The sequence below is a fragment of the Actinomadura sp. CNU-125 genome, assembly GCF_001942465.1.
In the GTDB taxonomy this organism is placed as follows: domain Bacteria; phylum Actinomycetota; class Actinomycetes; order Streptosporangiales; family Streptosporangiaceae; genus Spirillospora.
Genome location: NZ_MKJY01000088.1, coordinates 1 through 57,003 on the forward strand (window position 1 = coordinate 1; position 57,003 = coordinate 57,003).

Below are 57,003 nucleotides of genomic sequence, written 5' to 3' on the forward strand. Positions count from 1 at the left end.
GCCGCCGCGGCGGGCGGTGCGGCGGACTTCGCGGCGCGGCGGCGGGGCGGCGGGTCGGCGACGAGCGGGCGCTGCTTGCCGTGCTTGGGGCCGAGCCAGCCGCGCCGGCTGGGCAGGGTGAAACCGCCGATGAGGCCGCCGACCAGCACCAGCGCGGCGCCGAGGATCAGCCCGGACGACGTGCCCTCGCGGAACACCTCCAGTTCGGCGGCGCTCGCGCCCTCGTCGGGGACGTTGTGGATGAGCAGCCCGACGATCGCGATGCCGAACGCGCCGGACGCCTCCCGGATGACGTTGATGACGCCGCTGGCGACGCCCGCCTGCTGCTCGGGGACGGCCTTCAGCACGTACATCACCAGCGGCATGCCGAGGGCGGCGCCGACGCCGACGAGCATGACGCCGGGCATGAGGTCGGCGTAGCCGTCGCCGCGCTGGATCGTCGAGAACAGGAACATGCCGAGCGCCATCAGCGCCATCCCGCCGCCGATCGCGGGGCGCGGGCCGAGTTTGGTGGCGAGCAGGAACGCGACGGGCGTCAGCAGCATGATCGTGATGGCGGGGGGCAGCATGACCAGCCCGGCCTGGGGCGGCGAGAAGTCCAGGAAGCGCTGCAGGAACGTCGCGGAGTAGAACATCATGCCGTTGAAGCCGATGCCGTAGAGCATCTGCGACAGCAGCCCGCCGGTGAAGACGCGGTTGCGGAAGAACCGCATGTCGATCATCGGGTCGGGGGCCCAGCTCTCGACCATGATGAAGCAGACGAGCGCGATCAGGCCGAGCGCGAAGACGCTGAGCACGGACGGGTCGGTCCAGCCGTGCTTGTTGCCGGATTCCAGCCCGTAGGTGAACGCGAACAGCATCGTCGCGGAGATGAGCACGCCGGGCAGGTCGACGCGGGCGTCCTTGTTGTCGCCGTGCCCGGTGAGGACGAACATGCCGAGCAGGATCACCAGGATCCCGGGCACGATGTTGATCAGGAAGATCCAGCCCCAGTCCCAGTGCTGGACGATGATGCCGCCGATCGTCGGGCCGAGGGCGGTGGCGCTGGACGCAGCGCCGATCCAGACGATGTTGCCGATCGAGCGCTGCTTGTCGTTGCGGCCGACGGTGACCATGACCTGCGTGGCGGGCAGCGCGAGCGCGGCCCCGGCGCCCTGCACGATGCGGGCCAGGATCAGGACGTCGGTCGACTGCGCGAATCCGCAGACGGCGGACGCCGCGGTGAACACGATCATCCCGGACGTGAACGTGAGGCGCGGCCCGTAGACGTCGGTGAGCCGACCGCCCGCGATCATGAGGCACGAGAACATCAGGATGTACCCGGTGGCGACCCAGTCCTTGGCCGAATCCGACATGTCGAGATCGGCCATGATCGTGGGCAGCGCGTTGAAGACCACCGTGTTGTCCATGGTGATCATGAATGCGCTGACGGCGACGACCGCCAGCGCCCATCGGTATCGGCCCCGGGTCAACGGTGCACGCGGCGTGATCTCCCCCGCGCGCGGGAAATCCGCCGCTACCCCCTAAAATGTCTCGTCGAACTATTGTTACTTTTGGTTCATTACCGGTTACCCATCACAACTGTGGGATGGCTGTCTCAACTATCCCATCAGGCCACATTGGTTACTACCGAGTCTTGTCATCACCGTGACAAGTGACTTCGGAGAAAAGTGGTCTGGATGCGCATCCCGTGCCGGTCATCGTGGGACAAAGTGGGTCCCTGCTTCGATGAACGATCCCGTCATGGGGGGAACCCACCGCATGCAGAGCAACGATCGTTCCGGAGCCGCGCGGGACATCCCGCAGGATCGGGCTCGGATCAGCGAGGATTCGATTCGCCGGCACCTGATCGAGCAGATCGCGCGTCGCTCCCGGACCACCGCAGACCAGATCGATTCCGACCGTCCGCTCGAAGAGTTCGGGCTCGCCTCCCGCGACGCCGTCGCGATCGCGGGCGAGCTGGAGCAGATGCTCGGCCGGTCGCTCCCCGCCACTCTCGTCTGGGAGCACCCGACGATCGACAAGCTCTCGGTCGCCCTCGCCTCCGGCGCCGACCTCGCACCCGCCGCGAGCGCCGCACCGGCGGCGCCGTCCGTCCCGTCCGCCGCCCCGTCCGCCGACGAGCCGATCGCGGTCGTCGGGATCGGCTGCCGCTTCCCCGGCGGCGACCGCGACCTGACCGGGCCCGCCGACTACTGGCGGTTCCTCACCGGCCGCGGCGACGCGATCCGGGAGGTTCCGGACGGACGCTGGGACCCGTTCGACGACGGTTCCCCCGAGGTCGGCGACCTGCTCGCCAAGACCACCCGCCTCGGCGGCTTCCTGGACGACGTCGCCGAGTTCGACGCCCAGTTCTTCGGCATCACCCCCCGCGAAGCAGCGGTCATGGACCCGCAGCAGCGGCTCGTGCTGGAGGTCGCCTGGGAGGCGTTCGAGCACGCCGGGATCGGCCCGGCGTCGCTGCGCGGCAGCCGCACCGGCGTGTTCGTCGGCGTGTCCGCCCCCGAGTACGGCGCGTTCACCGCGTCCGACCCGGCCGCCCTGGAGCCGTTCACCGCCACCGGCGCCGCGCTCAGCATCATCGCGAACCGGCTGTCGTACCTGCTGGACCTGCGCGGCCCCAGCATGATCGTCGACACGGCCTGCAGTTCGTCCCTCGTCTCGACGCACCTCGCGGTGCAGGCGCTGCGGCGCGCGAGGCCGACGTGGCGCTCGCGGGCGGCGTGAACCTGCTGCTGTCCCCGACGGTCACCATGACGTTCGACCTCGCCGGGGGCACCGCCGCCGACGGGCACTGCAAGGCGTTCGACGCGTCCGCCGACGGCATGGTCCGCGCGGAGGGCTGCGGCGCGGTCGTCCTGAAGCGCCTCTCGGACGCGCGGCGCGACGGCGACCGGATCCTCGCGGTCGTCCGGGGCAGCGGCGTCAACTCCGACGGCCGCTCCAACGGGCTCGTCGCCCCGAACTCCGACGCGCAGCGGGCGCTGCTCCGCGACGTGTACGCGTCCGCCGGGATCGACACCCGCGAGGTCGACTACCTGGAGGCGCACGGCACCGGCACGTTCCTCGGCGACCCGATCGAGGCGAAGGCCGTCGGCGAGGTCCTCGGCGCGGGCCGCGCCCCGGACGAGCCGCTCCTGCTCGGTTCGGCGAAGTCGAACCTCGGGCACATGGAATCGGCCGCGGGCGTCGCGGGCCTGATCAAGGCCGTCCTCGCGCTGCACCACCGCGTCATCCCGCCGAGCGCGCACTACCGCGAGCCGAACCCGCACATCCCGTTCGACGACCTGCGGCTGTCGGTCGTCGCCGCGGAGACGCCGTGGCCCGAACGCGGGCATCCGGCCCGCGCGGGCGTGTCCGGTTTCGGCTTCGGCGGGACGAACGCGCACGTGATCCTCGAAGCCGCACCGGCGCCCGAACCGCGCGTCCAGCCCGCGGTCGTCCGGACGTTCCCCCTCTCCGACACCGCCGACGACCGGATCCGCGACCACGCGTCCGTCCTCGCCGCCTGGCTGCGGGACGCCGACGCGACCTGCCCGACCTGCCCGACCTGCCCGACCTGCCCGATCTCGCCCGCACCCTGCACGGGCGCGCCGGGCGCGGCCGGGCCCGCGCCGCCGTCGCCGCCCGCGACCGCGCCGGGCTGGTCGACGGGCTCACCGCCCTCGCCGAGGGACGCCCCCACCCGGGCGCGTCACCGGCTCGGCGATCGGCACGCCCGGCCGTCCCGTCTGGGTGTTCTCCGGGTACGGGGCGCAGCGCGCGGGCATGGCGCAGCGGCTCCTCGAAGAGGAGCCCGCGTTCGCCGAGGCCATCGACGACCTCGACGGGCTGTTCGCCGAGGAGGGCGGCCCCGCCCTGTGGGACCTCCTCGAATCCGGGGCGAAACCGGACGGACCGGCCGAAACGATGCCCGTCCTGTTCGCGATCCAGCTCGGCCTCGCCCGCATGTGGAAGGCGTACGGCGTCACGCCCGGCGCGGTGGTCGGCCACTCGATGGGCGAGGTCGCCGCCGCCGTCGTCGCCGGGGCCCTCACCCCGCAGGACGGCGTCCGCGTCATCTGCCGCCGCTCCCGGCTGCTCACCCGCCTCGTCGCGGCGGCGCGATGGCCGTGCTCGGCGCGTCCGCCGCCGAAGTCGAGGACCTGGCGCACGACCTGCCGGAGCTGTACGCGGCCGTCCACTCCTCGCCGAAGCAGACGGTCGTCACCGGCGACGCGGACCAGGTCGCCGAGGTCGTCCGGCGCGCCGAGGCCGAAGGCCGGCTCGCCCGCATGGTCCAGGCCGAGGGCGCCGGCCACTCCCCGCAGGTCGACCCGCTCCTCCCCGAACTGCGGGAGCGGCTCGCGGGCGTCGGAGCCGAACCGGGCACGCCGCTCGCGGACGGGATCGTCCTCTACACCACGGCCCTGGACGACCCGCGCGCCTTCGCCGCCGGGACGGCGGCGACCCTCGACGCCGAATACTGGGCGTCGAACCTGCGCAACCCCGTCCGGCTCACCGACGCGATCGCCGCCGCGTCCGAGGACGGCCACCGCACGTTCGTCGAGGTCAACGCGCACCCGATCCTCGCGCACGCCGTCGGCGAGACCCTCGACGGCTCGGGCGCGCTCGTCACGCACACGCTGAAGCGCGCGCGGAAGGGCGAGGAGACCGACGACACCCTCACCTTCCACGCGCAGCTCGCCCGCCTCGCCGCGCACGGCCTCGCGGTCGCCGCGCCCGCGGGCGGCGCGATCGTCGACGTCCCGTTCTCCCCGTGGCGGCACGAACGCCACTGGGTCGACCTCTCCGCGCGCGCCGACCGCGGCCGCGACGAGCACCCGCTGCTCGGCGCGCACGTCGAACTGCCCGGCGAGCAACGGCACGCGTGGCGCGCCGACGTGGGCCTCGCCGCCCGCCCGTGGCTCGCCGACCTCGCCGTCCACGGCCTGCCCGTCCTGCCGGTCGCCGCGTACGCCGAGATGGCCCTCGCCGCCGGGGCGAGCGTCCTCGGCACCGCCGACGTCCGCGTCAACAGCCTGTGGATGGAGCGGCCGCTCGCGCTCGCCGACCACACGACCGTCACCACGACCTGCACCGAGGACGAGCAGCGCGTCGAGATCCACGGCCGCACCCCCGCGGGCACCTGGACCCGGCTCACGCGGACGTCGGCGAGGACGGCCGCGCCCCCGCCACCGGCCCCGCCGAGGGCCTGGACGGCCTCGCCGAGATCGCCCCCGCCGAGCGCGGCAGCCGCCACTACCGCCTGCACCCCGAGGTCCTCGACCGCTGCCTCGCCGTCCTGTCCGCCGAGGCCGCCGCGGTCGCCGGGGACGACCACGTCTGGCTCGCCGAGACCATCGGCGGCCTGCGCGTCCACGGCCCGACCCACCGCGGCGGCCGCGCCCGCGCGACCGTCCTGCAGGGCGCGGGCGCCATGACCGGCACGGTCGTCCTGCTGGACGCCGACGGCCGAGTCCTCCTCGAAGCCACCGGCATCACGCTCCGCCGCACCGACCGCCCCGACGTCCCTGTCCCACTGCACGACAAGCTCGTCGAACTCGTCTGGGACGAGTCCCCGCTCGCCGGAGACACCGCCCCCGAATCCACCCCGAGCAGCGGGGACGCCTCGGACGGCTCGTCCGGCGGTGCGTGGCTCGTGTTGGCGGAGGCGGACGACGTGCTGGCCGGGGCGGTCGCCGACGGTCTCGCCGAGCGCGGGCGTCCGGTGATCCGGCACCTGCTCACCGCGACGCCGCCCGACGACCATCCGATGGACGGCGGGGCGGTCGCGGGCGTCGTGCTCGTGCCGTCCGCCGGGCTCGTCGACGAGGAACTCGTGCTCACGGTCGCGCGGGTCAGCCGGACGCTGCCCGACGGGCCCCGGCTGTACGTCGCGACCCGCACCGCCGTGCCCGTCCTGGACGGGGAGGCGGGGGAGCCCGCGCACGGGTTCGTCAGCGCGCTCACCCGGGTCCTGGCGTTCGAGCGGACGGTCCAGCGCGCGACGCACGCGGACGTCGACCGGCCCGCGGACCTCGTCGCCGAACTGCTGGCCGGCGCGGACGCGCGGGAGGTCGCGTGGCGCGGCGGCGTCCGGTACACGGCGCGGCTCGCGCCCGGTGCGGCGCTCGCGCCGCCCGCGAAGCCGGCGCGGCTCGTGCGGCGCGGCGGCGCGTACGTGGTCACCGGCGGGTACGGCGGGATCGGCCTGGTCACCGCGCGGCTGCTCGCCGAACGGGGCGCGGCGCGGATCGTGCTGTCGGGCCGCCGGGGTCCGGACGCGGCGGCCGAGAAGGTCATCGCGCGGCTGCGGGAGAGCGGCGTCGACGTGGGGATCGTCCTCGGCGACATCGCGGCGCCCGGCACCGCCGAGCGGCTGGTGCGGGTCGCGCAGGAGGGCGGCGTGAAGCTGCGGGGCGTCGTGCACGGCGCGGGCGCCATCGACGACCGGCTGATCGCCGACCTCGGCGCGGAGGATCTCCACAGGGTGTGGACGGCGAAGGTCGAGGGTGCGCGGCGGCTCAGCGAAGCCACGTGGGACCTCGACCTCGACTGGCTCGTCATGCACTCGTCGGCGGCGGCCCTGCTCGGCTCGCCGGGGCAAGGCGCGTACGCCGCGGCGAGCGCCGCGATCGACGCGCTGATGGCGTACCGGCGGGCGCACGGCCGTCCGGGCACGACCGTCAACTGGGGCACCTGGTCGCGGGTCGGCGGCGCGCCGCGACCTCGCGGTCGCGGTGATCGAGCCGATCAGCCCGGAAGAAGGCGCCGAAGCCCTCGAAGCGCTGCTGGTGCACGGGCGTCCCGCGACGGGCGTCCTGCGGTTCGACCCGGCGACCGCGGTCGGGCTGTTCCCCGAGATCCGCGACATGCCGTACTTCGCGGCGCTCACCGAGGCGGCCGGGGCCGACCGGGGCGAGGCCGCCGACTGGCCCGGCGTCGACGCGGTCAGGGAGCTGCCGGCCGCGGAGGCGCGCAAGGCGATCGCCGCGCAGGTCAGGTACCGGATCGCGTCCGTCCTCGGGTTCGAGCCGCAGCGCCTCGACCCGGCGGTGCCGCTGACCGACCTCGGCCTCGACTCGCTCGTCGCCGTCCGGATCAAGAGCGGCGTCGAGCACGACCTCGGGCTGACCGTGCCCGCGTCGGTGCTGCTGCAGGGCGCGAGCGTGAACGTGTTCGAGGAGTGGGCGGCCGGTGAGCTGGGCCTCGCCGACGCGCCCGCCCCCGCGCAGGCCGCGTCGAACGCCGAGGCCGGGTACGTGATGCCGCGCGACGCCGCCGAACGCCTCGCCGTCCGGATCTTCGAGGACGTCCTGGAGATCGACCGCGTCGGCGCCACCGCGGACTTCTTCGCCGACCTCGGCGGGACGGACGCGCAGGCCGACCGGCTCGTCGCGACGCTCGTCAACGAACTCGGCACCGAAGCCACGCGGGGCGAACTGCTCGCGACGCCGACGGCCGAGCACGTCGCGGAGTTCATCCGCGCGGCCGACGAGGAGGCGGCGCGGCAGACCGTCCGTCCGCTGAAGGCCACCGGGACGCGCCGCCCGATCTTCATCGCGCACCCGGCGGGCGGCACGACCGCCTGCTACCGGCAGCTCGTCGAGCTGCTCGGCGACGATCAGCCGGTGTACGGCCTCGAACGGTTCGAGGACGCGCCGCCGGTCGAGGAACGCGCCGCCCGGTACGTCCGGCATCTGCTGGAGGCGCAGCCCGAGGGCGCGTTCCGGCTCGGCGGCTGGTCGTTCGGCGGCGTCCTCGCCTACGAGACGGCCCGGCAGTTGCGGGCGGCCGGACGCGAGGTCGAGTTCGTCGCGCTGTTCGACGCGGGCCTTCCGCTCGCCGTGGACGACGAGTCCGACACGCTCGCGCGCCGGTTCTCCGCGTTCGCCGACTACATCAACGAAACGTACGGCCTGGACGTCGCGCTCACCTACGAGGAGCTGTCCGGGCTGACCGAGGAGGCGCAGTTCGCGCTGGTCATGGAGCGGGCGGCCCCGCTGGTGGACCACATTCCGCCGGCGGCGCTGACCCACCAGCTCACGTCCCACCAGGACACCCGATCCCTGGAGGCGTACCGGCCCGAGCCGTACGACGGCCGCGTCATCCTCTACTACGCGCCCGAGGAGACGCCTTGGGCGGTCCGGGACGCACGTTACGTGCTCGACGGGACCAACGGTTTCGGCGGTCTCTGCTCCGACCTGGAGAAGGTGACGATCCCGGACGTGCACCACCTCAATCTGCTCGACCCGCCCGGCGTGCGGACGCTCGCCGCGCACCTGGAAGACCGGCTCGCCGGACGCGCGCCCGCGCCCGGCACGGCCGCAGGCAGTGCACCGCCGGAGGCCGCGGGCGCGGCCGCGCGCGTCCGGCCGACCCCGGCCCGCTGAGGGCTCGCCCCACCCCGTCGTTCCACGGAGGACACCCATGGCTCAGCCCGGCTCGTCCCACCCGCTTCTCGACGCCGTCCGCAACGGCGCGAGCGGTCCCGAGCTGCAGGAGATCGACCTCCCGACCCGGTTCCGCGCCGCCTTCACGCGTAAGGACGAGGTCGGGATCTTCGAGGGGCAGACCGACAAGGACGTGCGCCGCTCGCTGCACGTGGACGAGGTCGACATGCCCGAGCTCGCCCCCGACGAGTGCGTGGTCGCGGTGATGTCCGCGGCGATCAACTTCAACACCGTCTGGTCGGCGATCTTCGAGCCGGTCCCGACGTTCGCGTTCCTGGAGAAGTTCGGTCGGCAGGGCTGGTACGGCGCCCGGCACGACCTGCCGTACCACATCCTCGGGTCGGACGGTTCGGGCGTGGTCGTCCGCACCGGCGAGGGCGTGCGGAACTGGAAGGCCGGCGACAAGGTCGTCCTGTCCCCGTTCTTCGTGGACGAGGAGGACCACGGCTCCTACGACGACGGCATGATGAGCGAGAGCCAGCTCGCGTGGGGCTTCGAGACGAACTTCGGGTCGCTCGGCGAGTACTGCATCGTCAAGGCGAACCAGCTCATCCGCAAGCCGAAGCACCTGTCGTGGGAGGAGGCGGGCTCGAACACGCTGTGCGCGGCGACCGCGTACCGGATGCTCGTCGGCCCGCACGGGGCCCGGATGAAGCAGGGCGACGTCGTCCTGATCTGGGGCGCGACGGGCGGGCTCGGCTCGTACGCGACGCAGCTCGTCCGCAACGGCGGCGGCATCCCGGTCGCGGTCGTGTCGTCGCCGGAGAAGGCGGAGATCGTCCGCTCGCAGGGCTGCGACAACATCATCAACCGCAGCGAGCTGAACCTCGGTGAGCAGGGCCTGCGCAACCCGAAGGCCGGACGGGTGCTGGGCGAGGCCATCCGCGGCCTCGTCGGCGAGGACCCGGGGATCGTGTTCGAGTACCTCGGCCGCGAGACGTTCGGCGCGTCGGTGTACGTCGCCCGCCGCGGCGGCAAGGTCGTCACGTGCGGTTCGTCGACCGGCTACAAGCACGAGTACGACAACCGCTTCCTGTGGATGCGGCTGAAGAGCATCATCGGTTCGCACGGCTTCAACTACCACGAGGCCGTCGAGGTCAACCGGCTGATCTCCCTCGGCATGATCCACCCGACCCTGTCGCGCGTCTACGACCTGGACGACGCGGGCGAGGCGACCCGCGCCGTCCAGACGAACCAGCACACGGGCAAGGTCGCGGTCCTGTGCGGCGCGACCGGCGAGGGCCAGGGCATCGACGACCCGGCGATGCGCGAGCGCATCGGCGAGGAGAACCTGAACCGCTTCCGCAACTGAACGATCCCCCCGCAAGGTCCGGGCGGCGCCGCCTCCACCCACCCCCAGGCGCCGCCCGGACCTTCACCTGCGTGATCACCGTGTGGAGGGGTGGGTGGGTGGGGCGGCCGGTTCTGGTCTGTTACCGACCTAGACTTTCGCCCTGGACGGTCAACGGGTCATGATTTGCCTCACATGGGTCTCATAAGTAGTTAATTACCCCCGGTGTGCGGCGCGGAACGCAGGGGAACCGAGCGGCGGGGAGGGTATACGTGTCGGACGACGGTTCGAGCGCCACCGGGCGGCCCTGGGCGGATCTGCCCACGGAGCTGGCCGATCACATGAGGCCGCACCTCGACGAGGTGGCGGACGACATGATGCAGGAGATCCAGACGAGGGTCCGCGAGTACGACCGTCCGGGCGACGGGGCCTACTCCGGGACCCTGCGGCAGGCCGTCGAGCGCGTGCTGCACTACTTCGTGGACCGGGTGGCCGATCCGGAGCACGAGCCCGCGAACGTCACCGATTTCTTCCGCGCCATCGGACGGGGCGAGGCCGGGGAGGGCCGCAGCCTCGACGCGATGCAGACCGCGATGCGGGTCGGCGGGATGATCGCGTGGCGGCGGATCACCGAGGGCGCCGACGCGCTGGCCGTCCCGTCCCGCACGCTGGGCGCGGTCGGCGAGGCGCTGATGCTGTTCCAGGACGAGCTGGCGCACGCGGCGGCGGAGGGCTTCTCCCAGGCCAAGGCCGAGGTGGCCGGGGAGATGCAGCGGCGCCGCAAGCGGCTGCTGGACCTGCTGTTCGCCGACCCGCCCGCCGGGGCGGAGGCCGTCGCGGACCTCGCGGCGGCGGCGCACTGGCCGCTGCCCCGGACGGTCGCGGCGGTCGCGCTCGGCCGCCAGGTCCGCGACGACCGCGGGACGGCGTTCCCGCCGGACGTGCTGGCCGACCTCACCCGCCGCACCCCGAGCCTGATCATCCCCGACCCGGACGGTCCGGGCCGTGCGAAGCTCGTGGACCGGGCGCTCGCCGGGACCCCGGCCGTCGTCGGCCCGACCGTCCCGGTGATGGAGGCGGGCCGCTCGTTCCAGTGGGCGCGCAAGACGCTGTGCCTGGTGCAGCGCGGCGTCATCGAGGCGGACGGCGTGGTGCGCAGCGTGGAGCACATGTCCACGCTGATCCTGTTCCAGGACGAGGGGCTCACGACGGCGCTCGCGGACCTGCGGCTCGCGCCGCTGTCGCACCTGCGGCCGTCCCAGCAGGACCGGCTCGCCGAGACGCTGCTGGCGTGGCTGCAGTCGGGCCGCAACGCCAACGAGGTCGCGATGCGGTTGCACGTGCACCCGCAGACCGTCCGGTACCGGCTGCGGCAGCTGGAGGAGCTGTTCGGCGACCAGCTGCTGGACCCGGACCTGCGGTTCGACCTGGAGATCGTGCTGCGGGCGCGGGCGCTGCTGGCGGCCGGGCCGGGCGAGCACCTGATCCCGCCCGCGCGGCCCGCCGCCGGGGAGAGCGGCGAGGTGGTCAGTTTCCGGCGCTCCTGAAGCGGAGCCGCTCGGCGGTGGCGACCCGCTCCGCCAGCCGGGTCTGCGCGTCGCACAGCAGCCACAGCTCGCCCTCGTCGAGCGCGACGATCTCTTCGAGGCAGCCGTTGAGCAGCTGGTAGTCCGACAACGGCGTCACCCGGGTGGCGCGCAGGCCACCGTCCGAGCGCTCGCTGTGCCAGCCGGGCATGCACATGGACACAGACATCACCGCGGACTCCTTGGTCGGCCTATGGTAGGCCCACCGTAAGGCGCCGGGCGTGGTGTCACAACGTGTTCGGCAGAACACGGACGGAGATTGTCGCGGTGCCCAACGTGGCGCCGGGGCAAGGTGGGCCTGACGGTACTCGCCACCTGTCCGGACGCGGTGTGAGATCGTGAGATCGACGCACCGCAGTTCGGAGCAGGATCTGGTATGCCGCGACCCCCCACGAAGGCGCAAGCGATCACCAGTGCGCTGGCCGCCCGGATCGTCGAGGGCGAGCTCGACCCGGGCGCGTGGCTGCCGTCCGAGCGGGACCTCGCCCGCGAGTTCGGCGCCGACCGCTCCACCGTCCGGCGCGCCCTGCGGATGCTCGCCGCGCAGGACCTCGTCCACGTCGAGCACGGCTCCGGGGTGCGGGTCCACGCCGCCGGACGGATCCGCCGTGCGGCGTCCGACGTCACCCGGCAGGTCGGCGGCTGGCGCGGGTTCCACGTGTCGGCGCAGCGGTCCGGCCGCACCCCGTTCACCCGGACGGCCGTCGCCGAGGTCGTCGCGGACGAGCGGCTCGCGCGGCGCCTCGCCGTGCCCGCCGGGACGCGGTTGCTGCGGCGCGCGCGCGTCCAGGGCGTCGAGGGCGACCCGCCCGTGCAGACCGCGACGACCTGGGTGCTGCTCGACGTCGTCGAGCGGGTCCCGGTCCTGCGGGAGGTCGACACCGGGCCCGGCGGGATCTACTCGCGGCTGGAGGAGGCGGGGCTCGCGATCGTGTTCGAGGAGACGGTGACCTGCCGGCTGCCGCGGGCGGAGGAGCAGGAGGTGCTGGAGATCGGCCCGGAGCAGCCGGTGCTGACGCTGTGGCGCCGCGCGTACGACCAGGACGACCGGGTCGTCGAGGTGACCCACCGGGTGGTGGCGGGGCACCGGCACGAACTCATCTACCGATACGGGGTGGGAGCCTGACATGTCCGACCTGGATAGGGACGCGGGCGAGCGGCCCGCCGTCCGGCGGATCGCGTCGCGCGTCGTCTACGAGAACCCGTGGATGGTGGTCCGCGAGGACGAGGTCGAGCGGCTCGACGGCTCGCGCGGCATCTACGGCGTCATCGACAAGCCCGACTTCGTGCTCGTGATCCCCGAGGAGGACGGCGGCTTCCACATGGTGGAGGAGTTCCGCTACCCGATCGGCCGCCGCACGTGGAACTTCCCGCAGGGCGCCGCGCCCGGCCGCGCGGTGGTGGAGCCGACGGAGCTGGCCCGCCGCGAGCTGGCCGAGGAGACCGGGTTCACCGCCGGACGCTGCGCCGCATCGGCTACCTGAACTGCTCGCACGGGACGAGCGGCCAGGGCTTCACGATCTTCCACGCGACGGCGCTGACGCCCGGCGAGCCCGACCGGGAGGCCGAGGAGCAGGACATGCGGCAGCGGTGGGTGTCGCGGGCCGAGTTCCGCGAGCTGGTCGCGAAGGGCCTGATCACCGACGACTCCACCCTCGCCGCGTTCGCCCTCCTCGCGATGGACGGCCTCCCGGCGGACTAGAGCCGGGCGGGCTAGTACCGGGTGGAACCGCCCGTGCCGTAGACCAGGGCGCTGCAGGTCTCGTAGCCGGAGCCCTGCGCGGGCGGGGCGTCGGCCAGCAGGTCCCGGGCACGGGCGCGGCCGAGGTTGGCGGACATGGCCGGTTCGTCCTCGGTCAGCTTCCGGTCGATCAACCAGAGCGCGCACGACCGCTGCGGCTCCGGCAGCCGGTCCAGCACCGGGACGGCGTCGGCGGACAGGTCCTGCAGATACAGCAGGTCGATCTTGCCGGTGGCCTCGAACCGGTCGACGTTGCGTTCGGCGATGAAGGCGTCCGGGTTGATCGCGGCGAGCGCGAGCAGCGCGGCCGCGCCGCTACCGGCGATCGCGCGCGGCAGCAGGTCGCGGCGGAACCCGAACACCGCGCCGACCGCGCCGAGCACCACGACGAGCCCGAGCCACATCTCGAACGCGTGCACCCACAGCCGCAGCCGCGTCCAGCCGAACGCCTCCTCGTACAGGAACAGGCGCCGCAGCGCGACCGCGACGACCACCAGCGTCAGCGCGCACAGCAGCCCGAGCAGCGCCCGGACGGTCGCGCGGTCGCGCGCGTGGCGGAGGCGCCCACGTCTTCGCCAGCGCGATGACGGCGATCACCAGCAGCGTCACCACCACGAGCTGGAAGAAGCCCTGCCGCGCGTACTCGGCGTAGGTGAGGCCGGTCTCGGCGAGCAGCGCGTCCCGGTCGGCGGCGAGGAACACCCGGGCCTGGACGGCGCAGAACGCGAGGAACAGCAGGTCGAGTGCGGCGATCGGGACGATCCACGACCAGCGTCCGGCCGGTGCGGGGCGCGGCCGGGCGAGCAGGTGCAGCGGCGGCGGCGCCTGCGCGAGATTGACGCCGGCGAGCGCGGCGAGCATCGTCGCGACGAACGCGAACCCGTACACGAAGACGTTGCCGCCCGAGACGTCCGGGATGAGTCCCGCGGCCAGGTCGCCGAACGCCGCGTCCGCCCCCGCGAAGAGCGCGCCGAACACCAGCAGCAACCCGGCCGCGATGAGCGCGGTGCGGATGACGGGCCAGGTCACGCCGCGTCCCGAGGACGCCGCGCCGCCCACGCCGCGCGCCGCCCACGGCAGCATCCGCAGGCCGTTCAGCGGGTAGGCGAGCCCGCCGCCGATCAGCTCGACCCACGACCGTCCGCCCGCGGCCGCGTACGAGGCGATCGGCATGGCGAGCAGGAACGCGAGCGCGACGACCCAGTCGGCGTCGCGCACCGCGACCGTCCCCACCAGGGCCAGCGCGAGCAGCGTGAACGCGACGGCGGTCAGGTTGACACGGCGGACGCCCCGGCGCCTGCGCGTCGGGGGCGCCACCACCCGTCCGGCCCGCTGCCCGGCGCGCCCGCGACGGCCCGACGGCGGCCGCGACGATCGGCAGGCCGATACCGAAGGAGCCCTCCCGCAGCATCGGGCCGAGGGCGATCGCGCCGACGAGCCCGGCGCCCGCCGTGGCGGCCACGAACGCGGGCCGGAGCGGCTCCGGGTGCGGCCACCGCCGGTACATCCGGTTCAGCTTGGACGGCTTGATGAAGTAGGGCGGCGGCATGGGCCCGTACACGAGCGGCCGCCCGCCCGGGGCGGGCGGCGCCGGGGCGTTTCCGGGCGGTTTCTTCTGCGACGACACCGGCGTATCGGTCAAGGTGAACCTCCGGGGTTCGGGGGGATGACGACGCGGATGCGGCAGCCGGCGGGGACGTCGAGGACGGTGATCTCGCCGCCGTGCAGGTCGGTCGCCCAGCGGGCGATGGCGAGACCCAGCCCGGTGCCGCCACCGGGCGTGCCGGCGCGCGGGCCGGACGCGGCGCCGCGCGAGAAGCGTTCGAACACCCGCACCCGTTCTTCGGGCGGGATGCCGGGCCCCTGGTCGGCGACCTCCACGACGAGGCCGCCGGACGGGCCCGCGGGCCGTGCGGCCAGCGTGACGGGCGTCCCCGCCGGGCCGTGCCGGACGGCGTTGTCCAGCAGGTTCGCGACGATCTGGTGCAGCCGGTCGCGGTCGGCGACGGCCTGCAGCCCGGACGGGACGTCGGTGTCGAACAGCGCGTCCGGGTGCCCCGCGGCGGACTCGGCGACGACGTCGTCGACGAACGCGGCGACGTCCATCCGCGCGGGGTCGAGAGGCGTCGCGCCCGCCTCCATCCGGGACAGTTCCAGTAACTGCGTGACGAGCCGGCCGAGGCGTTCGGTCTGGTCGAGCGCCGACTCCAGCACGTCCGCCGACGCCGGGGTGACGCCGTCGGCGACGTTCTCCAGGACGGCCCGCAGCGCGCTGATCGGGGTGCGCAGCTCGTGCGAGACGTTCGCGACGAACTCGCGGCGCTGCCGCTCCACCTCGGCGAGGTCGGCGGCCATCCGGTTGAACGCCTCCGCCAGCTCCCCGACCTCGTCGCGGGACGTGGTGCGGACCCGCCGGCTGTAGTCGCCGCGCGCCATCGCGGTGGCCGCCGCCGTCATGGCGCGCAGCGGCGCGGTCATGCCGTGCGCGATCAGCTGGATGACGCCGAGGGAGATCAGCACGGTGACCGGCAGCGTCTCCCGCGCCCGGAAACCCAACCGGTATCCCCACAGAACGGTCAGTACCGCCACGCTCGTGGTGACGACGACCACGACGCCGAACTTGACCCGGATGGAGCGCAGCGGGTCCAGCGGCCGCGGCAGCAGCGCCCACAGCCTGCCCACCGTCCTCACGTCTCGTCCTCCAGGCTGTAGCCGACGCCGTGGACGGTTCGGATGAGGCCCTGCCCGAGCTTGCGGCGCAGCGCTTTGACGTGGCTGTCGACGACCCTGGTTCCGGACGCGTCCGTCCAGTCCCACACCTGCTCCAGCAGGACGGCGCGGGTCAGGACGGTGCCGCGGTTGCGCAGCAGGCACGCGAGCAGGTCGAACTCGATCGGCGTGAGGTGCACCTCGCGCCCGTCCCGGCGGACCCGCCGCGCCTCCGGATCGACCTCCAGGTCCCCGGCGCGCAGCGGCTCGGGGCGCGGCTCCCGTGCCTCCGCCCGCGCGTCCGCCCGCGGTTCCGGCGCCGGACGCCCGACGCGGCGCAGCACCGCGCGGATGCGGGCGACCAGCTCGCGCATGCTGAACGGCTTGGTCACGTAGTCGTCGGCGCCGACGCCGAGCCCCACCAGCAGGTCGGTCTCGTCGTCGCGGGCCGTCAGCATCAGCACCGGGACGGGACGTTCGGCCTGCACGCGGCGGCACACCTCGATGCCGTCGAAGCCGGGCAGCATCACGTCGAGGACGATCAGGTCCGGTTCCCACGCGCGGGCGCGTTCGACCGCGGCGGGGCCGTCGGCGGCGATCTCCGCCGCGAACCCCTCCGCCGCGAGCCGGTCGGCGACCGCGCGGGCGATCGTCGGCTCGTCCTCGACGACGAGGACGCGCTGCGCCGGCACGTTCGTGCCGGGGATGCCGTGTTCGTTGACCGTCACGGCACCCGACTCTAGAAGCCCGCTATGGAGCCCCTGGGGGTGAAATGTGCGGATCTTGTGAAGAAGACCGGTTCACACTCCGATCGGCCACGTGTGGACCGGCTCGTTGCCCCGCATGTGCGCCGCGTACGCGCGCGTCATCATCCGCAGCGCGTCGTGCCGGGACGCCCCGGACCGTTCGAGCTCCGCGACCGTCTCGATCTGCCACGCGGCGCCCGTCCGCCCGGTCACGCAGCGGCGCTCGATGATGCCGAGCAGCCGGTCGCGGCGGGCCGGGTCGACGCCCCACCGGTCGAGCCCCTCGTACGCCAGCGGCAGCAGCTTGCGCAGCACCAGTTCCGCCGCCGGGACGTTCCCCATGCCAGGCCAGTACATCGTCGCGTCGATCCCGTCGCGGGCCGCGCGGTGCAGGTTCTCCTCGGCGGTGTTGAACGACATCCGCGTCCAGACCGGCCGGTCCTCCTCCGCCAGCGCGCGCACCACGCCGTAGTAGAACGCGCCGTTCGCGACCACGTCCGCCGCCGACGGCCCCGCGGGCAGCACCCGGTTCTCCACCCGCAGGTGCGGGCGGCCCTTGAACACCGCGTAGATCGGACGGTTCCAGCGGTAGACGGTCCCGTTGTGCAAGGTCAGCTCGCCGAGCTGCGGCACGCCGCCCGCGTCCAGGACCTCCCGCGGATCCTCCTCGTCGCACAGCGGCAGCAGCGCCGGGAAATACCGGGTGTTCTCCTCGAACAGGTCGAACACCGACGTGATCCAGCGTTCCCCGAACCACACCCGCGGCCGGACGCCCTGCGCCTTCAGCTCGTCCGGACGGGTGTCGGTCGACTGCTCGAACAACCGGATCCGCGACTCCTGCCACAACCGGTGCCCGAACAGGAACGGCGAGTTCGCCGCCGTCGCCACCTGCGGGCCCGCCACCGCCTGCGCCGCGTTCCAGTACGCGCCGAACTGGTCCGGGCTCACCTGCAGATGGAACTGGACGCTCGTGCAGGCCGCCTCCGGGGTGATGTTGTCGGCGTGCATCCGCAGCGGCTCCGCGCCGTCGATCGAGATGTGGAACTCCTCGCCGCGCGCCGCGAAGATCTGGTCGTTCAGCATCTTGTACCGCGCGTTCGCCGACAGCGTCTCCTCCCCGATGTCGCCGCGCCGCAGCGTCGGCAGGATCCCGATCATCACCAGCCGTCCGCCGACCTCCTGCGCGCGCCCGTCCGCGTGCAGCAGGTGATCGCGGACCTCCGACTCCAACTCCCCGGCGCCCTCCCCGCCCAGCTCGCGCGGCGGGATGTTGATCTCCAGGTTGAACTGCCCCAGCTCGGTCGCCCACGCGGGGTCGGCGATCGCCTTCAGCACGTCCGCGTTGCGCATCAGCGGGTCGCCGACCGCGTCGATCAGGTTCAGCTCGATCTCCAGGCCGATGTGCGGGCGCCGGAAGTCGAACTGGGATTCGCCGAGCATGCGCGCCAGGACGTCCAGGCACCTGCGCACTTTCTCCCTGTACCGCCGCCGATCCTCGCCGCTGATGTTGGCCGAGGCCACGTCCCTGCCCATGTGTCCGTCCCTGGTGCTCTGGGGGGAACCGTCATAAAACGGGATGTCCCGCTGAGCAGGGCTGAAAACCCGGCGCCTGGTTTCGGGCCGCCGATTTGTGACCGATCGGTAGCATGCGGGTCAAGCCCCGGTCACGTGACACTCTGTGATGGACCCAACGGGAGGGCCCATGCGGATCCGCCCCCGGTCGATCAGGACCCGGGACACGCTCGTCGCCGCCGTCATCGCCGCCCTCGTCTTCGGTGCGACCGCCACCGGCGCGGACGTCGCGGTGCGCGCCACGGTCGAAGCCGACATGCTCCGGCAGGCCCAGGCGGACGCCCGGCGCGTCAGCGGCGGTGTCCGCGACGGCACCCTCCGCACCCCCATCCCGGACACTCGGGGCGACATAACCCTCCAAGTGGTCGAACCGGGCGGCCGTGTCCTAAACGCCAACCTTCCGGCTACGGACGGTCTCCCGGTGAGCACACTCTGGCCCTCCAGCCACATGCGCGTCCGCGACTACACCGAATGCCGCGGCACCTGGCCGGGCCGCCACTGCTCCGTCGTCGAAGCCATCCGGGTCAGCACCGCCCCCGACTCGCCCGTCGTCTACGCCGCCAAACCACTGCCCCCGTACCTCACCACCGGCCTCCTCGAAGGCATCCTCCTCCTGTGCGTCCTCGCCTTCGCCGCCCTCGCCGCGTGGGTGACCTGGCGCGTCGTCGGCCGCACCCTCGGCCCCGTCGAGGCCATCCGCGCCCAGCTCGCCGAGATCACCGCCACCGACCTGGCCCGCCGCGTCCCCCAGCCGCCCGGCGACGACGAGATCGCCCAGCTCGCCCGCACCGCCAACGCCACCCTCGACCGCCTCGAGAAGTCCGTCGCCCGCCAGCGCCAGTTCGCCTCCGACGCCTCCCACGAACTGCGCACCCCCATCACCGGGCTGCGCGCCAACCTCGAAGACGCCGCCATGCACCCCGACGACAACGACCTCCCCGCCGTCGTCGCCTCCGCCCTCCGCGACACCGACCGCCTCGAATCGATCGTCACCGATCTCCTGCTCCTGGCCCGCATCGGCACCGGCGGGACCGTCGCACACGAACCGGTCGACCTGTCCGCTCTCGCGGCGGCCGAACTCCGCCGCCGAACCTCCGCGCACGAACTCGTCACCGAACTCGAACCGGACGTCACGGTGTGGGCCGTCCGGATGCAGCTCGTCCGGTTGCTGGGCAACCTCCTCGACAACGCCGAACGGTACGCGGAGTCGACCGTCCGCATCGAGGTCGCCCGCGCGGGCTCGTGGGCCTGCCTCACGGTCGCCGACGACGGCCCCGGGATCCCCCCGTCCGACCGCGAACGCGTCTTCGAACGCTTCACCCGCCTCGACACCGCCCGCAGCCGCGCGCCGGGGGCACCGGGCTCGGCCTCGCCATCGCCCGCGAGATCGCCCACGCCCACCGCGGCACCCTCACGATCGCCGCCACCGGCACCGGCGCCCACCTCACCCTCCGCCTCCCCCTGTGCACCTGACGACCGCGGCCGCCGTCGCGTCCCCGTCGGCGGCGTCGGTCGCCCACGCGACGTGCCCGTCCGGACGGACCAGGACGGCCCGCGCGTCCGCCCATCTCCCGCGCGGTGCGGCGAGCGGACCTCGGTGATACGTCACGCCGTCCACCGGTGGCCCCGCGTCGCCCGCCAGATCCAGCAGGACGTGCCGTCCGGCGTGCAGGAGCGTGAACAGGGTCGTGTCGGCGAAGGCCAGGTCGGGCGCGCGGCGTCCGACCAGCGGATGCGCTCCGGGCCCGGCGGGATAGGCCACGCCCAGACCCGTCAGCCGGTGCGCCAGCTCCGCCGACAGGTCCGGCACGGTGGCGATGAGACGGCCGAACAGGGTGCGCAGCGCCTGCCCGTCGGAGCCGAACGCGGTCATGAGCGCGGTCTGCGCGCGGGTGGCGAGGAGCAGGTCGGCGCCGACGGGGTGCCGTTCGCCGTGGTAGCCGTCCAGCAGCCGCGCGTCGGCGCCCCGGACGGTCGCGGCGAGCCGCCAGCCGAGGTTCGCGGCGTCCTGCAGGCCGACGTTCAGGCCGACGCCGCCCGCCGGGAAGTGCATGTGCGCGGCGTCGCCCGCGAGCAGCACGCGGCCCGCGCGGTACCGCTCGGCCTGCCGCGCCGCGTTGCCGAAGCGCGAGAGCCAGCGCGGATCGCGCATGCCGAAGTCGCTCCCGGCGATCCGCCGGACGGTCGCGCGCAGTTCGTCCAGCGTGAGCTCGCCCGGCCGGTCCGTCCGGACGTTGCCCGGGTCCGTACCGACGAGCCGGTGCGGCCCGTCCGGCAGCGGAACCACCATCAGGCCGCCCGCCGGGCCGGAGACGCTCAGCGCCCCGCCCGGCGGCGGATCGTCCAGGACCACATCGGCGAGCCAGCCCCACACCGTGTCGTCGGTGCCGGGGAAGCCGATGCCCGCCGCCTCCCGCACCGTGCTGCGCGTCCCGTCGCAGCCGACGACGTACGCGGCCCGACGCACGTACGGCCCGTCCGGTCCCTCGACCTCGACGCGCACCCCTTCGCCGTCCTGGCGGAGGCCGACCGCCCGGTGGCGTCGCAGTACCCGCGCGCCCATCGCCACGGCGTGCTCTTCGAGCAGCTCTTCCGTGCGGGCCTGCGGGAGGGCCAGCGTGAACGGGAACGGCGTGTCCAGGCCGCCGAAGTCGAGCCGCTCGTCCAGGGAGCCGAAATGGCCGCTCGGGATGCGGCGCCCGTCCGCCAGGAACCGGTCTACGACGCCCCGGCAGGCCAGGATCTCCAGTGTTCGCGGGTGGACGGTCAGCGCCTTGGACCGCGCGTCGCGTTCGGCCCGCGCCTCCAGCACCGTGACCCGCGCTCCCCCGAGCCGCGCTTCGGCGGCCAGCCACAGCCCGACCGGCCCGCCCCCGACGACCACGACCTCTTCCACGACACCCTCCTTGGTCGGTGACCAACAACGCTCGCCAGTACACTAGGTCAGTGACCAATAAGCAAGGGCTCGACCCCGCGGAAGTGGTCCGCGCCGCGCTGCGGCTGCTGGACGACAAGGGGGCCGCCGCCGTGTCCGTCCGCGGCGTCGCCGAACTCCTCGGCGTCCGGATGAACACCGTCCTCTGGCACGTCCGGAACAAGGCCCGCCTGCTGGAGTTGATGGCGGACGCGATCACCGCCGGAGCGTCCCTCGACGACCTGCCCGCCCGCCCGGACGAACGCGCCCGGGACCTCGCGTACCGCTACCGCCGCGCGCTGCTCGCCCACCGGGACGGCGCGGTCATCGTCGCCGGAACCTACGCCGCCGAACCCGCCACGCTCCGCTTCGCGGACGCCCTGATCGCCGCCCTCCTCGACACCGGCCTACCGGAACGGGACGCGGCCTGGACGGCTTGGAGCGTCATCTACTTCACCCTGGGCCTGACCCAAGAGGAACAAGCCGCCCCGGACGCCGTGTCCGCCCGCCTCACCGAACGCCTCGACCCGTCCCGCCACCCCGCTCTGGCCCGGGTGGCGACCCACTTCGTCTCGGGCACCTTCGACGACCGCTTCGAGCACGGCCTCTCCCTCCTCCTCCGCAACCATGTCCCACCCCCGTGAGACGCTGCGGCTCTCTCCCCGAAGGAGGACGAAGTTCCGTGAGCGAGATCTCCTGCGTGTCGTTCTTCCGCGGCCTCACACCAGCGGACGTCCTTTACCGCTTCTTCCCGCATAAGGGCCCGGCAGAGCAGATGTCCATCGGAGAACTCTGGGTCGAAGCCGAAGAGTTCGCCCACGAGACCGGTGGCGCGGACGGTGGCGGATACGTTGGCGCGGTACAGGCGGACGGCTGGACCGTGGCCCTCGAACCGCTGGGCTGGTGCGCGGTACTGGAGGAGTACTACACCGTCTTCTCGCGAGGCTGCGAGATGGTCGCCATCTCTCGCCACGACTACGCGGAGGACAGATTCGTGTACGCCGCCGAGGGGGAAGCGATCACCGTGTTCGACCCGTTCTGGCCGCCCCGCAGATGGGGGAGCGATCCGGACCGCCTGTGCCGGGCCATGCGCGGTGTCGGCCTGCCCACCGAACCCACGGACGAACGGGTGTCCGCCCGCAGCCGCGTAGACCCGGACCGGCTCACGTCCTCGTTCGCGCTCGCGGCCGAGATCACCGGTGTCCCCTTTACTCGCGACCTCTGGAACTCCCCGCTCCATGTCGCCCCCGTCGCCGAGCGCCCTTAGAGGCGGGGGCGTCACTTCGCGGGGACGATGACGACCTTGCCGGCCACAGTGCGGGACTCGGCGAGCTTCAGCGCCGCGACGGCGTCGGTCAGGGGGAAGCGCGCGGCGACCTGCGGGACGAGGGCGCCGTCGGCGACCAGCCGCAGGACCTGGGCGAGGTCCTCGCTCATCCGCCGCTGCCAGGACGCGCGGCACCGGCGCTTGCCGCCCCAGAGGTTGTAGAAGTGGGCGCTCTTGCCGTTGGGCAGCGTGTTCCACGCGGCGAGCTGCCCGAACAGCTTCAGCACGGGCGCCTGCGAGTTGCCCTCGTCGTCCTTCGTCGCGGCGGTGCCGTACGAGACGAGGGTGCCGCCTCGGCGCAGCAGCCGCCACGACTGCTCCAGTCCCGCGCCGCCGACGTGGTCGAAGACCGCGTCGACGCCGTCCGGGGCGAGTTCGCGGATCCGGGCGTACATGTCCGGGTCGCGGTATTCGACCGGCTGCACGCCCATTTCCCGCAGGGCCGCGTGGTGGCGTTCCGATGCCGTCCCGATCACCGTGATGCCCGCGTGCCGGGCGAGCCGGGCGAGCGTGGAGCCGACGCCGCCGTTCGCGCCCAGCACCACGATCGTGCCGCCCGCGCGGACCTTCGCGGTCCGGTGCAGCATCTGCCAGGCGGTGATCCCGTTGACGACCACGGCCTCCGCGGCGGCCGCGTCCACGTCGTCCGGGACGGGCATCAGGCCGTCGGCGTCGAGCACCAGGTGGCTGGCCCACGCGCCGACCTTGGTGACCGCGGCGAACCGGCGGCCGGCCAGGTCGGGGTCCACGCCGGGGCCGGTGGCGACGACGGTGCCCACCACGTCGTAGCCGGGGACGAAGGGGAAGGGCGGCTGGTCGAAGTACTTGCCGCGGCGCATCTGCTGTTCCGCGAACGAGACGCCCGTCGCCTCCATCCGCAGGACGACCTGGCCCTTCGCCGGGTCCGGCAGGTCGCGGGCCCGCAGTTCGAGACCGTCCGGCTCGACCTTCCCGGGGAGGACGATCTCGGTGGCGGTGATGGTCGCGGTGCTGATCATGGCGTGTCTCCCGGCTCCTCGCTCTTTTGCTTACCTCCGTAACGTTACAACCGTAAGTACAAGTCGGCAAGGGCTACACCCATAAACTTCGCGGTGTAAGTTAACGGCCGCTTCGCGATCTCGTTCTGCGGTGGGCGGAACGCCTACTCCACACGGGGACGGCCGACTTACGATGTGCGCATGGCCGAGACCGATCGCCCGCTCAAGCCCGCCGACGAGCCGACCGCGCCGCGCCCGCCGGCGGAACCGCTGTGGCGCGACGCGCTCGGCGACTGCCTGCGGCGGCTGCGCCTGGAGCGCGGCGAGATCCTGGTGGAGACCGCCCGGCGCGCCGGGGTGTCGCCGCAGTACCTCTCCGAGATGGAACGCGGGGTGAAGGAGCCGTCGAGCGAGATGATCGCCGCGGTCGCCGGCGCCCTGGACGTGACGCTCGGCGACCTGACCCTCGCGGTCGCGACGACCCTGCTGGCCGTGCCGGCCCGGCCCGCCCCGGCGAGCCCGACCTGCAGCGTCGCCTACGCGCTGGCCGCCTAGGCGGTCAACGCGGAGAGCGGCACCCGTTCCTCGATGACGTGGTCGATGAGGCCGTAGTCCAGTGCGGTCCGCGCGGTGAACACCCGGTCCCGGTCGGTGTCGGCGCGCAGCGTCGCGGTGTCCTGCCCGGTGTGCCGGGAGAGGATCTGCTCGATGTCCGCCCGCACGCGCACGACCTCGTCCGCCTGGAGGATGAGGTCCGGGATCGCGCCGCGGCCCTGCCCCATGGGCTGGTGCAGGACGACGCGGGTGTGCGGCAGCGCGGCACGCTTGCCGGGGGCGCCCGCGGCGAGGAGCACCGCGCCGACGGCGACCGCCTGCCCCACGCACGTCGTCGCCACCTGCGGGCGGATGTAGCGCAGCGTGTCGTACACGGCGAGCATCGCGCTCGGGTCCCCGCCCTCGCAGTTGATGTACAGCTGGATGTCGTTCTCGGGGTTGTCGGCTTCCAGGTGGAGCAGCTGCGCGACGAGCGCGTTCGCGACGCCCGCGTCGATGCCGGTGCCGAGGTAGATGATCCGCTCGGTCAGCAGGTGCGAGTAGACGTCCATGATGCGTTCGCCGTGCGGGGTCCGCGCGATGACGTTCGGGATTGTGTAGGTGCTCATCGGACGGCTCCTTCGGCTCGTTCGTCGGACGCACGCAGCCCGATCGGGCGGTGCCGGGGCGGTGCGACCTCGTCGAAGGTGTCGACGATCGTGTCGATGAACCCGTATTCGAGCGCTTCGCGCGCCGTGTACCAGCGGTCGTGCAGCGAGTCCTCGAAGACGCGGTCGAGGGGTTGGCCGGTGTCCTGCGCGATGAGGCCGAGCACCGTGTCGCGGGTGTGCCGCAGGTCGCCGGCCTGCAGCTCGATGTCGACGGCGGCGCCCCCGATCCCGGCGGAGCCCTGGTGCATCAGCACGCGGGCGTGCGGCATGGCGCGGCGCTTGCCCGGGGTCCCGGACGACAGCAGGAACTGCCCGGCGCTGTAGGCGATGCCGAGGACGAGCGTGGACACGTCGCACGGGACGAGCCGCATCACGTCGCGGATCGCGAGCATCGACGGCACGGACCCGCCGGGGGAATGGATCCACAGCGCGATGTCGGCCGACGCGTTCTCCGCCGCGAGGCTGATCAGCTGCGTCGCGAGGAGCGTGCCGTTGTCGTCGTCGAGGGGCCCGTCGAGCACCAGCACGCGCTGCCGGTAAAGCTCGCGCCGCGCGTGTTCGTCGAACAGCGGCGCTTTCTGGTCTTCGCTCATGACTTCACTCTGCGCCGCCGCCCGCACCGGCCATAGCCGGTGTGCCCACGGCGGATCCGCTCAGAGCAGCGAGCCCCGGCCCGGCGAGACCGGGCGACGCCTTCCGCGACTGCCGGTCAGGGCTTGCGCGCCACCGCGCCCGCGCACGCGACCTCGGGCGGCGTGCCCCACGGGCTGGGCTCGGGCCGCCACTGCGTGACGGTCACGACTCCCGGATCGAGCAGTTCCAGGCCGTCGAAGTAGCGGGCGATCCGCTCGTGGCTTCGGGGGGTGTAGGGGTTGGCGCCGCTGTTGGCGTTGTGGTGCCGGATGGCGTCCACGTAGGACTGGACGGTGTCGGTCCCGTCGTAGAGCGCCAGGTAGCTGCCGGACGGCAGCGGCTCCATCAGCCGCTTCACGATCGACCGCGCCTCGTCGTCGTCCGGCACCAGGCCCAGGATGCCCATCAGCATGAGCCCGACGGGACGGGAGAAGTCGAGGGTCTCGGCGGCCTCGGCCAGGATCGCGTCGGGGTCGCGCACGTCCGCCTCGATGTAGGCGGTCGCTCCGCCGGGGGCGCTGGTGAGGAGCGCCTTGGCGTGCAGCAGGACGAGCGGGTCGTTGTCGACGTAGACGATGCGCGACTCGGGCGCGAGCCGCTGCGCGACCTCGTGGGTGTTGTCCATGGTGGGCAGCCCGGTGCCGATGTCGAGGAACTGGCGGATCCCCGCCTCGCCGGCGAGGTACCGGACGACCCTGGTGAGCATGTACCGCGAGTGGCGGGTCATGTCCGCCATCCCGGGGAAGGTCTGGATCACCTGGTCGCCGGCCCGCCGGTCGACGGGGTAGTTGTCCTTGCCGCCCAAGAGGTAGTTCCAGATCCGGGCCGAGTGCGGCACGGACGTGTCGATCTCGGGCTTTCCGTTCATCGCGGCTCCTGCCCCTCGGTGCCTGACGTGCCGCGTCACCGCGCGGCCGTCCGGAATGAATCCTACGTCGGCGGCCCGGCCCAACAGTAAGCTTCGCGGTGTAAGTTGACGGCATGAAGGATACTGAGAAGGCCGCCGCGGCCAAACCGGCCCGCGTACGCAACCGCCGCGGCGAGGGCGGCCGCCTGCGCGAGGACATCGTCGCCGCGGCGATGGAACTGCTCGACGAGAAGGGCGACGAGCGCGCCATCACCCTGCGGTCGGTCGCACGCCGCGTCGGGATCGCCGCCCCCTCGATCTACCCGCACTTCCCCGACCAGCCCGCGATCATGTTCGCCGTCGTCGAGCGGGAGTTCGCCCGCCTGACCGACGACCTGCGCGCCGCGACGGACGGAGCCGGCGACGACCCGCGGCGGCGGCTGTACGCCCTCTGCAACGCCTACCTCGAATACGCCCGGCTCCATCCCGAGCGGTACCGCACCATGTTCGGCGGGCTGTGGATACCGAACCTGGACGAAAGCTCCCTGACCGAACAGGACATGGCCACGCTCGGCACCGAGACCCTGCAGCTCATCATCGACGCCCTCGCCGACTGCGTCGGCGCCGGACTGACCACCAGCACCGACGTGCCCGCCGACGCCGTCGCGCTCTGGCTGGGCCTGCACGGGCTCGCCCACCAGCGCGCCGTCAGCCCGTCCTTCCCCTGGCCGAAGGACATCTCCGACCGCGTCATCACCGCGCTCTCCCGTCTCGACGGCGGGTGAACCCGCGTCCGGCGGGCTCCGTCGAACCGCCATGGACCTCGCCCCCTTCCGCTGGCTCGACCATCCCGAGAACGCCCTCGACGAGATCTTCTGCGTGTCGTTCTTCCGCGGCCTCACCCCCACGGACGTCGTGCGCCGCTTCGCCCGATCCGACGAACCGGGCGAGGAGGTGGCCTTCGCGGAACTCTGGGACATCGGCGGCGAGCCCGCGCTGGAAGCCGAAGGCGGCCATATCGGCGTCGTCCAGGCGAACGGGTGGAGCGTCGCCGTCGAACTGGGCGGCTGGACGGCCGTCCTGACCGACTACGCCGCCGACCTCTCGCGCGGATGCGAGATGGTCGCGGTCTCCCGCCACGATTACGCGCAGGACGGTTTCGTGTACGCCGTCGACGGCGAACTGATCACCGGCTTCGTCCCGCCCCTGCCGTTCACCGGATGGGGAAGTGATCTGCACAGGCTCGATCGGGCCATGCGGAGCCTCGGCATCCCCACCGAACCCATGGGCGACGAGTGGGAGATCGCCTTCGAGCGCCTGCACCCCGACAAGCTGCCCCGCACGTTCGCCCTCGCGGCCGAGGTCACCGGCGTCTCCTTCACCAGGGACTTCCTCGACTTCCCGTTCCTGGCGGGCCCCGTCACTCCGCGCTGATGACGTCCTCGACGGGACGGCGGACCGAGCGCGGCTCCGCACCGCCGGCCACACCGAGGCGCAGCATCATCTGCGGATGGGCACCGCCGCAGAACTGAAGGCGGAGGACCGTGCGCAGTTCGGGCACCTGGAGCGCCTGGGTGTGGAACGCGGCGGCCGCACCGTGTTCGGCCGCGCGCAGCAACAACCGCTGGAGCGCCTGCCCCGCGCACAACCGGGCGGCGGGCGTGTCGTCGCGCGTGACGAGCAGAACCGCGGCCCCGGCCGAAGCCGTCCCGTCGTCGGCCGGTCCGGTGCCCCGGTCCGCCGCGTTCGACAGGGCCGCGAGCGCGTCCTGCTCGTGCACGTCCCCGAACCGGACGAGCGAGGCGTCCTCGTACGGCAGCGCCGCGAACACCTCGTCCGGTACCTCCCCCGGACCGAACCCGCCGCGGTGGCTGCGGCGCCGCCGGATCTGCGCGTGCTCCCGCACCAGCTCCTCGCCCGCGGGTCCCGCACCCGGCGCCACGTCGATCTCGGCCAGCAGAGACGGACGGCCCGGGACGGGCAGCAGCCGCAACAGGAATCCGTAGCCCCGCATCCGCAGCGACAACCGCAGGTTGTACAGGGCGGCGCCGCAACTGATCAGCAGCTCCCGCCCCGCCGGATCGACGACGTCCGAGCGGCGGTCCGCGTCCGCGTGCAGGCTGATCCGCGTGCCGCTCACCGCGAAGCGCCACGGCCGGGTGTTGTGCACGGACGGAGCCCACGCCGCGTCCTCGATGGCGTGCCGGGCATCGTCCGACGCGAGCGTGTTCCTGGTCTGCATGATTCCCCTCTCCGAGGGCAGCCCACCATCCGGCGCCGTCCCGCGTTAGGGCCGAAGGTCCGCAACGCGAGGGACGTCCGACACATAGCGGGGAAGAGGCAGAGCATGTCGGAGAACCCTCCAGCGATCGAGTGGGAGCAGGTGTACCGGGACGGCCCGATCCCCTGGGACATCGGCGAGCCCCAACCGGCGCTCGGCGAACTGGTCGACGCGGGCTGGTGCGAAGGAAACGTGCTGGACGCCGGGTGCGGCACCGGAGAACTGTCCCTCGCCGTCGCGGCTCGCGGCCTGCGCGTGACGGGCGTCGACCTCGCCTCCGGCGCCGTCGAACGCGCCGCGCGCAAGGCGTCCGAGCGCGGCCTGACCGCGACCTTCCGCGCCGCCGACATCACCGGGTTCCACGACTACGACGCCTTCGACACCGTGCTCGACAGCGGTCTCCTGCACTGCCTCTCCCCGTCGGACAGGAGCGCTACGTCGACGTCCTGCGCCGCGTCTTGCGGGACGGCGCACGCGTCGCCGTGCTCTGCTTCGCCGACCGGCCGGGCGCGCGGACCCCGAACACCGGCCGTCTCACCGAGGACCGCCTCCGCGGGCTGTTCGCCGAAGGCTGGCGGATCGACGAGCTCGTCCCCGCCGACATCCTCGGCGTCGTCCCCGACGGGCTCGGCGACATGAGCACCTGGCCCCGCGACGCCGAGGGCCGCACCCCGATGACCGGCTGGCGCCTCCGCGCCCACCGGGCCGTGTAGCGGAGATCCGCCTTGCGCGGGGTTCGGCACCCGGACACCGAAACGGCCGACCGCGGCATCGAGGTGCTCGCGATCGGCCTCCGGCTCAGGGGGCTCACGGTCAGGTCTTGTTGAAGGTGCGCTTGGCCCAGAGGTAGGAGAGGGCGGCGATGCCCGCGCACCAGGCGGTGGCGATGGCGGCGTTGTCGCCGATGGGGGTGCCGAGCAGGAGTCCGCGGACGGTTTCCATGATGGGGGTGAAGGGCTGGTAGTCGGCGAACCAGCGCAGGGCGGTGGGCATGTCGTCGGTGGGGACGAAGCCGCTGCCCAGGAAGGGCAGGATGACCAGGGGCATGGGGGCGTTGCTGGCGGCTTCGGGGGTGGAGGACTTCAGGCCGAGGGCGACCGCCAGCCAGGTGACGGCCAGGACGAACAGGGTGAGCAGCCCGACGGCGGCGAGCCATTCGAGGGTGGTGGCGTTCGGCCGGAAGCCGATCGCCAGGGCGATGCCGATGAGGACGGCCATGCCCAGGAGCTGCTGGACGACGCTTCCGACGACGTGTCCGGTGAGGACGGAGGCGCGGGAGATGCGCATGGTGCGGAAGCGGGCGATGATGCCTTCGGTCATGTCGGTGGCGACCATGACGGCGGTTCCGGTGGCGGCGGTGGCGGCGGCCATGAGCAGGATGCCGGGCAGGACGTAGTCGATGTAGGCGTCGCGTCCGCCGCCGATGCCGGCGCCCAGGGTGCCGCCGAGGACGTACACGAACAGCAGCAGCAGGATCACCGGCGTGATGATCAGCTGGATGGTCATGGACGGGTAGCGGATCAGGCGCTTGAGCTGGCGCCGGACCATCGTGGAAGAGTCGCGCGCGGCGAGGGCGAGGGAGCTCATCGGGTTGCCTCCTGCTTCTGGTCCTGCCGGCCGGTGAGGGTGAGGAAGACGTCGTCGAGGTCGGGGGTGTGGACCGCCAGGTCGGCCGGTTCGGCACCGGCCGCGTCCAGCCGGGACAGCAGGTCGCGCAGTGCCGCGACACCGCCGTCGGACGGGACGTGCAGCGTGAGCCGGTCGTCGTCGGACGGGTCCACGAAACCGGTGCCCAGCGCGCCGAGCGCGGCGGCGAGGGCGGTCTCGTCGGTGAACCGCAGTGACAGGTGGCCGCCGGGGATGAGGCGCTTGAGTTCGTCGGCGGTGCCTTCGGCGATCAGGCGTCCGTGGTCGAGCAGGGCGATGTGGTCGGCGAGCTGGTCGGCTTCCTCCAGGTACTGGGTGGTGAGGAAGATCGTGACGCCGCCCGCGACGAGTTCGCGGACGATGCCCCACATCGTGCGGCGGCTGCGGGGGTCCAGGCCGGTGGTGGGCTCGTCCAGGAAGATCACGCCGGGGTCGCCGACCAGGGTCATCGCCAGGTCGAGTCGGCGCTGCATGCCGCCGGAGTAGGTGGAGGCGGGCTTGCGGGCCGCCTCCACCAGGTCGAACCGCTCCAGCAGTTCGGCGGTCTTGCGCTTGCCGTTCTTGCGGGACAGGTGGTGCAGGTCGGCCATGAGGAGCAGGTTCTCCTCGCCGGTGAGCAGCTTGTCGACCGCCGAGTACTGGCCGGTGACGCCGATCGCCCCGCGCACGTCGTCGGGCTCGCGCGCCAGGTCGTACCCGGCCACCCGCACCTCGCCGCCGTCCGCCCGCGCCAGCGTCGACAGGATCTGCACGGTCGTGGTCTTGCCCGCACCGTTCGGGCCGAGCAGGGAGAAGATCGTCCCTTCGGGGACCGCCAGGTCGATGCCGTCGAGCACGACCTTGTCGCCGTCCTTGCCGGGGTAGGACTTGCGCAGCCCCTCGGCTGCGATGGCCAGGTTCGTCATGGGGGGTTCCTTCGTTCGTGCGGGAGGTCAGAGGCTGCGGGCGGTGATGTCGCCGTAGGAGGTGGTGGCCGTGATGGCGAGTTCGGCGGTGCCGTCGTTCTTGAGCGAGTTGTCGACGCGGCCGTGGCCGGTGCCCGCGTCCAGGGAGGCCGAGACGCCCGCCGCGGCGTCGACCGTGATGTCGCCGGACTCGGTGCGCAGCACGACCGTGCCGCCGAGGGCCTCGGCGATCCGGATGTCACCCCGCTGCGTGCTGATCTCCGCGGAGCCGCCCAGCCGGCCGATCTCCACGTCGCCGTCGGTGGCGGTGAGGCGGACGGCCGCGGCCTCGTCCACGTCGATCCGGCGGTAGGCGCCGTCGAAGGCGACGTCGCCGAGCCGTCCGACGCCCCGGAACTCGGTGGCGGCGGCCGTGACCTCGACCCGGGATCCGGCGGGCAGCCGGACCGTCACCTCGACGGCGCCCGACCGGCCGACCACCCGGTTCTCGGCCGCCGGAGCCTGGACGCGCAGGACGCCGTCGACGTAGTCGACCGTGGTCTGCTCGGCGGCCTTGACGTCGCGGCCCTTGGCGGCGTCGGCCGGCCGGACCTCGACGGTGGTGTCGGTCCGGTCCGCGGCGATGAACTGCACGCGCCCGGCGGGAACGTCCAGGACGGCGGCGATCGGGGCGGGGGTGGCGTACTCGTTCATCGTGCTCTCCTTGCGCTTCGTTCTTTCTGACATCGCAAACGCTACGTTGCCTTTCTCTATCTAGCAACATCCACGTTGCACTAAAAGCTCAACTGTGCAGCTCACAGGCCGAATATCGTTGCAACGATCTGACGGACAACGCAACGTCTCTCGCTAGAAGCGTTGCAATGGATGGGAGTGAAGGTCATGCGGACAGGCGTCCGGGGGCATGGGACGGCCACGGGGAGCCGCGCTACGGACGGCCTTCGGGCCGGACGTCGAGGCGGTACTCGTTGGTGCGCCGGTGCAGCCGGAACCCGAGTCGGCGGTTGACGTCCAGCAGGGCGGCGTCGTTCCCGGCGGTGTCGGTGACGACCTGCGTGACCTGCGGGTAATCGTCGTACAGCAGGCGCAGCATCATCGCCTTCACCCAGAGGTCCAGCCCCAGGCCGTGATGGTCGTCGGCAGACGGACGGTCGTGCTGGGTCGCCCGGGGCCCGTCTCCTCCGGGGACGACGACCTCGGTGCAGCCGACGACCTTGCGGCCGTGCTCGGCGGCGACCGTCAGCAGCACATCGCCCGGGACGGTGTCCGCGCGGCCCGGCGGAGCGACCCGCGCCGTCGTCGTCAGCCGGTAGCCCGGATGCTCGACCGCGACCATCTCGTCCAGCCAGCCCGGATGCACGTCCCGCAGCGACAGCAGCAGATGGTGCAGTGTGCGCAGGCGCCGCAGGCCGCGCCGCAGGCAGAAGGCGTCGCCGGTCCCGCCCACGGGCACGGCCACGATGACGCCGCGCAGGCCGTGGACGCGCGCCTGCGCGGTCAGCGCGGTCACCAGCGCCTCGCCGACGCCGCGGCGCCGATGCGCCGGGTGAACGTGCACGTGCGCGCGTCCCGTCGCCGTGGCGGACGGCAGGCGCAGGACCGCCAGTCCCACGACGTGGCCGGCGCGGACGGCCGTCCAGACGGCCGTCGCCTCGGCGGTCAGGTGAGCGTGGAACCGGCCGGGCGGCGCGGGCGCCCGTGCCGGGCTCGTCCGCGGCCATGGACGCGGCGACCACCGCGTGCCAGGCCCGCAGGCGCGGCCCGTCCGGCTCCTCCCGCGCCGGGTCGGCCCGGGCGACGTGCACCCGGGCGCGCGGCGGCCTTCGTCATCGATCACGTCCGTTCCCTGGTCGCCCGCGGGCGGTCCCGCCCGGTCGGCGCGCCGAGGCGCACGTCAACAGGCTGGCGGGACGGCCGCCGCCGAACAACGGCGATGTCGGCAAGGCAGCGTTGCCCGAACGGTCAACGATGCGAATACGGTCAACGATGCGATTAGTGTCAACGCGGCGATGAGGGCCGGGTCGACGATCGGTAGGGGGGTCCGTGGAGCTTCGGGACATCGAGATCTTCCTGGTGCTGGCGCAGGAGTTGCACTTCGGACGTACCGCCGAGCGGCTGCGCATCACCCCGTCCCGCGTCAGCCACGTCATCAAGAAGACCGAACGCCGCGTCGGCGCGCCGCTGTTCGCCCGCACCTCCCGCACCGTCCGCCTCACCCCGCTGGGCGAACGGCTCCGCGACGACCTGCTGCCGGCGCACCGGCAGATCCAGCAGGCCGTGGACCGGGCCGTCGCCGAGGCGCGCGGCATCACCGGCACCCTGCGGGTCGGCTACTCCACCCCCTGGTGCGCCGACCTGCTCCTCAAGGCGGCCCGGACGTTCCGCGACCGCTATGCCGACTGCACCGTCCAGATCCAGGAGATCCAGCTCAGCGACCCGCACGGCTCGCTGCGCCGGGGCGACCTCGACCTGCAGCTCAGCGAACTCCCCGTCGCCGAGCCCGGCATCACCGTCGGCCCCACCATCCTGTCCGAGCAGCGGGCCCTGCTCGTCCCCGCCGACCACCCCCTCGCCCGGCGGGAGAACATGTCGATGGAGGACCTCGTCGACGTCCCGCTGATGACCCCGGGCGGGAGCTTCCCGGACTACATGGCGGCCGTCCACCTGCCCACCCACACCCCGTCCGGCCGCGCCATCCGCCGCGGGCCGGTCTTCACCTACTGGGCCGAGGTGCTCTCCCTGGTCGCCGCCGGTCTCGGCGCCTTCCCGGTCTCCGCGCGCGGAGCGCGCTACTTCGGCTGGCCCGGCATCGCCTTCGTCCCCTTCCGGGACGCGCCGCCCATCGAGTACGGGCTCCTGTGGCCCACCAGCGGGCACACCCCCCGCGCCATGGCGTTCGCAGACCTCCTCGGCGACCTCACCGACACCGCCGCCTCGGACGAATGACCGTGGAACCCGGGGACGGCGCGGGGCGCGGCGAGGGGTCAGCGGTGTGCGGGCCGCTCGCTGTTCGTGGCGGCGTACAGGTCGGTCACCGCCCGCTGCCAGGCGGTGTGCAGCGCCGGTAGGTCGGGCACACCGGCGTCGGCCAGGACCGAGGCGGTGACCCCGCCGCCGTACTGCGTCATGGCCACCATCAGGCGCTGCCGGGGGACCAGGTTCGGATAGGGGATCATTTCGACGACCGGCGCCCCGCCCACGGCCAGTCCCGGCGCGACCCGGACGGTGGTGACGGTGGTGGCCAAGCGGCGAGGATCGGCGCCCCAGGAGCACATCGCGCGGAGCAGCGGGTACGGGACGCGGTGGAAGTGGGCCCGGCCGCGGTCGCGGTGACGCAGCATGCGCCGGGCGGCGGTCTGCTCGGTCACGCCGCGCAACTGCCGCAGCGGGTCGGGATCGCCGCACGGCAGGCCGATGGGCAGCCCCCCGAGATGGTTGCCCAGGGCGCCCGCGCGGTCGGCCGGGCGCAGGTTCACCGGGATGCCGACGGGCAGCGTCCGGCCCCGGCGGCCGGTCGCGGTTCCCGCGGTGGGCGACGTCCAGTCCGGCAAGGACCAGGTTCGCAGTGCCGCGGTGAGGGCCGCCAGGCACACCTGGTTGAGGCTGGCGCCGGTGGCGGACGTCGTGGCCCGCAGCAGGTCCGCGTCCAGAGCGACGGCGTGCAGCACCCGGCGGCCGGTGAGCGGCCCGCTGACGGGCGTCCACGCGGGGGCGCGGCGCAGCGACACCCCCGGGTCCCAGCGCGGCTCGCCGGGCGCCCGCGTGCTCCGTGCGCGTTGCGCGGCTTGGTAGGGGACGTGACGCGGTGTCCCCAGCCGCCGTCGGCCGAACAGCGCCTCCAGGGTGGCGGTCATGGCCATCCCGTCCTGGAAGGCGTGGTGGTTGCGGTAGAGGAGGAGGTGCTCGTCCGGCCGGTGGCCGTGCAGGAGCGTCAGGTCCCATAGCGGGCGCCGGTCCGGCAGCGGGCGCCGCATCCGCGCCGTGGCGGCCGCGAGGACGTCGGCGCCTTCGGGCAGTTTCCGCTCGTGCAGGTGGGCCGCGATGTCGAAGCCCGGATCGGGCGTCCAGCGCCGCTCGCGCCAGTCGGGCCGGTAGGCCAGGACGGGCGCGGACGCGGCCCGCGCGGCCAGCAGTTCGCGCAGCTCCGGCGGCGTCGGCGCCGGGCCCCGCAGCCGCAGCAGCATCCCGATGTGCATGTGCGACTCGTCGGGGCCCTGCCCGGCCAGCCACTGCTGGACCCGGTCGTGCACCGAGAACGCCACCGTCGGCGCGACGTCCTGATCTTCCCCCGTCATGAGTTCCGTCCTTCGGCGTGGCGAGAGGGCGAGGCCGCGGCTCAGCCCCGCGGGGCGGAGCCGCTGGTCTCCTGGGCGGCGAACGGCCAGGGCTCGGTGAGCTCGTCGAGCGGCGGGGAACCGGGCCGCCCGCAGGCCGCGACGATGTGCCGCAGCCGCTCCAGCAGGCCGCGCACGTAGGAGTCGGGGGCGAAGGAGGAGTCGTACGCGGCGATCAGCCGGATCCGGTCGTCCTCCTGCCTGGCCATGACGATGAGCTGGCCGGGGAAGTCGTAGGTTCCCTGGAACCCCTCGGTGTGCATGTCCTGGCGCAGGATCGAGCATCCGTCCAGGTTCAGCCCGGTCACGGGCGGCAGGACGTCGAAGGTGACGAACTGTGAACGAGCCAGTAGAAGGCCCATCTCGGGCGGCAGCGTGCCGGGACGGAACAGCGACACGCTGTCGTGCCGCAGCGCCTCGTGCAGGTCCCGGTGGGCGTCGTCGAGCGCCTGCGGCACCGGCCGTCCGGGGCGCGTCCGGTGGCGGACCAGCACCAGATCGGTCACCCAGCCGATGGTGTGCGCCAGCGGCTCGGAACGCAGGGACGTCGCGACCAGCAGCCGGGTGTCCGGATCGCCGGTGTCGGCGGCGACGATCGCGCACAGCGGCGCGTACAGGGCACTGGCGAAGGTGAGCCGCCGGGCCCGCGCCATGCGCAGGAACGCCCGGGCCGGTTCGGCCGGGACCAGCACGCTCCGCACCCGCCTGCCGGAATCGGCGGTCCCGCCTTGCACCTCGGCGGGAATGAGCGCGACCGGCCCGCATCCGGCGACCCGCTCGCTCCAGAACCGCGTGTCCTCCGGCCGGGGGACGGACGGTGCGGGGGCGACCAGCGCGGCGTAGTCCGACGGCGGGACGACGGGCCGTTTCCCCGCGCGGACGGCGGCGTAGCGGCGGCCGATCTCCTGTTCGAGGATGCCGACCGAGACCGCGTCGCCGACGAGGTGGTGCAGGCGCAGCGCCAGCAGATGTTCGTCGTCGGTCACGCGCACCAGGTCGGCGGCGAAGACCCTGCCGTCCGGCACGTTCAGCGGTTCGGCCGACTGGTGCGCGGCGAGCACCGAAGCGGGGTCGCTCCCCCGCGCTTCGAGTACCCGCAGAACCCCGGTGGGCGGCGGGCAGACGACCTGGTGGGCGTCCTGCGGGGTTCCGGTCAGGCGCACGCCGACGCGCAGCCCGGCCTGCGCGGCCACCGTCTGGTCCACGGCCTCGGCCAGCGCGGCGCGGTCCAGCGGCCCGCGGACGAGGTGGCGCGTCTCCAGGAGGAACAGCGGCCCGGAACTGCGGGCGGGGTCGTTCGCCTGAGCGAACACCTGCGCGGGGCTGAGCGGCAGCCTGCCCGCACCCGGCGGCGCCTGGACGCCGCCGGGTGCGGCGGTCGCGGGCCGGTGCCGCGGGCCCCGGGCGGTGATCAGGGCGGCCAGCCGCGCCGCCGTCGGCGCGTCGAACACCGCCCGGGTCCCGAGGTCGGCGCCGAACCGTTCGCTCAGCCGCCCGGCGAGCCACACCGCCCGCAGCGAGTCCCCGCCCAGCTCGACGAAGTCGTCGTGCGCCCCGACCTCGTCGATCCGCAGGAGTTCGGCGATCACCAGCGCCACGGCCCGCTCCGTCTCCGACACCGGACGCACGTAGGGGGTGCTCAGTTCGGGACGGGCGGCGGGCGGCGCGGGCAGCGCCGACGCGTCGAGTTTGCCGTGCCGGGTGACCGGCAGGTCCGCGACGATGACGCAGGCGGCGGGACGTTCGTGGGCGGGCAGCCGCTCCGCCGCCCGTTCGCGCAGCGCGGGCAGCAGCCGCGCGGCCGCGTCCTGCTCGTCCCGCTCGTCCCGCTCGGGCACCACGTAGGCGATCAGCCGTCCGGTGCGCTGCACGACCACGGCGTCGCGGACTCCGGCGACGTCGCGCAGCACCGCGGCGACGCCCTCCGGCTCGACCCGAAGGCCCCGGACCTTGACCTGCTGATCGATCCGGCCGTGCAGTTCCAGCCGCCCGTCGGGGCGCCATCGGCCGAGGTCGCCGGTCCGGTAGACGCGCCCGCCCGCGGCGGACGGGTGCGGGACGAAGCGGTCGCGGGTGAGTTCGGGGTCGCCGAGATAGCCCTCGCCGAGATTCGGTCCCGCCACGCACACCTCGCCGGGCCGGCCGTCGGGTACGGCGGCGCCCCCGTCGTCCAGCACGAGCAGCTCGGTGTTGGCGATCGCCGTCCCGACCGTCACCTCGTCGCCCGGGCCCAGCGTCGCCGACGTGCACCACACGGCGGCTTCGGCGGGACCGTACTGGCTGATCAGCTCGACGCCGGGCATGCGCAGATGGTGATCGGCGACCAGTTCACGGCCGCACGCCTCGCCCACCAGGATCACCTGCCGCAGGGTCGGTGAGGGGGCGCCGACCGCGGGCAGGACGGTGCGGTACAGGGACGGGGTCAGACAGGCTTGGGCGACGTCCTCGACCGACAGCGCCGAGATCAGCTCCTCGATCGCCGCGCCCGGGGCGGGCGGCAGCAGCCGCACCGTGCCTCCGGCCAGCAGCGTCCACCACAGCGAGCCGATGAAGGCGTCGAAGGTCGGCGGGGCGCTGGTGACCGAGGTGCCGACCGGACCGGGATAGCGGTGCCCGAACGCCTGCATCGAGTTGCTGTAGGCGGCGTGGGAGAGCGCCACCGCCTTGGGACGGCCGGAGGTCCCGGACGTGTGCAGCACGAAGGCCGTGGCGTCGAGCGGCGGGTCCCGGTCGGGGGGCGTCGCGGGCAGTGCCGCGATCCTCGCCGCCGACTCCGGATCGTCGAGATCGATCCGGTGCGGTCCGGCGGGCAGGTCCTGCTCCCGTAGCCCGAGCACGCAGCGGACGCCGAGCGCGGACGTCATCCGGTGCAGCAGCCCCGCCGGGTATTCGGCGTCGACCGGCACGTGGACGGCGCCCGCGGCGAGGACCGCCACCTGCGCCAGCACCCCGGGCACGCCGCGGGGCAGGGCGGACATGACGCGGTCGCCCGGCGCCACCCCCGCGTCGCCCAGACGGGCGGCGAGGCGATGGGCCCCGTCGACGAGTTCGGCGTAGGTGAGCCGCGTTTCGGCGTCCCGCACCGCGACATCGGCGGGGCATTCCCGCGCGCGCCGCCGCAGCAGCGCCGGCAGCGGCAACGCCGGGAACCGCACCGATTCGCCCCGATGGGCGCCCACGTCCGGGCGCAGCTCACTCATGGCTCTCCTCGCTGGGGTTCGTCGACCGGCTCAGGACACGCATCGGGAGGCGGCCCGGCCGCATCGCGACGGCCCGCACGGGCCGCACCGTCCGGTGGACGGGTTCCAGCCGCCAGCGGGCGGTGATCGTGGCGAGAAAGATGGACGCCTGGTGGAGGGCGAACTGGTCGCCGATGCATTTGCGGGCGCCCATGCCGAAGGGGATGAACGCCTGCCGGGGGATGGCGGCGGATCGTTCGGGCAGCCACCGGTCGGGGTCGAAGCGGTCCGGGCGCGGGAACAGGTCGCTCCGGTGATGGATCAGGTAGGGGCTGAAGACGACGGTGGTACCGGCGGGCAGCACGTGCGTCCCCAGCCGGGCGTCGGCGGTGACGCTGCGGGTCAGCAGCCACGCGGGCGACTTCAGCCGCAGGGTTTCGGTGATGACGCGGCCGGTCAGGTCGAGAGCGGGCAGGTCTTCGTGGGTCGCCGTCCGGCCGTCCAGGACGGCGTCGACCTCGGCGCGCAGCCGCCGTGCGACCTCGGGATGCCCCCCGAGCAGGTGCAGCGCCCAGGCGAGCGTGGCCGCGGTCGTCTCGACACCGGCGCCGAAGAAGGTGACGGCGTGGTCGACGATCTCGTCGTCGGACAGGCCGCTGCCGTCGCCTTCGGTGTCGCGCGCGGCCAGCAGCGCCGCGAGCAGGTCCTTGCGCTCGTCCGCGACCGGACGGCCGGGGCCGGGGCCGTGCGCGGTCCGGCGCTGCGCGATCACCGTGCCGAGGGTGCGGCGCAGCCGGTCGCGGGCCCGGGCGTAGCGGCGGGCGCCTCCGGCGGGCAGCCAGCCCAGCGCCCGGTCCACGGGCGGCGGTATCACCGTGCGGCGCAGGACGCCCTGGAGAATGGTGGTGACGTCGTCCAGCGCCTGCTGCATCACCGTGGGCGGGAGGGAGTCGGAGAACAGCGTCCTCATCACGATGGTGGACGCGGCTTGCATCGTCTCCGCCACCAGGTCGATGACCTGGCCGTGCCGCCAGGAGGCGGTGACCTCGTCGATGGTGGCGGTCATGGTGCCCGTGTAACCGGGGAGCATGTCGCGGTGGAAGGCGGGCTGCGCCAGCCGCCGCTGCCGCCGATGCTCGGCGTGGACGCAGCTCCCCAGCCCGTTGCCGCCGACCTCGCGGCCGCGCTCGAACAGCAGGCCGCCCTTGTCGAAGGTGGCGTCGTTGACGAGCACCTGGCGGGTCAGGTACGGATCGCAGACGACCACCGCCGTGAGCGGCCCGGCCTTGATGTGCACCAGATCGCCGTGCGCGGGCAGCGACTTCAGGAACGCCCAGGGGTCGCGCAGCGCGGGCAGCAGGTGCCCCAGCACCGGCAGCGCCCCGGGCGCCACCGGAATGTTGGGGACGGCTCCGGCCGCCGTCGGCTCCGCGCTCACCGGGCTCTCCCGGCACCGACCGTCCGGCGGATCGTGGCCTGCTGCATCGTGCTCCTTCCCATCGGGTCGAGGTGTGCGGGGCCGGTCAGCGGGTGCGGGCGACGACCTGCCGGGCCAGCGTGGTCAGGGCCTGTTCGGCGGCGTGGTCCGGCGTGACCAGCCGCAGGTGCTCCAGCGCCACGCCGATGTGGTGTTCGGCGTTCGCCGCCGCCCAGCTGCGGCCGCCCGCCTCCTGCACCAGACCGGCGGCCCGGACGAGGTCGTCGCCGGTGACGTCCGCGGCGTCTCGTACAGTTCGGCCAGCGCCCGTCCGGCGGGCGTCGGGGAGGCCAGCGCGTACACGACCGGCAGCGACTTCTTCCGGGACGCCAGGTCGGATCCGACCGGCTTCCCGGTCCGGGCCGGATCGCCCCAGATGCCCAGCAGGTCATCGATGAACTGGAACGCCAGGCCCAGATGCAGGCCGTAGGCCCGCATCCCCTCGATCCGGTCGGCCTCGGCACCGGCGGCGAGCGCGCCCAGCGCACCCGCCGCCGCGGTCAGCGCGGCGGTTTTGGCCGCGGCCCGCTCTTCGGCCTCCAGCAGCGTGCCGCCGGGCCGCTCCTCGGCCTCGCTGTCGGAGTGCTCGCCCTCGATGAGCTGCTGGATCGCCCCCGCGAGCACGCACACGCCCGCGCCGCCCAATGGCGGCGGCCGCTCGGCCAGCACCTCGGTGGCCAGGAAGAACAGCGCGTCCCCGGCGAGGATCGCCGCCGGGACGCCGAACACCGCCCACACCGCCGGACGCCCACGGCGCAGTTCGTCACCGTCGATCACGTCGTCATGGACCAGGGACGCGTTGTGCGCCAGCTCCACCGCCACCGCGGCCGGTACCGCCTGCTCCGCCGTCCCGCCCACCGCCTCGCACGCCAGCCGCACCAGGCGGGCCCGTATGCCCTTTCCGCCGTCCGCCGTCACCGGGTGCCCGGCCACGTCCTGCCACCCCAGGTGGTAGGCCACTATTCCGCGCACTCGCGGAGCCAACCGGTCCACCGCCGTCCGCACCCCGGACGTCACGAGATCGTCAGGTACCTGCGGACGCCGAGCCGGGCGCTCCTCTTCGCCTACCGTCGCAGGAAAAGTCACTGGCGTTCCTCTCTCATGCCCGCCAGGCCACCCGCACTCGGTTTCGGACCCGACGCGTCGGACACGACTCAGCATTCCATGACTGAGAGTAGTTGAATCGAAACGGAGAGTAATAGACCTGTATCAGCGCGACAGTGCACGACCACCTGCCGGGTAAGTGCATCTGCTCCGTCTTGGCTGGTCAGGGCAGGGTTGGGTCGGTATCTGGGGGACGGTGACATGCGTCAATACACGCTGTAGTATTTGTTGACTGTAAGTAGTCGACCCGCGGATCGCCGAGGGGGCGAATTGCGATGGGCGAGATTAAAGTGTTTTGTCCGGTGGCATTGAAAATGCACCCGGCGGGCGCCGAACCGGTGGACGCCTTCGGGGTTGAATGGGCCGTCCGGCACGATCTGTTCACGGGCGACAGCGCGGCCGCGCGGATGAACGTCGGGCTGGCCATCGCCGCCGCCATGCCGTTCACGTCCGAAGAGTTCGTCAAGGCGTTCACCGCCTACTGCTACTGGACGTTCGCCTGGGACGACCACCTGGACACCCTCGCGGACGACCCCGCGGCGCTGGCCGCCCACATCGCCGAGGTCGCGTTCGCCCTGAACGCCTCCACCGAAGCGCCCATCGCCGAGGACCGATGGGTCCGGGGCGCCCGGGCCTCCCGCGACCTGCTGAGCCGCTGCATGTCACCGGCGGGGCGGGCGGCCTTCGTGGAGACCAACAACTACTGGATCACCGGTGAGCTCTGGAAACGGGTGATGCAGCACCGGCAGGCGCGGCCCGGCGTCGGGGAGTTCATCCGGATGCGGAAGGCCAAGATGGGCATGACGGTCCTGGCCGCGATGACCGGCCCGGGCGGCGGCTACCCGATGGGCTCCCGGCAGCTGAGCGAACCGCCGGTACAGGCATTCAGCGAGGCGGTGCTGCTGGCGTGCTCGTTCTTCAACGACATGGTCAGCGCGCTGAAAGAAGCGCCCGTCCAGAAGCACATCAACATCATGGCCGCGCTCGGCCGCGACGACGGCCTGCCGGACGACCGGACCAATGCCGCGGCCTACGAGCTGTACGAGCGCACGGTGTGCCTGGCGCTGCGCCTGCAGCGGCGGCTGCTCGCGGATCCGCGGCCCGAAGTCGTCCGGTACGCCGCCGAGCTCCCGCAGTGGATCCCCGCGACGCTGCACTTCACCGCCACCAGCGCCCGCTACCACCTGCCCGACCTGCCCGGCGACATCCTGGAGCTTAGCGACACGCCCCTGGTGTGGGACTCCGACGACCACACCCCGCCGCCCCACCCGCAGATCGCCTGGTGGTGGGATCACGCCCTGCCCCACGTGGCGTCCGCGCCGCACCCGCGAACGACCGCATCGGTACGAAGCTAGTCGCCACCGGTCGCTACCGGTCGCTCAGGAACGGCAGTACTCGGGGGAGCACCGCGTCGGGGCGTCGGACGGCGACGACGTACTCGGCCCGCCGCTCGACCGCGTAGGCCGCGCGGTCATGGGGCGCGTCACTGGCGCCCAGCCCCAGCGGATCGATGGCGATCACCGTGTGGGACGCCGCCAGCACGTTGTGGTGCATCCAGATCCTCGTCGAGCTGGGTGAGGGGCCTCGAAGATTCACCCAGCTCGAACGTGCCATCGCGGGCGTCAGCCGCCGGATGCTGACCCTCAACCTCCGCAACCTCGAACGCAACGGCCTGATCACCCGAACCGTTCACCCGACCGCGCCGCCGAGCGTGGAGTACGCGCTCACCCCGCTGGCCGACCAGATCCGCGATCCCTTGGAGGCGCTCGCGGACTGGGCCCGCCGAGCCGTCCCCGATCTGCTGGCGGCTCGGCGCGCCTACGACGCCCGCACCTGACGAGCGGCCGCCAGGCGTCCGGATCGGTGTCCGGTGGTGTCCGGCCAGGTCAGGGGTGGTTCATGGGGGCGGCGGGGAGGGCGGGGGTCAGGAGCGTCCGGGGAAGGGTGACCGGAACCCTTGGAACGGGCCGGGGCTCTCCCCGGAGGCCCCTCTGGGTGGCGGTCGGGGCGACGCCAGGTGACGCGACGGTGAACGGGAGCCCGGCGTGGGATGACATCTGGCCGCAGAGGGTGTCCGGAGTGTTCGGTTCGTTGCCGGACACCTCGCCGGACGGCTGGTGTCGAAGGCATGAAGCACTCGATGCGAGCGGGTCTCACCCTGGCGGGGGGACTCCTCTTCGCCACCGCGGGCGGCCTCGCCTACGACGCCCTGACGGCCGCGCCCGCCCACGCGGCGGTGCCGGGCACGGAGCCGTGGCAGCGGTGCCCGCCCTACAGCACCGACTACAACCGGTTGGACTGCGACCCGAACGACACCGGGACGACGGTGCCCGGATTCGATCCGACGGACATCCGGCGACAGGTCCAGGAGATGCGGGAGCGGTTCGGCGGGCAGTACGCCCAGCCGCGGCGCCCCGCTCCGGAGGCCCGGCCCGAGACGCCGAAGCAGCGCCCGGAGAGCCGGCGGACCGAGCCGCGCCGACGGAGCGAGCCGCGGCCGTCGGCGGAGCGGCCGGACGAGAGCACCCCCGACCAGCCCCCGATCGTGCCACCGGACCGGGTCGTCCGGCCGCCGACGGACCGCCGCCCGGCACCGGACCCTAAGCCGAACCCGACGGCGCCGAAGCCGAACCCGGCGCCGCCGTCCAGGACCGGCCCCGGCGCGCCGTCGAGCCCCGGCACCGGTCAGGCCCCGCCGTCCGGTCCAGGCGCTCCGGCGAACCCGGGCGGGCCCGGGAATCCGCCCGGGCAGGTGCCGAACACGCCGGGGACGCCGCAGCCGACGCGTCCGTCCAGGCCGGACGTCCCGCAGCCGGGCACCAACCCGCCGCCGTCGGGACCGCCCGGCGGGCCGGCCACCCCAGAGGACGAGGGAGACGGCCGGGCGCGACGGCTCGGTCCGGTGTGGAACCCGGGCGTCTGGGCCCGGTACTTGAACACTCGCTTCCAGATGTGGCTCTCCTCCAGCCAAGCTCCGACCGAGCCCGGCTATGTCTGGAAGAAGACGGCCGAGAAGACGCTCGAACGTTCGTGGGACAAGAACCAGAAAAGCGGTTGGAACACCTTTCCCGACCCTCAGTGGTACACCGCCCCCGGCTACGCCAAGCTCGCCGCTGAGCTCAGCTACGCGGCTTGGCAGGCATGGCTCGAGACACCGGGTGGCAACCGGAATGAAGTGAAGAAGATCGCGCAACGTGTCGAGGAGCTTCGAGGGAAGCTGGACGAGGCCAGGGCGCGCGGCGATGCGGCCGCGGCCGCCAAGCTGGAACGCCTCCTGGCCAAGGCGGAGCTTCGCTTGGCGCAGGCGAAGGAGATCGAGACGGGCCTCTGGCCCGGCTTGGAGGAGTTGGAGAACGGCAACGGGCAGGAAGGACAGCAGGGGCAGGGCGAAGACGGCGGCGAGGCCGGTACCGAGGGGCAAGGCGGCGAGGCCGGTACCGAGGGGCAAGGCGGCGAGGCGGGTAGCGAAGGCCAGGGCGGCCAGAGTGCGCCGAACCAGATCGAGGCCGGGCGGACGATCGAGCCGCCGAACTCTCCGGTCGCCCCCCAGCCAGAGGTTCCCCAGTCCGAGGGTTCCCAGCGCGATCTTCCCCGCCCCGAGGTTCCGCAGCGCGACCTTCCCCGGCCGGATGTCCCCGGGGGTGAGGAGCCGGTGGACCCGCCCGCGCAGCCGGACGGCCCGGGTGGGCCCGCCACGCCAGGCCACCCGTTCCCGGTTCCGTTGCCTGAGCCGGTGACGCCCGAGGGGCCCGAGCAGCCCGAGACGCCGAACCTGCCGGGTGATCCCACAGCGCCCGAGACTCCGCGGACTCCTGAAGGTCCCGGCCTACCGGCCGATCCCGAGCCGAACCTGCCCGGGGAACCCGAGGGTCCCGAGGGGCCCGGTCTACCGGGCGACCCCGAGCAGCCTGACGCGCCGGTTCTGCCCGGCGACCCCGAAGCGCCCGAGAGTCCGGGGACGCCCGAGGGGCCGGGTGAGGAGCCGTCCGACGATGCCGAGGATGACCCGTTCCGTGTTCCTCCGGCGTTCCCGGCGGTTCGTCCGGGGCCGACCGTGCCCGGGACGCCCACGCCTCGGGAGCAGCCGCGCGTGCGGCCCGTGCCGGGCCGTCCGTCCGGTCCTGACCTGCCCGGACGGGTGCTGGAGCGTCCCCGGACGCCTGCCCCGGCCGGACAGTCGCGCCCGTCCGGTGGCCGGTCCGAGCCCTCGCGCCCGTCGGACACCCGTCCCGGGACCGGACGTCCGTCGGGCACCCGTCCGGGCGGAGGCGGTCGCCGACCGCGGCCGCGGCCCGCGCCCTCGCCCGTGCCCGCGACCGGCGGGCCGGTGCGTACCCTGCCCGCGCCCGTCCCGTCCCGCCCGCCGCTCGGAACCCCCAAGCCGGGACCGGCTCCCGAGTGGGACGAGACGGGACCGATCGTGAAGCGGGAACCGCCGATGCCGGATCGTCCGCCGCAGCAGCCGGTGAAGCCGAAGGTGGAGACGCCGAAGTTCACGCCGGACAAGGTTCCGGGGGTGACGGGCAAGTCGCCGTTGCGGGGTCGCAACATCGCGGCCGAGGTCGCGACTCTGGGGTTGGAGGAGTTGTACGGCAGAGCGCTCTCTCAGAACTTGAACTGGGCGGCGCAGAAGATCGCGGAGGATCCGGAGTTCGCGCGCCAGTTCGCCGAGGAGTACGACCGGTTCCAGGAGCTGTCGTGGGTCGAGCGGCGCAAGCGTGACTTCGGGCAGTTCCTGGGGTTCAACTCCGAGCGGTTCATCGAGGACTACTTCGTCCCCGAGTTGAGGGACCTTGCGGAGGAGGTCTTGAATCCGCCGCTGCCGCAGCAGACGACGCCGCCCGCTCCGGATGACGGCAGGACCAGGTTCGGGGTGATGACCCCGCAGGACTGGGCCAACACCCATACGACCGACGCGCTCTACCGCTACAAGGTGGGCGAGGAAGGCCAGAACCTCGACCTGCTGCTGCGCGACGAGCCGCGCCGTGCCCCGGCGTCCGCCCCTGCTCCGGCGGAGGAACCGGATCGGGAGGAGGAGGAAAAGGAGGACGACGACGGGCCGAGCGGGCACGAGAAGCGCATGGAGATGATCGAGGAGGGCCGGGAGTACCGGCGCCAGAAGGAGGCGGAAGAGAACTCCGGGAACGAGCGGCCGGATAACCACGACGGTGGTCACGGGCTGAGCGACGGCGGTGGTGACGCCCCGGCGCCCAGCGCGCCAGCGCCCGCGCCGAGCGCTCCGCCTTCGGGCGGGTCGTCCAACACCATCGACGGGGGCGGCTCCGGCGGAGCGCCGCCGCAGGGCGGCGGCCCCGCACCGGCGCCCACGGCCCCAAGCTCGCCAGGGAACGCGGATTCCGATCCCGCACATTCGATGAACAAGCTCGACGATCCGTCCATCAAGGCCTGACCCTTCGCTGAGCCGAGGCCCGCACCGAGCCGGTGCGGGCCTCACGCGTGCCTGCTCGTCGGCGCGGCCTTATGTCACGTTGCCGAGGTTGGCCAAGGCGTCGTGGACGTGCTGTTGGGGCGGTTCGCTCGCGGGCAGGGGGCGGCGGGCGGCCTCGGTGCGCAGGCCGTCGAGGAGGAAGGCGGCTTGGCGGCGCCAGGCGTCCGGGGCGGCCTCGGCGGTCGCGCGGGCCAGCAGGGCGTTGGAGGCGAAGGCGAACACCAGGTCCGCGTTGGTGAAGTCGGGGCGCAGGGCGCCGGACTCCCGGGCCCGCCGGACGATGCGTTGTGCGGCGTCCATGGTCCGTTCGCATACGGTCATGAGGCGCTCCGCGCCCGGATAACGGCCGCCGACCACGTCGGCGACGGCGGGGTCGGTGGCCTGGAGTTCGCAGAGTCTCTCGACGTAGAAGGCGAATCCCTCCCAGGGGTCCTCGAAGGACAGGGCGTGCCGTGCGACCTCGTCCAGGCGGCTCGCCGCACGATCGGTCACGACCTCGTCGATGAGCGCTTCGCGCGTGCCGAAGAGGTTGTAGAGGGTGCCGTGGCTCACGCCCGCCCGCCGGGCGATCTCCTTCAGCGGTACTTGCAGGCCGCGCTCCTGGAAGAGCTCGGCGGCGGCTGCTCGCAGCTTCTCCGCGTTCCGCTGCGCGTCGGCCCGCATCGGCTGGTTCCTCCTTGGTTTCGGCTGGGCGTCCGGCCCGGCGCGTCCCGTCCGTCCACAGAACTTGACCCCACGGTCAATCTGCATGCTACCGTCGAAATGTAAGTTGACCCCATGGTCAAGTTGAGTGAGTGAGGAGCATCCCCGCATGTCGAAAGTGATCGCCGTCTTCGGTGCCGGGACCGGTCTCGGGGCGTCCGTCGCCCGCCGCTTCGGCCGTGAAGGCTTCCGTGTCGCGCTGGTCGCGCGCCGACGAGAGCGCTTGGACGCCCTCGTCGAGCGACTGGCGGAGGACGGCGTCGAGGCGGCCGGTTTCACCGCCGACCTGTCCCGGCCCGCCGAGGTGCCGGCGCTGATCGCGAGCATCCGCGACCGTTTCGGCCGCATCGACGTGATCGAGTACGGGCCGTTCGGCACCGAGCAGAACTTCACCCCGGCCGCCGAGACGGACGCCGCCGTCCTGGAGGAGGGCCTCCCGATGTTCTTGCTGACGCCCGTGGAGGTGGTTCGGGCGGTCCTGCCGGAGTGGACCGAGCGGGGAGACGGCGCGTTCCTGCTGACCACCGGCGTCACGGCCGTCCACCCCATGCCCCGGCTCAGCGGCCTGGCGCCCCTCGGAGCCGCCGCCCGCAACTACCTGTACTCACTTCACGGTGAGCTGGCCGACGCGGGCATCTACGCCGGGACTCTCTCCGTCGGGGCGATGATCGCCCGCAGCGAGTTGAGCGCACTCGTCGCTCAAGCCGGAACCGGCGAGGGGACGGCCTCGGAGTTTCCCGTCGTCGACCCCGACGACCTCGCCGAGCACTACTGGGACATGTACACCAAGCGCGACCGGATCGAGCAGATTTACCCGTAGCGCGGAGCGCGGAGGCGTTAGGGCGAGGGGAGCCGCCTAAAGCAGCATCGCGGCGACGGCGAGGATCATGAAGATGATGCACATTCCGGTTCCGATGAACGCGCCGTGCACGATGCCGAGCGCGTATCGGTCGGACGGTCCCCGGTGGCTTCGCGGCGATTGCCTCGGTGGTGTGTGCGTGTGGGTGTTCACGGGAGCTTCACCTCGAACCACACCTTGACCTCGGTGTCGGACGTCGCGGTTCCCCACCGGTCGCTGAACGCTTCCACGAGGTCGAGCCCGCGACCGCTCTCGGCGTCCGGTGCCGCAGGCCCCCGGCGTTGAGGTTCCGCACCGTCCCGGATGCCGTTGACGACGGACACCCTTGCCGAATCCCCGTTGACCTCGTACTCGATGCCGACGTGCAGCCCGTCCCCGTAGAGGATCGCGTTCGTGAGCGCTTCCGAGAGCGACTGGAGCAGATCCGCGATGGCCGATTGGCCGACGCCGTCGTTCTCGAGTCTGCCTTGCAGCCATCGCCGTCCGACCGCGACGTTCTCCAGTTCCGCCGCGAGCCGCACGGTCCCGTGTGGTGGACGTCTTGCGGTGCTTGCAGCGGACGATCCTTCGCGTGCGTTCACCGGGCCCGTCCGTCCGCTCGTCCCGGCCGGGCGACGCCTGCCTGCCAGCCCCATGTCCCCGCTCCCCTCGTTCGGGCACGGCGTGTCCACCTGATCCCCAAAGCGCCGGACACGCCGCGTATACCGTCGCTAAACTCAGAGTGTGCGTGACCGGCAATGCACTGGCAAGCGATTCGAGTGACCTAGTTCAAAAAATCGATGGTCAGTTGGCGGACAAATCCCTCGGGAGGTTGCGATGGCGACAAGGCGGACGAGCCCCACGGTGCGGCGTCGGCGCCTGGCGGCGATCCTGCGCCAACTCCGCAAGGAGGCGAAGAAGACGAGGGAGGAGGCTGCGAAGTTCGCGAGCATCAGCCCCGTCACCATCAGCCGAATCGAGGCCGCCGCGCACAACCCCAAGCCCGGCGACATCGCGATGCTCTGCAAGTTCTACGAGCTTGGAGACAAGGAGACGGACGAGTTGGTGGCGCTCGCCCGTCAGTGCAGGATCAAGGGCTGGTGGCAGCATTACGACCTTCCGGACGCCATCAGCTCCTACACGGGCCTGGAGGAGGAGGTCGCCACGGTCCAGCAATACAGTCTCGATGTGGTCCCCGGGCTCCTGCAGACAAGTCCCTACGTTCGCGCCCTTATCGATGCCGAACTGAAGGCTTATTCCGAAGAAGAGGCCGAGCGCATGCTGGAGGTGCGCAAGAAGAGATGGGTGCGTCTGGAGGGAGACGACCCGCTGAAGACTTGGTGCGTTCTCAACGAGGACGTACTCCGGCGGCGGGTGGGCGGTTCCAAGGTGATGCGCGAGCAACTGCATCACCTGGTCGCTCTGTCTCGTAGAGAGAACGTAGAGATTCAGGTCCTGGCCTTCGAGGCGGGAGCCCATCCGGCGATCGCCAACGGCGGGTTCACCATCCTTGGCTTCCCGGAACAACTCGACCCGGACGTTGTCTATGTGGAACTGCCTCTGGGTAATATCTACTTGGAAAAACCAACAGAGATTGCGACATACACTCAGTTGTTCAACCAACTACGTGCTCGGGCGCTGGGTCCCAATGAGTCACGTTCGTTGATCGCAGAGATAGCTGACCAGATATAACGGAGGTGTTTTGTCGTGGAACTGAACAATGAGTTGAGTTGGCGGAGCGATGCAACGTGCGTTGCAGTGGGCATTTGGCGTAAAAGTGCGCACAGCGGTCAGGGTGGTGTTGACTGTGTCGAGGTCGCGGGTTGGCGTAAGAGTCGCCACAGCAACAACGGCGGAGCGTGCGTTGAGGTGGGGGCGTGCGGGTGTTGCGGGACGGCCGTGCGTGACAGCAAGGACCCGGACGGGCCGAAGCTCGCGTTCGGTGTCGCGGCGTGGCGGTCGTTCCACGCCGACGTCGTCGCCGGTCGGTACGACCTGACCTGACCTGACCTGACCTGACCTGGCGACGCGTCGACGAGGATCTGTGGGGGCTGCTCGCCGGTCGTCGGGCTGCCTGCGGGGATACGTTCGGCGGGTGAACGTTCGTGTGACCGGGGTCGTGATCGAGGACGCCGGATTCTGCTGCTCGATCAAGACACCGACACCGGCCGGTCCTGGTCTCTGCCGGGCGGGAAGGCCGAGGAGGGCGAGTCCCTCGCCGAGGCCCTGGTCCGGGAGATGCGTGAGGAGACCGGCGTCGACGTCATCGTCGGTCGGCTGCTGTATGTCTGCGATCACCCTGCCCGGCGGGGGTACGCACGTTGTGCACATCACCTTCGAGGCCCGCCGCGTCGGCGGCACCGTCGGGGAGGTCGTGGCCGGGGCCGATACCCGGCCGATCCGTGGCGTGGAGTTCGTAAAGCTTTCGGACCTGGTGGGGGTGGGATTCACTGAGCGGTTCGTGGAGCTTGCCCGGGCGGGCTTCCCCGGCGCCGGGTCCTATATGGGCGCCAAGAACAACATCGGCCTGTGACCGGGCGGCGCCGTTCGACACCTCGATGAGGCGCCTGTCCCCGCACTACGGTCGGCGGCCGAGGGTGGTTACCGGGGGCGCATCCGGGCGCGTCCACTGCGGGACGGGACGGCTCGTGGGGCCCCACGTCGCGTCGCCGTTCGCGTCCGTGCGCCACGACCAGCACGGGACGTCGCCTTCGGGGCGGCCCTCGGGGTTGTCCTCCCACGCTTCGCCGCGCCCGTAGGGCGTCATGTCGAGCAGGCCGAGGGACGGGTTGACGCGCTCGTTGCCGCGGCCCGTCGTGGAGTAGGTGAGGAACGTGCGGTCGCCGTCGCGCAGGAAGCAGGTGATGTAGCCCATGTCGCCGCCGACCGGCTCGTCCAGGTCGCGTACCGAGTACCAGGGCTGGGTGTATCCCATGAACTCGACGAAGGCGGCCACCTCGTCCCACGCGCCCGTGGTCAGGACGGCGTACGAGACGCCGCGGGCGTGAGGTAGGACGCGTCGTGCACGTGCCAGGCCGTGGTGGTGCAGCCCTCGCACTGCCCCTGGTGGGGTGCCCCGTCGTGCCACATGTGCTTGTAGACGACGAGTTCGTCGCGGCCCTCGAACAGGTCGAGGAACGGGACGGGGCCGTCGGGGCCGACGACCTCGACCGTCCCGTCGAACTCCACCATCGGCAGGCGGCGGCGGGCGGCGGCGATGGCGTCGCCCTCGCGGGTGTGGGCCTTCTCGCGGGCGAGGAGTTCGTCGCGCGCCGCCTGCCAGGCGGACATGTCGACGACGGGCGGGCGGCCGGACGGCGCGGTGGTCATGGTGTCCTCCGTGGTTTCTCGTGCCGGGTTCAACGGGACAGACACGTCACCCGGCCGGAACTCATCGCCCGAGGAGGACGGTAAGGATTCGTTCGGCGTTCGTCCAGAGGACGGCGCGCCGATGTCGGGGACCACGTGGCGGTGGGCGCCGGGGATCCGGGTGGCGAGGAAGGCGCCGTTGTCGGGCGAGTGGCTCGTGTCCTCCGCGCCGTACCAGAGGTCGACGGGGACGGTGATCTCCGAGAGGGCGATCGGCCAGCGGCCCATGGCGAGGACGGTGTCGCGGGCGTAGCCGTCCGCGCCCTGGGCGAAGCCTTCGTCGAGGGCCCGCCGGTAGGCGTCCGCGAACACGGGGTGCCGGTAGACGGCCAGGTCGGAGGCGGGGCTTCCGGCCATCACCATGTTCCACATCGCGTCCGCGTCGAGGGTCGCGAAGTGTTTCTCGGCGGCGGACGGGTCGGACGCGGTCTTCTCCACGAGGCGCCGCAGGTCGGCGGGGAGCACGGGGGCGAACTCGGGGGCGGCGACCTCGTCCGCGCCGGAGACCACGGCCAGCGCGGAGACGACGCCCGCCGCGGCGCACGCGAGGGCGAAGGGGGCGCCCTGCGAGTTCCCGACCATGCGCGGACGGTCCGGCACGACCCGGCGGACGTCGTCGGCGAAGCGGCGAACGTCCGCGGCGGGCGTCGAGACGCCGAGTCCCGGACGGTCGACGGAGATCAGGCGCACGCCCAGCGCGTCCACGACGTCCGTGCCGAAACCGAGACGGCGGCTCGTGGCGGCGCCGGGGCACAGCAGGACCGGGACGCCGTCCGGCGGGCCCCACTCGGCCCAGCCGAGGACGCGTCCGTCGGGCAGGCGGGTTTCGCCGAGGCGAGCTGGGGTGTCGACGCGCATGGCACCATCATGCCCTGGCGAGCGCGGCGAGGCGGCGGGCGAGCTGCGCGGCGGCGTCGCGCAGCTCCGGGGGATCGAGGATCTCCGCCGCGAAGCCCAGCCGGACGATGTGGACGGCGAGCCAGTCGAGGTCGTCGCCGCCCGCGACGAGCACGCACCGGCCGTCGCCGTCGTCCTCGATCCGTCCGACCTGCGGCGGGATCAGCTCCCGCACCCGGCCGGGCGGGGCGTGCACCCGGACGCGGGCGAGGTGCCGGTACGGGGCCTCGGCCGTCGACCGCTGCACGTGGGCGACGGGGTCCGGGTGCTCGCGCGGCCGGAAGTGCCAGGTCGTCGCGGTGACGTCGCGCATCCGGTCGAGCCGGAAGACGCGCCAGTCGTCGCGGTCGACGTCCCAGGCCATCAGGTACCAGCGGTGGCTGGTGGCGACCATCCGCACCGGCTCGACCGTGCGTTCGCGCTCGTCGCCGTGGCGGCCCGCGTACCGGAACCGCACCCGGACGGTGTCGCGGCGGGCCCGCGCGAGGGTGACGAGCAGTTCGGGGTCGACCTCGACGCCGGGGCCGACGAGCGTGTCGGTGGCGCCGCGCACGGCGCGGACCTCGGCGCGCAGCCGGGGCGGCATCACCTGGTCGAGTTTCGTGAGGGCGCGCAGCGCCGCCTCGCCCGCACCGGCGACCGTCCCGCCCGCCGCGAGGCGGAGCGAGACCGCCGTCGCGATCGCCTCCCCGTCGTCGAGGAGGAGGGGCGGGAGCCGGGTGCCCGCGCCGAGCCGGTAGCCGCCGCCGACGCCCGCCGTCGCGTGGACGGGGTAGCCGAGCGCGCGCAGCCGTTCGACGTCGCGGCGGACGCAGCGGTCGGTGACGTCCAGTTCGGCGGCGAGTTCGGCGGCGGTCCAGGACGGCCGGCGCTGCAGCAGTTCGAGGAGCCGCAGCACCCGCTCGGTCGTTCCCTCCACGGTCATATCTCCATCGTTCCACCGATCGCGGAACGATACTGTCCGCTATTGGGGGCAGAGTCTTCTCCATGACGGACCTGACATGGAATTCCCTGCTCACCGATCAACTCACCTGGCACTGGACGAACCAGTTGCGCGATCGCCTGGCGGACCTCACCGACGACGAGTACTTCTGGGAGCCGGTCCCGGACTGCTGGAACGTGCGTCCGCGGGGCACGGGAACGGCACCGGTCCAGGCGGGGGGCGGCGCGATGACCATCGACTTCGCGTTCCCGGCCCCCGAACCCGAGCCGGTCACGACGATCGCGTGGCGGCTCGGGCACGTGCTCGTCGGCGTGCTCGGGGCCCGCAACGCCACGCACTTCGGCGGGAAGCCGGTCGACTACGAGTCGTACGAGTACCCGGAGACGGCGGCCGGGGCGCTGGCCCGGCTCGACGCGGAGTACGCCGCGTGGACGGCCGGGGTCGAGTCCCTCGGCGAAGCCGGCCTCGCCCGTCCGTGCGGGGAGGGGGAGGGCCCGTACGCGGCGGACCCGATGGCGCGGCTCGTCCTGCACATCAACCGCGAGATGATCCACCACCTGTCCGAGGTGTGCCTGCTCCGCGACCTGTACGCGCACACGCACCGGGAGGCGAGCTGAATGGACGTCCAGATCACGTTCGACTGCGCCGACCCGGCCGCGCTCGCGGCGTTCTGGGCCGAGGCCCTCGAATACCGGGTGCAGGAGCCGCCCAAGGGGTTCGACACCTGGGAGCAGGCCCTCGAAGCGTGGGGCGTGCCGCCGGAGAACCGCAACGACGCGTCCGCGGCGGTCGACCCGGCGGGGGCCGGGCCGCGGCTGTTCTTCCAGCGGGTACCGGAGGGCAAGCAGGCCAAGAACCGCGTGCACCTGGACGTGCGGGCCGCGCCGGGGCTGGCGGGCGACGCGCGGATGGCGGCGCTGGAGGCGGCGGCCGAGCGGCTCGTCGACCCGCGGCGCGACCCGGCTGGGACGGCACGAGCCCGCGCCGCCGCTCGGCGCCGGGCACATCGTGATGGCCGACCCGGAAGGCAACGAGTTCTGCCTTGATTGACGCGGTGCATCAGGTCGCCGGTTCCGTGACGTGCTCGGCGCCTTCGGCGTCCGGGGAGCCGGGCTGCTCCAGGCCTGCGCCTTCGATGTCGAGGTCGGGAAGGAGCCGGTCGAGCCATCGGGGCAGCCACCAGGCGCCGCGGCCGGTCAGCGCGAGGACGGCCGGGACGAGCGTCATCCGGACGAGGAAGGCGTCGGCCAGGATCCCGGCGGCCAGGCCGAGGGCGATGGGTTTGAGGGTGAGGTCGTCGGTGGTGGCGAAACCGGCGAACACGGCGAACATGATCAGCGCGGCGGCGGTGATGACCCGGGTGGTGTGCCGGGAGCCGGTCAGGACGGCCTCGTGCGGCCGTCCCGTCCGGACGTGCTCCTCGCGGACCCGCGACACCAGGAACACCTGGTAGTCCATGGCCAGGCCGAACAGTACGGCGATCACGACGATCGGCATGAAGCTGAAGACCGGTCCGGTGGTGGCGACGCCGAACAGTTCGGCGAGCCACCCCCACTGGAAGACGGCGACGACCGCGCCGAACGCGGCTCCGGCCGACAGCAGGAACCCGGCGGCGGCCTTGACCGGGACGAGGATCGAGCGGAAGACCAGCAGCAACAGCAGCAGCGAGAGCCCCACCACGACGGCGGTGAACGGCGGCAGCGAGCCGCGGAGCCGGTCGGACACGTCGATCGCGGCGGGGGTGGAGCCGGTGACCAGCACCTCCGCGCCCGCGGCCGCACCGAGGGCGGGGGTGCGGGCGCGGACGTCCCGGACGAGCCGGTGGGTCGCCGGGGTGCGCGGCCCCTCCGCGGGAACGAGCTGGACGACCGCGGTGCGGCCGTCCGTGCCGGGTTCGGGGTCGCCGATCGACACCACGCCGGGCAGGTCGAGCCCGGACGCGACGCGCGCGGCGGCCCTCATCGGGTCGCCGTCTGCGTCGCGCGTCCGCACCAGGACCAGCAGCCGTCCGTTGCTGCCGGGACCGAAGGCGCCGGAGATCAGGTCGTACGCCTTGCGCTGCGTGGAAGCGGGGTCGGCGGTCCCGTTGTCGGGCATCGCCAGGTCGAGCTTGAGCGCCGGGACCGCCATCGCGCCCAACGCCAGCAGGACGACCGGGACGGTGAGCAGCGGGCGGCGCGTGACGAGCCGCGCCCAGCGCAGCCCGGCGCCGTCGCGTCGCGTGCGCGCGGCGCGCGAACCCGGCCGGGGGCGCAGCCGTTCTCCGGCCAGGCCGAGCAGGGCGGGCAGCAGGGTGATCGCGGCGGCCACCGCCATCAGGACGGTCAGCGCGGCGGCCAGGCCCATGACGGTGAGGAACGGGATGCCGACCACCGACAGCCCGGCCAGCGCGATGACCACGGTGAGACCGGCGAAGACGACGGCGCCCCCGGCGGTCGCGACGGCGCGCGCCGCCGACTCCTCGGCCGCCATGCCGTCCGCGAGCTGGGCCCGGTGCCGGGAGCCGATGAACAGCGCGTAGTCGATGCCGACGGCCAGCCCGACCATCAGCGCCAGGCTCGGCGCGGTGTCGGAGACGGTGGCGAGGTTGGAGACCAGCAGCAACCCGAGCAACCCGATCGCCAGCCCGGCCAGCGCGGTGGCCAGGGTAAGCCCGGCGGCCAGGAGCGAGCCGAGGGTGCCCACCAGCACGATCACGGCGACGACGAGGCCGATCACCTCGCCGATGCCCACGTGCATCCCGGCGGTGCTGTAGACGGATCCGCCGACCTCGGCGCGCAGGCCGTCCGAGCGGGCCGCGGCGGCGATGTCCTCCAGGGCGGTGACGCTGGAATCCTCCAGCACGTCCCGCTTGATCGGATAGAGCACCTTGGCGAGCGCGGTGCGCCGGTCGGCGGAGACGGAACCGCTCTCGAACGGGTCGGTCGCCTCGGCGACCTGCGGCGCCGCGGCCGCGTCCCGTACCGCGCTCTGGATGCGGGCCCGGTGCGCCGGGTCGTCGACGGTGCTGCCGGGCGGGGCGGCGAACACCAGTTGCGCGGTCACCCCGGTCGCCTCCGGCAGGGACCGTTCCAGCAGGTCGATGCCCCGCTGGGATTGCGAGCCGGGGATGGTGGCCTCGCTGTCCAGGTGGGAGCCGAAGGCGGCCAGGCCGCCCCCGGTCAGGAACAGCAGCACCAGCCAGCCGGCCAGGAACCGGAATCGGTGGCGGAACGCGGTCCGGCCGAGCCGGTAGAGGAGGGTCGCCAACGGAGGACCTCTCAGGAGTTCGCGGCCGGGGGGAGCAGGGCGGTCAGCACGGCGGTGAACGCCTGCCTGATCACGTCCGCGGTGACGTTCTCGGGGTCGGCGAGGTGCTCGTTGACCAGGCCGTTGGTGAGGCAGTGGAGGATCAGCCCGGCCAGCTCCGGCGGGACGGCCGCACCGGTGCCGGTGCGTTCGGTCACCTCCGCGACGGAGCGGGCGGCGGTGTCGCGCTGCGCGCGGCGCAGCGGGGCCAGCACGGCCCGGGTCTCCTCGTCGCGGGCGGCGCGGGCGGCGAACTCCAGCCCGAGCTGCCCGTGCCGGGTGTCGCCGGTGATCCGGTCGGTGATCAGCTCGGCGACCCGTTCGATCAGCGCGCCCGTGTCGTCGTGCCGTCGATCTCGGCGGTGACGGCGGCCAGTTCGTCCTGCGCCCCCTGGCCGAGGACGGCACCGAACAGTTCCTGCTTGCCGCCGAAGTTGGAGTAGACGGCGCCCTTGGTGAATCCGGCGGCATGGGCGATGTCCTCGATGCGGGCGCGGCGTAGCCGCGTTCGGTGAACACCCGAACGGCCTCGGCCAGCAGCCTCCGCCGCACCTCCTCGCGTGGGACCCGCCGGGCGGGCCCTGGGTTGTCGGTCATGACCGGACCGTAG

The 57,003-nt window shown here is 72.9% G+C and carries 48 protein-coding genes and 9 pseudogenes (1 of these 57 only partly in view); 28 read left to right on the forward strand and 29 right to left on the reverse strand.

The window, feature by feature from the left end; all coding sequences use genetic code 11:
* Positions 1-1,409, reverse strand: a 1,409-nt coding sequence (locus tag BJF79_RS11615; RefSeq protein WP_262401873.1) for an MFS transporter, incomplete at its 3' end; no start/stop codon positions are given.
* Positions 1,410-1,679: 270 nt separating this feature from the next.
* On the opposite strand from BJF79_RS11615, the pseudogene BJF79_RS59445 reads away from it, so the two are divergent.
* The 7 genes and pseudogenes from BJF79_RS59445 to BJF79_RS11630 all read left to right on the forward strand — a co-directional run.
* Positions 1,680-3,467: pseudogene (locus tag BJF79_RS59445) on the forward strand (beta-ketoacyl synthase N-terminal-like domain-containing protein); the annotation flags it as partial.
* Between the two features lie 301 nt (positions 3,468-3,768).
* Positions 3,769-4,035, forward strand: a pseudogene (locus tag BJF79_RS59450) (acyltransferase domain-containing protein); the annotation flags it as partial.
* Between the two features lie 125 nt (positions 4,036-4,160).
* A pseudogene (locus BJF79_RS59455) lies at positions 4,161-5,423 on the forward strand (acyltransferase domain-containing protein); the annotation flags it as partial.
* 332 nt (positions 5,424-5,755) lie between these two features.
* Positions 5,756-6,628 (forward strand): annotated as a pseudogene (locus BJF79_RS59460) (SDR family NAD(P)-dependent oxidoreductase); the annotation flags it as partial.
* 409 nt (positions 6,629-7,037) lie between these two features.
* Positions 7,038-8,375, forward strand: coding sequence for a non-ribosomal peptide synthetase (locus BJF79_RS59465; protein WP_262401874.1), 1,338 nt, complete (start codon positions 7,038-7,040; stop codon positions 8,373-8,375).
* 37 nt (positions 8,376-8,412) lie between these two features.
* Complete coding sequence (gene ccrA / locus BJF79_RS11625; protein ID WP_075896978.1) at positions 8,413-9,747, forward strand: crotonyl-CoA carboxylase/reductase; 1,335 nt, start codon at positions 8,413-8,415, stop codon at positions 9,745-9,747.
* A gap of 251 nt (positions 9,748-9,998) precedes the next feature.
* Complete coding sequence (locus BJF79_RS11630; RefSeq protein ID WP_075896980.1) at positions 9,999-11,273, forward strand: helix-turn-helix domain-containing protein; 1,275 nt, start codon at positions 9,999-10,001, stop codon at positions 11,271-11,273.
* Here BJF79_RS11630 and BJF79_RS11635 read toward each other — a convergent pair.
* A complete protein-coding gene (locus BJF79_RS11635) occupies positions 11,254-11,484 on the reverse strand; it encodes a hypothetical protein (RefSeq protein WP_143219852.1) in 231 nt (76 codons plus the stop codon). The two genes, BJF79_RS11630 and BJF79_RS11635, sit on opposite strands and share 20 nt — an antisense overlap.
* Before the next feature lie 204 nt (positions 11,485-11,688).
* On the opposite strand from BJF79_RS11635, the gene BJF79_RS11640 reads away from it, so the two are divergent.
* The 3 genes from BJF79_RS11640 to BJF79_RS59475 all read left to right on the forward strand — a co-directional run bounded on the left by BJF79_RS11640 (position 11,689) and on the right by BJF79_RS59475 (position 13,014).
* Positions 11,689-12,438 carry a GntR family transcriptional regulator gene (locus BJF79_RS11640; RefSeq protein WP_075896984.1) on the forward strand — a complete coding sequence of 250 codons (750 nt, stop codon included), beginning with the start codon at positions 11,689-11,691 and terminating at the stop codon, positions 12,436-12,438.
* A 1-nt stretch (position 12,439) separates the two neighbouring features.
* Complete coding sequence (locus tag BJF79_RS59470) at positions 12,440-12,796, forward strand: hypothetical protein (protein ID WP_262401875.1); 357 nt, start codon at positions 12,440-12,442, stop codon at positions 12,794-12,796.
* 95 nt (positions 12,797-12,891) lie between these two features.
* Positions 12,892-13,014, forward strand: coding sequence for a hypothetical protein (locus tag BJF79_RS59475; protein ID WP_262401876.1), 123 nt, complete (start codon positions 12,892-12,894; stop codon positions 13,012-13,014).
* Between the two features lie 11 nt (positions 13,015-13,025).
* On the opposite strand, the pseudogene BJF79_RS66745 reads toward BJF79_RS59475, so the two are convergent.
* The 4 genes and pseudogenes from BJF79_RS66745 to BJF79_RS11670 form a co-directional block, all read right to left on the reverse strand.
* Positions 13,026-14,373, reverse strand: a pseudogene (locus BJF79_RS66745) (DUF4153 domain-containing protein).
* Positions 14,374-14,691: 318 nt separating this feature from the next.
* Positions 14,692-15,744 (reverse strand): sensor histidine kinase, encoded by a 1,053-nt coding sequence (locus BJF79_RS11660; RefSeq protein WP_262401877.1) that lies wholly within the window; start codon positions 15,742-15,744, stop codon positions 14,692-14,694.
* Positions 15,741-16,490, reverse strand: a complete 750-nt coding sequence (locus BJF79_RS11665; RefSeq protein WP_075896990.1) for a response regulator transcription factor — start codon at positions 16,488-16,490, stop codon at positions 15,741-15,743. The genes BJF79_RS11660 and BJF79_RS11665 overlap by 4 nt, the downstream gene beginning before the upstream one ends.
* A gap of 72 nt (positions 16,491-16,562) precedes the next feature.
* The gene (locus BJF79_RS11670; protein ID WP_075896992.1) at positions 16,563-18,041 is read right to left on the reverse strand and encodes a glutamate--cysteine ligase; all 1,479 of its coding nucleotides are present in this window, start codon (positions 18,039-18,041) and stop codon (positions 16,563-16,565) included.
* A gap of 487 nt (positions 18,042-18,528) precedes the next feature.
* Between BJF79_RS11670 and BJF79_RS59485 the strand changes: the two are divergent.
* Positions 18,529-19,362: pseudogene (locus tag BJF79_RS59485) on the forward strand (sensor histidine kinase); the annotation flags it as partial.
* A 162-nt stretch (positions 19,363-19,524) separates the two neighbouring features.
* Here BJF79_RS59485 and BJF79_RS11680 read toward each other — a convergent pair.
* Positions 19,525-20,976, reverse strand: coding sequence for an FAD-dependent monooxygenase (locus BJF79_RS11680; RefSeq protein WP_075896994.1), 1,452 nt, complete (start codon positions 20,974-20,976; stop codon positions 19,525-19,527).
* 50 nt (positions 20,977-21,026) lie between these two features.
* Between BJF79_RS11680 and BJF79_RS11685 the strand changes: the two genes are divergently transcribed.
* Positions 21,027-21,638, forward strand: a complete 612-nt coding sequence (locus BJF79_RS11685) for a TetR/AcrR family transcriptional regulator C-terminal domain-containing protein (RefSeq protein ID WP_075896996.1) — start codon at positions 21,027-21,029, stop codon at positions 21,636-21,638.
* A gap of 38 nt (positions 21,639-21,676) precedes the next feature.
* Positions 21,677-22,261, forward strand: coding sequence for a DUF6461 domain-containing protein (locus BJF79_RS11690; RefSeq protein ID WP_083733354.1), 585 nt, complete (start codon positions 21,677-21,679; stop codon positions 22,259-22,261).
* An 11-nt stretch (positions 22,262-22,272) separates the two neighbouring features.
* Here BJF79_RS11690 and BJF79_RS11695 read toward each other — a convergent pair whose 3' ends face one another.
* Complete coding sequence (locus BJF79_RS11695) at positions 22,273-23,319, reverse strand: medium chain dehydrogenase/reductase family protein (protein WP_075897000.1); 1,047 nt, start codon at positions 23,317-23,319, stop codon at positions 22,273-22,275.
* A 180-nt stretch (positions 23,320-23,499) separates the two neighbouring features.
* On the opposite strand from BJF79_RS11695, the gene BJF79_RS11700 reads away from it, so the two are divergent.
* Entirely contained in the window at positions 23,500-23,853 is a 354-nt protein-coding gene (locus BJF79_RS11700; protein WP_075897002.1) for a helix-turn-helix domain-containing protein, read from the forward strand.
* Here BJF79_RS11700 and BJF79_RS11705 read toward each other — a convergent pair.
* From BJF79_RS11705 to BJF79_RS11715, 3 genes are all read right to left on the reverse strand, one after another.
* A complete protein-coding gene (locus BJF79_RS11705) occupies positions 23,850-24,461 on the reverse strand; it encodes a ClpP family protease (RefSeq protein WP_075897004.1) in 612 nt (203 codons plus the stop codon). The genes BJF79_RS11700 and BJF79_RS11705 overlap by 4 nt on opposite strands.
* Positions 24,458-25,096, reverse strand: coding sequence for a ClpP family protease (locus BJF79_RS11710; RefSeq protein WP_075897006.1), 639 nt, complete (start codon positions 25,094-25,096; stop codon positions 24,458-24,460). Before BJF79_RS11710 ends, BJF79_RS11705 begins: the two co-directional genes overlap by 4 nt.
* 116 nt (positions 25,097-25,212) lie before the next feature.
* Positions 25,213-26,004, reverse strand: a complete 792-nt coding sequence (locus tag BJF79_RS11715; protein WP_075897008.1) for an SAM-dependent methyltransferase — start codon at positions 26,002-26,004, stop codon at positions 25,213-25,215.
* 113 nt (positions 26,005-26,117) lie between these two features.
* Between BJF79_RS11715 and BJF79_RS11720 the strand changes: the two genes are divergently transcribed.
* Both BJF79_RS11720 and BJF79_RS11725 read left to right on the forward strand, forming a co-directional pair.
* The gene (locus tag BJF79_RS11720) at positions 26,118-26,768 is read left to right on the forward strand and encodes a TetR/AcrR family transcriptional regulator (protein WP_075897010.1); all 651 of its coding nucleotides are present in this window, start codon (positions 26,118-26,120) and stop codon (positions 26,766-26,768) included.
* A gap of 31 nt (positions 26,769-26,799) precedes the next feature.
* Positions 26,800-27,417 (forward strand): DUF6461 domain-containing protein, encoded by a 618-nt coding sequence (locus tag BJF79_RS11725; protein ID WP_075897012.1) that lies wholly within the window; start codon positions 26,800-26,802, stop codon positions 27,415-27,417.
* Here BJF79_RS11725 and BJF79_RS11730 read toward each other — a convergent pair.
* Positions 27,404-28,225, reverse strand: a complete 822-nt coding sequence (locus BJF79_RS11730) for a hypothetical protein (protein WP_075897014.1) — start codon at positions 28,223-28,225, stop codon at positions 27,404-27,406. The genes BJF79_RS11725 and BJF79_RS11730 overlap by 14 nt on opposite strands.
* Positions 28,226-28,330: 105 nt before the next feature.
* On the opposite strand from BJF79_RS11730, the gene BJF79_RS11735 reads away from it, so the two are divergent.
* Positions 28,331-28,903, forward strand: coding sequence for a class I SAM-dependent methyltransferase (locus tag BJF79_RS11735; RefSeq protein WP_083733355.1), 573 nt, complete (start codon positions 28,331-28,333; stop codon positions 28,901-28,903).
* A gap of 174 nt (positions 28,904-29,077) precedes the next feature.
* On the opposite strand, the gene BJF79_RS11740 is transcribed toward BJF79_RS11735, so the two are convergent.
* The 4 genes from BJF79_RS11740 to BJF79_RS11755 form a co-directional block, all read right to left on the reverse strand.
* Positions 29,078-29,851 (reverse strand): ABC transporter permease, encoded by a 774-nt coding sequence (locus tag BJF79_RS11740; RefSeq protein WP_075897016.1) that lies wholly within the window; start codon positions 29,849-29,851, stop codon positions 29,078-29,080.
* Entirely contained in the window at positions 29,848-30,816 is a 969-nt protein-coding gene (locus BJF79_RS11745; RefSeq protein WP_075897018.1) for an ATP-binding cassette domain-containing protein, read from the reverse strand. The genes BJF79_RS11740 and BJF79_RS11745 overlap by 4 nt, the downstream gene beginning before the upstream one ends.
* 27 nt (positions 30,817-30,843) lie before the next feature.
* Positions 30,844-31,509: a DUF4097 family beta strand repeat-containing protein gene (locus BJF79_RS11750; protein ID WP_075897020.1), complete on the reverse strand. Its 666-nt coding sequence runs from the start codon at positions 31,507-31,509 to the stop codon at positions 30,844-30,846.
* 232 nt (positions 31,510-31,741) lie between these two features.
* Entirely contained in the window at positions 31,742-32,650 is a 909-nt protein-coding gene (locus BJF79_RS11755; RefSeq protein ID WP_083733356.1) for a GNAT family N-acetyltransferase, read from the reverse strand.
* A 206-nt stretch (positions 32,651-32,856) separates the two neighbouring features.
* On the opposite strand from BJF79_RS11755, the gene BJF79_RS11760 reads away from it, so the two are divergent.
* Positions 32,857-33,759 carry a LysR family transcriptional regulator gene (locus BJF79_RS11760; protein WP_075897022.1) on the forward strand — a complete coding sequence of 301 codons (903 nt, stop codon included), beginning with the start codon at positions 32,857-32,859 and terminating at the stop codon, positions 33,757-33,759.
* A 38-nt stretch (positions 33,760-33,797) separates the two neighbouring features.
* On the opposite strand, the gene BJF79_RS11765 is transcribed toward BJF79_RS11760, so the two are convergent.
* From BJF79_RS11765 to BJF79_RS11780, 4 genes are all read right to left on the reverse strand, one after another.
* The gene (locus BJF79_RS11765) at positions 33,798-35,108 is read right to left on the reverse strand and encodes a wax ester/triacylglycerol synthase domain-containing protein (protein ID WP_075897024.1); all 1,311 of its coding nucleotides are present in this window, start codon (positions 35,106-35,108) and stop codon (positions 33,798-33,800) included.
* A 41-nt stretch (positions 35,109-35,149) separates the two neighbouring features.
* On the reverse strand, positions 35,150-38,347 hold the full coding sequence (locus BJF79_RS11770; RefSeq protein WP_075897026.1) for a non-ribosomal peptide synthetase: 3,198 nt from the start codon (positions 38,345-38,347) through the stop codon (positions 35,150-35,152).
* Positions 38,340-39,764, reverse strand: coding sequence for a cytochrome P450 (locus tag BJF79_RS11775; protein WP_075897028.1), 1,425 nt, complete (start codon positions 39,762-39,764; stop codon positions 38,340-38,342). Before BJF79_RS11775 ends, BJF79_RS11770 begins: the two co-directional genes overlap by 8 nt.
* A gap of 123 nt (positions 39,765-39,887) precedes the next feature.
* Positions 39,888-40,775, reverse strand: a complete 888-nt coding sequence (locus BJF79_RS11780) for a polyprenyl synthetase family protein (RefSeq protein WP_262401878.1) — start codon at positions 40,773-40,775, stop codon at positions 39,888-39,890.
* 434 nt (positions 40,776-41,209) lie between these two features.
* Here BJF79_RS11780 and BJF79_RS11785 point away from each other — a divergent pair, with 434 nt between their 5' ends.
* Complete coding sequence (locus BJF79_RS11785; protein ID WP_143219854.1) at positions 41,210-42,262, forward strand: terpene synthase family protein; 1,053 nt, start codon at positions 41,210-41,212, stop codon at positions 42,260-42,262.
* A gap of 13 nt (positions 42,263-42,275) precedes the next feature.
* On the opposite strand, the gene BJF79_RS55340 is transcribed toward BJF79_RS11785, so the two are convergent.
* Positions 42,276-42,428, reverse strand: a complete 153-nt coding sequence (locus tag BJF79_RS55340) for a hypothetical protein (RefSeq protein ID WP_158079153.1) — start codon at positions 42,426-42,428, stop codon at positions 42,276-42,278.
* Here BJF79_RS55340 and BJF79_RS11790 point away from each other — a divergent pair.
* Both BJF79_RS11790 and BJF79_RS11795 read left to right on the forward strand, forming a co-directional pair.
* Positions 42,418-42,744, forward strand: coding sequence for a winged helix-turn-helix transcriptional regulator (locus BJF79_RS11790; RefSeq protein WP_075897032.1), 327 nt, complete (start codon positions 42,418-42,420; stop codon positions 42,742-42,744). The two genes, BJF79_RS55340 and BJF79_RS11790, sit on opposite strands and share 11 nt — an antisense overlap.
* Positions 42,745-43,047: 303 nt before the next feature.
* On the forward strand, positions 43,048-46,317 hold the full coding sequence (locus BJF79_RS11795; RefSeq protein WP_143219855.1) for a hypothetical protein: 3,270 nt from the start codon (positions 43,048-43,050) through the stop codon (positions 46,315-46,317).
* 69 nt (positions 46,318-46,386) lie between these two features.
* Here the strand turns inward: BJF79_RS11795 and BJF79_RS11800 are convergent, their stop codons facing one another.
* Positions 46,387-47,106 (reverse strand): TetR/AcrR family transcriptional regulator, encoded by a 720-nt coding sequence (locus BJF79_RS11800; RefSeq protein ID WP_262401879.1) that lies wholly within the window; start codon positions 47,104-47,106, stop codon positions 46,387-46,389.
* Positions 47,107-47,167: 61 nt separating this feature from the next.
* Between BJF79_RS11800 and BJF79_RS11805 the strand changes: the two genes are divergently transcribed.
* Positions 47,168-47,878: an SDR family NAD(P)-dependent oxidoreductase gene (locus tag BJF79_RS11805; protein WP_075897038.1), complete on the forward strand. Its 711-nt coding sequence runs from the start codon at positions 47,168-47,170 to the stop codon at positions 47,876-47,878.
* 36 nt (positions 47,879-47,914) lie between these two features.
* Here the strand turns inward: BJF79_RS11805 and BJF79_RS55345 are convergent, their stop codons facing one another.
* Both BJF79_RS55345 and BJF79_RS11810 read right to left on the reverse strand, forming a co-directional pair.
* On the reverse strand, positions 47,915-48,070 hold the full coding sequence (locus tag BJF79_RS55345) for a hypothetical protein (RefSeq protein ID WP_158079154.1): 156 nt from the start codon (positions 48,068-48,070) through the stop codon (positions 47,915-47,917).
* Entirely contained in the window at positions 48,067-48,498 is a 432-nt protein-coding gene (locus BJF79_RS11810; protein WP_158079155.1) for an ATP-binding protein, read from the reverse strand. The genes BJF79_RS55345 and BJF79_RS11810 overlap by 4 nt, the downstream gene beginning before the upstream one ends.
* Positions 48,499-48,760: 262 nt before the next feature.
* Here BJF79_RS11810 and BJF79_RS11815 point away from each other — a divergent pair, with 262 nt between their 5' ends.
* The 4 genes and pseudogenes from BJF79_RS11815 to BJF79_RS59495 all read left to right on the forward strand — a co-directional run bounded on the left by BJF79_RS11815 (position 48,761) and on the right by BJF79_RS59495 (position 50,429).
* Entirely contained in the window at positions 48,761-49,588 is an 828-nt protein-coding gene (locus BJF79_RS11815) for a helix-turn-helix domain-containing protein (protein ID WP_262401880.1), read from the forward strand.
* Between the two features lie 66 nt (positions 49,589-49,654).
* On the forward strand, positions 49,655-49,900 hold the full coding sequence (locus BJF79_RS11820) for a DUF397 domain-containing protein (RefSeq protein WP_262401888.1): 246 nt from the start codon (positions 49,655-49,657) through the stop codon (positions 49,898-49,900).
* A 177-nt stretch (positions 49,901-50,077) separates the two neighbouring features.
* Positions 50,078-50,122 (forward strand): annotated as a pseudogene (locus BJF79_RS59490) (hypothetical protein); the annotation flags it as partial.
* Positions 50,123-50,180: 58 nt separating this feature from the next.
* Positions 50,181-50,429 (forward strand): hypothetical protein, encoded by a 249-nt coding sequence (locus BJF79_RS59495; protein ID WP_262401881.1) that lies wholly within the window; start codon positions 50,181-50,183, stop codon positions 50,427-50,429.
* Positions 50,430-50,474: 45 nt separating this feature from the next.
* Here the strand turns inward: BJF79_RS59495 and BJF79_RS11835 are convergent.
* Together BJF79_RS11835 and BJF79_RS11840 are read right to left on the reverse strand one after the other, a co-directional pair.
* Positions 50,475-52,123 (reverse strand): annotated as a pseudogene (locus BJF79_RS11835) (DUF899 family protein).
* A gap of 7 nt (positions 52,124-52,130) precedes the next feature.
* Entirely contained in the window at positions 52,131-53,087 is a 957-nt protein-coding gene (locus tag BJF79_RS11840) for a helix-turn-helix transcriptional regulator (protein ID WP_075897044.1), read from the reverse strand.
* A 62-nt stretch (positions 53,088-53,149) separates the two neighbouring features.
* Between BJF79_RS11840 and BJF79_RS11845 the strand changes: the two genes are divergently transcribed.
* The gene (locus BJF79_RS11845) at positions 53,150-53,722 is read left to right on the forward strand and encodes a DinB family protein (RefSeq protein ID WP_075897046.1); all 573 of its coding nucleotides are present in this window, start codon (positions 53,150-53,152) and stop codon (positions 53,720-53,722) included.
* Positions 53,723-54,155: pseudogene (locus tag BJF79_RS11850) on the forward strand (VOC family protein).
* Positions 54,156-54,164: 9 nt separating this feature from the next.
* Here the strand turns inward: BJF79_RS11850 and BJF79_RS11855 are convergent.
* The 3 genes in view from BJF79_RS11855 to BJF79_RS50805 are tightly spaced (at most 11 nt apart) and all read right to left on the reverse strand, a layout consistent with a single transcriptional unit that may run on beyond the window.
* Positions 54,165-56,354, reverse strand: a complete 2,190-nt coding sequence (locus tag BJF79_RS11855; protein WP_075897048.1) for an MMPL family transporter — start codon at positions 56,352-56,354, stop codon at positions 54,165-54,167.
* An 11-nt stretch (positions 56,355-56,365) separates the two neighbouring features.
* On the reverse strand, positions 56,366-56,722 hold the full coding sequence (locus BJF79_RS11860) for a TetR family transcriptional regulator C-terminal domain-containing protein (protein ID WP_083733358.1): 357 nt from the start codon (positions 56,720-56,722) through the stop codon (positions 56,366-56,368).
* On the reverse strand, positions 56,719-57,003 hold the 3' portion of the coding sequence (locus BJF79_RS50805; protein WP_083733359.1) for a TetR/AcrR family transcriptional regulator. 3 nt of this gene lie beyond the right edge of the window; 285 of the gene's 288 nt are visible here — the last part of the coding sequence; the start codon falls outside the window, past its right edge — the gene reads right to left on this strand; it ends in the stop codon at positions 56,719-56,721. Before BJF79_RS50805 ends, BJF79_RS11860 begins: the two co-directional genes overlap by 4 nt.

Coding starts and splice junctions, on each gene's coding strand:
- BJF79_RS11740 (WP_075897016.1), bottom strand. CDS start 29,851: ATGAGCTCCCTCGCCCTCGCCGCGCGCGACTCTTCCACGATGGTCCGG.
- BJF79_RS11725 (WP_075897012.1), top strand. CDS start 26,800: ATGGACCTCGCCCCCTTCCGCTGGCTCGACCATCCCGAGAACGCCCTC.
- BJF79_RS11790 (WP_075897032.1), top strand. CDS start 42,418: ATGGCGATCACCGTGTGGGACGCCGCCAGCACGTTGTGGTGCATCCAG.
- BJF79_RS11735 (WP_083733355.1), top strand. CDS start 28,331: ATGTCGGAGAACCCTCCAGCGATCGAGTGGGAGCAGGTGTACCGGGAC.
- BJF79_RS11765 (WP_075897024.1), bottom strand. CDS start 35,108: ATGACGGGGGAAGATCAGGACGTCGCGCCGACGGTGGCGTTCTCGGTG.
- BJF79_RS11695 (WP_075897000.1), bottom strand. CDS start 23,319: ATGATCAGCACCGCGACCATCACCGCCACCGAGATCGTCCTCCCCGGG.
- BJF79_RS11670 (WP_075896992.1), bottom strand. CDS start 18,041: ATGGGCAGGGACGTGGCCTCGGCCAACATCAGCGGCGAGGATCGGCGG.
- BJF79_RS11770 (WP_075897026.1), bottom strand. CDS start 38,347: ATGAGTGAGCTGCGCCCGGACGTGGGCGCCCATCGGGGCGAATCGGTG.
- BJF79_RS59495 (WP_262401881.1), top strand. CDS start 50,181: ATGTCTGCGATCACCCTGCCCGGCGGGGGTACGCACGTTGTGCACATC.
- BJF79_RS11710 (WP_075897006.1), bottom strand. CDS start 25,096: ATGAGCGAAGACCAGAAAGCGCCGCTGTTCGACGAACACGCGCGGCGC.
- BJF79_RS11745 (WP_075897018.1), bottom strand. CDS start 30,816: ATGACGAACCTGGCCATCGCAGCCGAGGGGCTGCGCAAGTCCTACCCC.
- BJF79_RS59475 (WP_262401876.1), top strand. CDS start 12,892: ATGCGGCAGCGGTGGGTGTCGCGGGCCGAGTTCCGCGAGCTGGTCGCG.
- BJF79_RS11845 (WP_075897046.1), top strand. CDS start 53,150: ATGACGGACCTGACATGGAATTCCCTGCTCACCGATCAACTCACCTGG.
- BJF79_RS11705 (WP_075897004.1), bottom strand. CDS start 24,461: ATGAGCACCTACACAATCCCGAACGTCATCGCGCGGACCCCGCACGGC.
- BJF79_RS11805 (WP_075897038.1), top strand. CDS start 47,168: ATGTCGAAAGTGATCGCCGTCTTCGGTGCCGGGACCGGTCTCGGGGCG.
- BJF79_RS11750 (WP_075897020.1), bottom strand. CDS start 31,509: ATGAACGAGTACGCCACCCCCGCCCCGATCGCCGCCGTCCTGGACGTT.
- BJF79_RS11700 (WP_075897002.1), top strand. CDS start 23,500: ATGGCCGAGACCGATCGCCCGCTCAAGCCCGCCGACGAGCCGACCGCG.
- BJF79_RS11640 (WP_075896984.1), top strand. CDS start 11,689: ATGCCGCGACCCCCCACGAAGGCGCAAGCGATCACCAGTGCGCTGGCC.
- BJF79_RS11800 (WP_262401879.1), bottom strand. CDS start 47,106: ATGCAGATTGACCGTGGGGTCAAGTTCTGTGGACGGACGGGACGCGCC.
- BJF79_RS11730 (WP_075897014.1), bottom strand. CDS start 28,225: ATGCAGACCAGGAACACGCTCGCGTCGGACGATGCCCGGCACGCCATC.
- ccrA (WP_075896978.1), top strand. CDS start 8,413: ATGGCTCAGCCCGGCTCGTCCCACCCGCTTCTCGACGCCGTCCGCAAC.
- BJF79_RS11720 (WP_075897010.1), top strand. CDS start 26,118: ATGAAGGATACTGAGAAGGCCGCCGCGGCCAAACCGGCCCGCGTACGC.
- BJF79_RS11795 (WP_143219855.1), top strand. CDS start 43,048: ATGCGAGCGGGTCTCACCCTGGCGGGGGGACTCCTCTTCGCCACCGCG.
- BJF79_RS59470 (WP_262401875.1), top strand. CDS start 12,440: ATGTCCGACCTGGATAGGGACGCGGGCGAGCGGCCCGCCGTCCGGCGG.
- BJF79_RS11840 (WP_075897044.1), bottom strand. CDS start 53,087: ATGACCGTGGAGGGAACGACCGAGCGGGTGCTGCGGCTCCTCGAACTG.
- BJF79_RS11715 (WP_075897008.1), bottom strand. CDS start 26,004: ATGAACGGAAAGCCCGAGATCGACACGTCCGTGCCGCACTCGGCCCGG.